At 69.2% G+C, this 54543-nt stretch carries 62 protein-coding genes and 1 pseudogene (2 of these 63 cut by a window edge); 36 read left to right on the top strand and 27 right to left on the bottom strand.

Translation table 11 applies throughout. From position 1 onward, the window contains the following. From ABIC47_RS11850 to ABIC47_RS11830, 5 genes are all read right to left on the bottom strand, one after another. Positions 1 to 7, bottom strand: partial view of an alpha/beta hydrolase gene (locus ABIC47_RS11850; RefSeq protein WP_354480607.1) — the 5' portion only. 1010 nt of this gene lie to the left of the window's left edge; the window shows 7 of its 1017 coding nt (coding positions 1-7); its start codon is at positions 5 to 7; its stop codon lies beyond the left edge, outside the window. Between the two features lie 13 nt (positions 8 to 20). After that, positions 21 to 1418 carry an FAD-dependent oxidoreductase gene (locus tag ABIC47_RS11845; RefSeq protein ID WP_089880141.1) on the bottom strand — a complete coding sequence of 466 codons (1398 nt, stop codon included), beginning with the start codon at positions 1416 to 1418 and terminating at the stop codon, positions 21 to 23. Positions 1419 to 1448: 30 nt separating this feature from the next. Beyond that, positions 1449 to 2504: a polyprenyl synthetase family protein gene (locus tag ABIC47_RS11840; RefSeq protein ID WP_354480877.1), complete on the bottom strand. Its 1056-nt coding sequence runs from the start codon at positions 2502 to 2504 to the stop codon at positions 1449 to 1451. Between the two features lie 20 nt (positions 2505 to 2524). After that, entirely contained in the window at positions 2525 to 3616 is a 1092-nt protein-coding gene (gene ubiE / locus ABIC47_RS11835) for a bifunctional demethylmenaquinone methyltransferase/2-methoxy-6-polyprenyl-1,4-benzoquinol methylase UbiE (RefSeq protein ID WP_354480606.1), read from the bottom strand. A gap of 102 nt (positions 3617 to 3718) precedes the next feature. Further along, the gene (locus tag ABIC47_RS11830; RefSeq protein ID WP_018189422.1) at positions 3719 to 4105 is read right to left on the bottom strand and encodes a hypothetical protein; all 387 of its coding nucleotides are present in this window, start codon (positions 4103 to 4105) and stop codon (positions 3719 to 3721) included. A gap of 135 nt (positions 4106 to 4240) precedes the next feature. On the opposite strand from ABIC47_RS11830, the gene ABIC47_RS11825 reads away from it, so the two are divergent. Then, positions 4241 to 5095 carry a polyphosphate kinase 2 family protein gene (locus tag ABIC47_RS11825; RefSeq protein WP_354480604.1) on the top strand — a complete coding sequence of 285 codons (855 nt, stop codon included), beginning with the start codon at positions 4241 to 4243 and terminating at the stop codon, positions 5093 to 5095. 29 nt (positions 5096 to 5124) lie between these two features. On the opposite strand, the gene ABIC47_RS11820 is transcribed toward ABIC47_RS11825, so the two are convergent. Beyond that, positions 5125 to 6345 carry an isochorismate synthase gene (locus ABIC47_RS11820; protein ID WP_018189420.1) on the bottom strand — a complete coding sequence of 407 codons (1221 nt, stop codon included), beginning with the start codon at positions 6343 to 6345 and terminating at the stop codon, positions 5125 to 5127. A 217-nt stretch (positions 6346 to 6562) separates the two neighbouring features. Between ABIC47_RS11820 and ABIC47_RS11815 the strand changes: the two genes are divergently transcribed. Next, on the top strand, positions 6563 to 7231 hold the full coding sequence (locus ABIC47_RS11815) for a GntR family transcriptional regulator (protein ID WP_354480602.1): 669 nt from the start codon (positions 6563 to 6565) through the stop codon (positions 7229 to 7231). Beyond that, complete coding sequence (locus ABIC47_RS11810) at positions 7231 to 7932, top strand: GntR family transcriptional regulator (RefSeq protein ID WP_018189418.1); 702 nt, start codon at positions 7231 to 7233, stop codon at positions 7930 to 7932. Before ABIC47_RS11815 ends, ABIC47_RS11810 begins: the two co-directional genes overlap by 1 nt. Positions 7933 to 7955: 23 nt before the next feature. Here the strand turns inward: ABIC47_RS11810 and ABIC47_RS11805 are convergent, their stop codons facing one another. The 5 genes from ABIC47_RS11805 to ABIC47_RS11785 form a co-directional block, all read right to left on the bottom strand. After that, positions 7956 to 8255: a Dabb family protein gene (locus ABIC47_RS11805; protein ID WP_354480600.1), complete on the bottom strand. Its 300-nt coding sequence runs from the start codon at positions 8253 to 8255 to the stop codon at positions 7956 to 7958. Beyond that, the gene (locus tag ABIC47_RS11800; protein ID WP_354480598.1) at positions 8252 to 8515 is read right to left on the bottom strand and encodes a glutaredoxin family protein; all 264 of its coding nucleotides are present in this window, start codon (positions 8513 to 8515) and stop codon (positions 8252 to 8254) included. Before ABIC47_RS11800 ends, ABIC47_RS11805 begins: the two co-directional genes overlap by 4 nt. Positions 8516 to 8585: 70 nt before the next feature. Further along, positions 8586 to 8684 (bottom strand): 30S ribosomal protein bS22, encoded by a 99-nt coding sequence (locus tag ABIC47_RS11795; RefSeq protein ID WP_003792170.1) that lies wholly within the window; start codon positions 8682 to 8684, stop codon positions 8586 to 8588. 70 nt (positions 8685 to 8754) lie between these two features. Then, positions 8755 to 8967, bottom strand: a complete 213-nt coding sequence (locus ABIC47_RS11790) for a helix-turn-helix domain-containing protein (RefSeq protein WP_020075898.1) — start codon at positions 8965 to 8967, stop codon at positions 8755 to 8757. 41 nt (positions 8968 to 9008) lie between these two features. Then, a complete protein-coding gene (locus ABIC47_RS11785; protein WP_020075899.1) occupies positions 9009 to 9434 on the bottom strand; it encodes an ArsR/SmtB family transcription factor in 426 nt (141 codons plus the stop codon). An 81-nt stretch (positions 9435 to 9515) separates the two neighbouring features. Between ABIC47_RS11785 and ABIC47_RS11780 the strand changes: the two genes are divergently transcribed. The 3 genes from ABIC47_RS11780 to ABIC47_RS11770 all read left to right on the top strand — a co-directional run bounded on the left by ABIC47_RS11780 (position 9516) and on the right by ABIC47_RS11770 (position 12650). After that, positions 9516 to 10955, top strand: a complete 1440-nt coding sequence (locus ABIC47_RS11780) for a TrkH family potassium uptake protein (protein WP_089880116.1) — start codon at positions 9516 to 9518, stop codon at positions 10953 to 10955. Then, entirely contained in the window at positions 10948 to 11619 is a 672-nt protein-coding gene (locus tag ABIC47_RS11775) for a potassium channel family protein (protein ID WP_018189412.1), read from the top strand. The genes ABIC47_RS11780 and ABIC47_RS11775 overlap by 8 nt, the downstream gene beginning before the upstream one ends. Positions 11620 to 12032: 413 nt before the next feature. Then, complete coding sequence (locus ABIC47_RS11770) at positions 12033 to 12650, top strand: putative endonuclease domain-containing protein (RefSeq protein WP_354480594.1); 618 nt, start codon at positions 12033 to 12035, stop codon at positions 12648 to 12650. Between the two features lie 77 nt (positions 12651 to 12727). Here the strand turns inward: ABIC47_RS11770 and proC are convergent, their stop codons facing one another. Then, positions 12728 to 13573, bottom strand: a complete 846-nt coding sequence (gene proC / locus ABIC47_RS11765) for a pyrroline-5-carboxylate reductase (protein ID WP_354480592.1) — start codon at positions 13571 to 13573, stop codon at positions 12728 to 12730. Positions 13574 to 13596: 23 nt separating this feature from the next. On the opposite strand from proC, the gene ABIC47_RS11760 reads away from it, so the two are divergent. Further along, positions 13597 to 14559 (top strand): cation diffusion facilitator family transporter, encoded by a 963-nt coding sequence (locus ABIC47_RS11760; RefSeq protein ID WP_018189409.1) that lies wholly within the window; start codon positions 13597 to 13599, stop codon positions 14557 to 14559. Continuing rightward, a complete protein-coding gene (locus ABIC47_RS11755; RefSeq protein WP_354480588.1) occupies positions 14556 to 15257 on the top strand; it encodes a glutamine amidotransferase in 702 nt (233 codons plus the stop codon). Before ABIC47_RS11760 ends, ABIC47_RS11755 begins: the two co-directional genes overlap by 4 nt. A gap of 40 nt (positions 15258 to 15297) precedes the next feature. Here ABIC47_RS11755 and tadA read toward each other — a convergent pair whose 3' ends face one another. Continuing rightward, entirely contained in the window at positions 15298 to 15765 is a 468-nt protein-coding gene (gene tadA, locus ABIC47_RS11750) for a tRNA adenosine(34) deaminase TadA (RefSeq protein ID WP_018189407.1), read from the bottom strand. Positions 15766 to 15823: 58 nt separating this feature from the next. Between tadA and upp the strand changes: the two genes are divergently transcribed. Both upp and ABIC47_RS11740 read left to right on the top strand, forming a co-directional pair. Then, positions 15824 to 16456: a uracil phosphoribosyltransferase gene (gene upp / locus ABIC47_RS11745; protein ID WP_026307013.1), complete on the top strand. Its 633-nt coding sequence runs from the start codon at positions 15824 to 15826 to the stop codon at positions 16454 to 16456. Between the two features lie 380 nt (positions 16457 to 16836). Further along, entirely contained in the window at positions 16837 to 17568 is a 732-nt protein-coding gene (locus ABIC47_RS11740) for a winged helix-turn-helix domain-containing protein (protein WP_020075905.1), read from the top strand. 136 nt (positions 17569 to 17704) lie between these two features. Here ABIC47_RS11740 and ABIC47_RS11735 read toward each other — a convergent pair whose 3' ends face one another. The 3 genes from ABIC47_RS11735 to ABIC47_RS11725 all read right to left on the bottom strand — a co-directional run bounded on the left by ABIC47_RS11735 (position 17705) and on the right by ABIC47_RS11725 (position 20368). After that, positions 17705 to 18529 (bottom strand): ABC transporter permease, encoded by an 825-nt coding sequence (locus ABIC47_RS11735; protein ID WP_354480585.1) that lies wholly within the window; start codon positions 18527 to 18529, stop codon positions 17705 to 17707. Further along, positions 18526 to 19539 carry an ABC transporter ATP-binding protein gene (locus tag ABIC47_RS11730; RefSeq protein WP_354480583.1) on the bottom strand — a complete coding sequence of 338 codons (1014 nt, stop codon included), beginning with the start codon at positions 19537 to 19539 and terminating at the stop codon, positions 18526 to 18528. Before ABIC47_RS11730 ends, ABIC47_RS11735 begins: the two co-directional genes overlap by 4 nt. Before the next feature lie 154 nt (positions 19540 to 19693). Then, a complete protein-coding gene (locus ABIC47_RS11725; RefSeq protein WP_089880091.1) occupies positions 19694 to 20368 on the bottom strand; it encodes a PadR family transcriptional regulator in 675 nt (224 codons plus the stop codon). 136 nt (positions 20369 to 20504) lie between these two features. Between ABIC47_RS11725 and ABIC47_RS11720 the strand changes: the two genes are divergently transcribed. From ABIC47_RS11720 to ABIC47_RS11690, 7 genes are all read left to right on the top strand, one after another. After that, positions 20505 to 20702 (top strand): MerR family transcriptional regulator, encoded by a 198-nt coding sequence (locus tag ABIC47_RS11720; RefSeq protein WP_354480581.1) that lies wholly within the window; start codon positions 20505 to 20507, stop codon positions 20700 to 20702. Between the two features lie 80 nt (positions 20703 to 20782). Beyond that, the gene (locus ABIC47_RS11715; RefSeq protein WP_354480579.1) at positions 20783 to 21016 is read left to right on the top strand and encodes a histidine ammonia-lyase; all 234 of its coding nucleotides are present in this window, start codon (positions 20783 to 20785) and stop codon (positions 21014 to 21016) included. Positions 21017 to 21124: 108 nt separating this feature from the next. Further along, positions 21125 to 21415, top strand: a complete 291-nt coding sequence (locus ABIC47_RS11710) for a hypothetical protein (RefSeq protein WP_354480577.1) — start codon at positions 21125 to 21127, stop codon at positions 21413 to 21415. Between the two features lie 154 nt (positions 21416 to 21569). Next, entirely contained in the window at positions 21570 to 22010 is a 441-nt protein-coding gene (locus ABIC47_RS11705; protein ID WP_354480575.1) for a DoxX family protein, read from the top strand. A gap of 370 nt (positions 22011 to 22380) precedes the next feature. Then, positions 22381 to 22848 carry a MarR family winged helix-turn-helix transcriptional regulator gene (locus ABIC47_RS11700; RefSeq protein ID WP_354480573.1) on the top strand — a complete coding sequence of 156 codons (468 nt, stop codon included), beginning with the start codon at positions 22381 to 22383 and terminating at the stop codon, positions 22846 to 22848. 130 nt (positions 22849 to 22978) lie between these two features. Then, positions 22979 to 25255, top strand: coding sequence for a transglycosylase domain-containing protein (locus ABIC47_RS11695; protein ID WP_354480571.1), 2277 nt, complete (start codon positions 22979 to 22981; stop codon positions 25253 to 25255). A gap of 99 nt (positions 25256 to 25354) precedes the next feature. After that, complete coding sequence (locus ABIC47_RS11690; RefSeq protein WP_020075922.1) at positions 25355 to 25939, top strand: TetR/AcrR family transcriptional regulator; 585 nt, start codon at positions 25355 to 25357, stop codon at positions 25937 to 25939. Positions 25940 to 25974: 35 nt separating this feature from the next. Here ABIC47_RS11690 and ABIC47_RS11685 read toward each other — a convergent pair whose 3' ends face one another. The 4 genes from ABIC47_RS11685 to ABIC47_RS11670 are packed head-to-tail and all read right to left on the bottom strand — an operon-like array spanning position 25975 to position 30318. Then, entirely contained in the window at positions 25975 to 26445 is a 471-nt protein-coding gene (locus tag ABIC47_RS11685; RefSeq protein ID WP_354480569.1) for an SRPBCC family protein, read from the bottom strand. Between the two features lie 46 nt (positions 26446 to 26491). Beyond that, positions 26492 to 28216 carry a glycoside hydrolase family 13 protein gene (locus tag ABIC47_RS11680; protein ID WP_354480567.1) on the bottom strand — a complete coding sequence of 575 codons (1725 nt, stop codon included), beginning with the start codon at positions 28214 to 28216 and terminating at the stop codon, positions 26492 to 26494. A 9-nt stretch (positions 28217 to 28225) separates the two neighbouring features. Next, a complete protein-coding gene (locus ABIC47_RS11675; RefSeq protein WP_354480565.1) occupies positions 28226 to 29134 on the bottom strand; it encodes a Gfo/Idh/MocA family protein in 909 nt (302 codons plus the stop codon). Beyond that, positions 29131 to 30318 carry an ROK family transcriptional regulator gene (locus tag ABIC47_RS11670; RefSeq protein WP_354480563.1) on the bottom strand — a complete coding sequence of 396 codons (1188 nt, stop codon included), beginning with the start codon at positions 30316 to 30318 and terminating at the stop codon, positions 29131 to 29133. The genes ABIC47_RS11675 and ABIC47_RS11670 overlap by 4 nt, the downstream gene beginning before the upstream one ends. A 165-nt stretch (positions 30319 to 30483) precedes the next feature. On the opposite strand from ABIC47_RS11670, the gene ABIC47_RS11665 reads away from it, so the two are divergent. The 13 genes from ABIC47_RS11665 to ABIC47_RS11605 all read left to right on the top strand — a co-directional run bounded on the left by ABIC47_RS11665 (position 30484) and on the right by ABIC47_RS11605 (position 43030). Further along, positions 30484 to 31236, top strand: a complete 753-nt coding sequence (locus tag ABIC47_RS11665) for an amino acid ABC transporter ATP-binding protein (protein WP_354480561.1) — start codon at positions 30484 to 30486, stop codon at positions 31234 to 31236. A gap of 73 nt (positions 31237 to 31309) precedes the next feature. Next, the gene (locus ABIC47_RS11660; RefSeq protein ID WP_354480559.1) at positions 31310 to 32248 is read left to right on the top strand and encodes a glutamate ABC transporter substrate-binding protein; all 939 of its coding nucleotides are present in this window, start codon (positions 31310 to 31312) and stop codon (positions 32246 to 32248) included. Between the two features lie 112 nt (positions 32249 to 32360). Next, complete coding sequence (locus tag ABIC47_RS11655; protein WP_354480557.1) at positions 32361 to 33005, top strand: amino acid ABC transporter permease; 645 nt, start codon at positions 32361 to 32363, stop codon at positions 33003 to 33005. After that, a complete protein-coding gene (locus tag ABIC47_RS11650) occupies positions 33002 to 33955 on the top strand; it encodes an amino acid ABC transporter permease (RefSeq protein WP_018189375.1) in 954 nt (317 codons plus the stop codon). Before ABIC47_RS11655 ends, ABIC47_RS11650 begins: the two co-directional genes overlap by 4 nt. Further along, positions 33948 to 34964 (top strand): asparaginase, encoded by a 1017-nt coding sequence (locus ABIC47_RS11645; RefSeq protein ID WP_354480555.1) that lies wholly within the window; start codon positions 33948 to 33950, stop codon positions 34962 to 34964. Before ABIC47_RS11650 ends, ABIC47_RS11645 begins: the two co-directional genes overlap by 8 nt. Continuing rightward, entirely contained in the window at positions 34961 to 35716 is a 756-nt protein-coding gene (locus ABIC47_RS11640; RefSeq protein WP_354480553.1) for a copper homeostasis protein CutC, read from the top strand. The genes ABIC47_RS11645 and ABIC47_RS11640 overlap by 4 nt, the downstream gene beginning before the upstream one ends. Further along, the gene (locus tag ABIC47_RS11635) at positions 35713 to 36615 is read left to right on the top strand and encodes an ROK family protein (RefSeq protein WP_354480551.1); all 903 of its coding nucleotides are present in this window, start codon (positions 35713 to 35715) and stop codon (positions 36613 to 36615) included. Before ABIC47_RS11640 ends, ABIC47_RS11635 begins: the two co-directional genes overlap by 4 nt. A gap of 88 nt (positions 36616 to 36703) precedes the next feature. Further along, a complete protein-coding gene (locus tag ABIC47_RS11630) occupies positions 36704 to 38206 on the top strand; it encodes an FUSC family protein (protein ID WP_354480549.1) in 1503 nt (500 codons plus the stop codon). 108 nt (positions 38207 to 38314) lie between these two features. Continuing rightward, complete coding sequence (locus tag ABIC47_RS11625; RefSeq protein ID WP_196802416.1) at positions 38315 to 38788, top strand: MarR family winged helix-turn-helix transcriptional regulator; 474 nt, start codon at positions 38315 to 38317, stop codon at positions 38786 to 38788. Next, positions 38788 to 39210, top strand: coding sequence for an organic hydroperoxide resistance protein (locus ABIC47_RS11620; protein WP_354480547.1), 423 nt, complete (start codon positions 38788 to 38790; stop codon positions 39208 to 39210). The genes ABIC47_RS11625 and ABIC47_RS11620 overlap by 1 nt, the downstream gene beginning before the upstream one ends. 21 nt (positions 39211 to 39231) lie before the next feature. Next, positions 39232 to 40209: a zinc-binding dehydrogenase gene (locus ABIC47_RS11615; RefSeq protein WP_354480874.1), complete on the top strand. Its 978-nt coding sequence runs from the start codon at positions 39232 to 39234 to the stop codon at positions 40207 to 40209. Between the two features lie 62 nt (positions 40210 to 40271). Then, entirely contained in the window at positions 40272 to 42410 is a 2139-nt protein-coding gene (locus ABIC47_RS11610) for a S9 family peptidase (RefSeq protein ID WP_354480545.1), read from the top strand. After that, entirely contained in the window at positions 42407 to 43030 is a 624-nt protein-coding gene (locus ABIC47_RS11605) for a GyrI-like domain-containing protein (protein WP_354480543.1), read from the top strand. Before ABIC47_RS11610 ends, ABIC47_RS11605 begins: the two co-directional genes overlap by 4 nt. A 12-nt stretch (positions 43031 to 43042) precedes the next feature. On the opposite strand, the gene ABIC47_RS11600 is transcribed toward ABIC47_RS11605, so the two are convergent. After that, on the bottom strand, positions 43043 to 43867 hold the full coding sequence (locus tag ABIC47_RS11600; RefSeq protein ID WP_354480541.1) for an aldo/keto reductase: 825 nt from the start codon (positions 43865 to 43867) through the stop codon (positions 43043 to 43045). A gap of 58 nt (positions 43868 to 43925) precedes the next feature. On the opposite strand from ABIC47_RS11600, the gene ABIC47_RS11595 reads away from it, so the two are divergent. Both ABIC47_RS11595 and ABIC47_RS11590 read left to right on the top strand, forming a co-directional pair. After that, entirely contained in the window at positions 43926 to 44468 is a 543-nt protein-coding gene (locus ABIC47_RS11595) for a type 1 glutamine amidotransferase domain-containing protein (RefSeq protein ID WP_354480539.1), read from the top strand. 104 nt (positions 44469 to 44572) lie between these two features. Beyond that, positions 44573 to 44854 carry a hypothetical protein gene (locus ABIC47_RS11590; protein ID WP_018189363.1) on the top strand — a complete coding sequence of 94 codons (282 nt, stop codon included), beginning with the start codon at positions 44573 to 44575 and terminating at the stop codon, positions 44852 to 44854. A 56-nt stretch (positions 44855 to 44910) separates the two neighbouring features. Here the strand turns inward: ABIC47_RS11590 and ABIC47_RS11585 are convergent, their stop codons facing one another. Beyond that, positions 44911 to 45309, bottom strand: coding sequence for a hypothetical protein (locus tag ABIC47_RS11585; RefSeq protein WP_089880022.1), 399 nt, complete (start codon positions 45307 to 45309; stop codon positions 44911 to 44913). 147 nt (positions 45310 to 45456) lie between these two features. On the opposite strand from ABIC47_RS11585, the gene ABIC47_RS11580 reads away from it, so the two are divergent. Together ABIC47_RS11580 and ABIC47_RS11575 are read left to right on the top strand one after the other, a co-directional pair. Continuing rightward, a complete protein-coding gene (locus tag ABIC47_RS11580) occupies positions 45457 to 46605 on the top strand; it encodes a zinc-dependent alcohol dehydrogenase (RefSeq protein WP_354480537.1) in 1149 nt (382 codons plus the stop codon). Between the two features lie 24 nt (positions 46606 to 46629). Further along, a complete protein-coding gene (locus ABIC47_RS11575; protein ID WP_089880013.1) occupies positions 46630 to 47196 on the top strand; it encodes a hypothetical protein in 567 nt (188 codons plus the stop codon). 143 nt (positions 47197 to 47339) lie between these two features. Here the strand turns inward: ABIC47_RS11575 and ABIC47_RS11570 are convergent, their stop codons facing one another. From ABIC47_RS11570 to ABIC47_RS11555, 4 genes and pseudogenes are all read right to left on the bottom strand, one after another. Further along, positions 47340 to 49319, bottom strand: coding sequence for an ABC transporter ATP-binding protein (locus ABIC47_RS11570; RefSeq protein WP_089880011.1), 1980 nt, complete (start codon positions 49317 to 49319; stop codon positions 47340 to 47342). A gap of 1 nt (position 49320) precedes the next feature. Further along, a complete protein-coding gene (locus ABIC47_RS11565; RefSeq protein WP_354480534.1) occupies positions 49321 to 51054 on the bottom strand; it encodes an ABC transporter ATP-binding protein in 1734 nt (577 codons plus the stop codon). Positions 51055 to 51198: 144 nt separating this feature from the next. After that, positions 51199 to 51375 carry a dihydrofolate reductase family protein gene (locus ABIC47_RS11560; protein WP_354480532.1) on the bottom strand — a complete coding sequence of 59 codons (177 nt, stop codon included), beginning with the start codon at positions 51373 to 51375 and terminating at the stop codon, positions 51199 to 51201. 172 nt (positions 51376 to 51547) lie between these two features. Continuing rightward, positions 51548 to 51757, bottom strand: a pseudogene (locus ABIC47_RS11555) (dihydrofolate reductase family protein); the annotation flags it as partial. A 319-nt stretch (positions 51758 to 52076) separates the two neighbouring features. On the opposite strand from ABIC47_RS11555, the gene ABIC47_RS11550 reads away from it, so the two are divergent. Beyond that, complete coding sequence (locus ABIC47_RS11550) at positions 52077 to 52928, top strand: trypsin-like serine protease (RefSeq protein WP_354480530.1); 852 nt, start codon at positions 52077 to 52079, stop codon at positions 52926 to 52928. 69 nt (positions 52929 to 52997) lie between these two features. Next, positions 52998 to 53120 (top strand): type B 50S ribosomal protein L36, encoded by a 123-nt coding sequence (gene ykgO / locus ABIC47_RS11545; RefSeq protein WP_018189355.1) that lies wholly within the window; start codon positions 52998 to 53000, stop codon positions 53118 to 53120. A 55-nt stretch (positions 53121 to 53175) separates the two neighbouring features. Here ykgO and ABIC47_RS11540 read toward each other — a convergent pair whose 3' ends face one another. Continuing rightward, positions 53176 to 54543 carry the 3' portion of a RecQ family ATP-dependent DNA helicase gene (locus tag ABIC47_RS11540; RefSeq protein ID WP_354480528.1) on the bottom strand. It continues 309 nt past the right edge of the window, so the window shows 1368 of its 1677 coding nt (coding positions 310-1677); its start codon lies beyond the right edge, outside the window — the gene reads right to left on this strand; the stop codon is at positions 53176 to 53178.

Raw genomic sequence — 54543 nt, 5'->3', positions numbered from 1 at the left:
TCGCCATGCCGCCGGGGCGCCTACTCGGCGGCCTGCCCGCTCGCCGGCCCGCTGCCGACCGGCTCCCCGTTGGAGGCCCGCACCATCTCGTCGCGCGGGACGACCTTCACCCGGACCCGGCCGCGCTCGGCGCCGAGAGACTGCTCGTACGCGTCGAGGTTGTGCCAGCCGTCGAGCGTCGTGTACTCCACACCTCGCTCGTGGAGGAGGTTTTCCACAGATTGCTCGTCAGGGTCGGACGGCGACCACCAGTTCCCCTGATCGTTGATGACATGTTTGATCGTCTCCATGGCATCCGATTTGGTGTGACCGATGAGCCCGACGGGCCCGCGCTTGATCCACCCGGTCGCGTAGACCCCGTACATGCGCTCGTTGTCGCCCTTGCGCAGCACCTGGCCCTCGTGGTTCGGGATGACGCCGTGCTTGCGGTCGAACGGGATGCCGGGCAGCGGCGAGCCGAAGTAGCCGACGGCCCGGTAGATCGCATCGATCTCGAGCTCGCGGATCTCGCCCGTACCGCGCACGCCCCCCTCGCCGTCGGGCTCGGTCCGCTCCCAGCGGAAGGCCCGCACCTGGCCGTTCTCGTCGCCCACCACCTCGAGCGGCTTCGCGTAGAAGTGCAGGTGGAGCCGTCGCGATGCGTTGCCGACCTCGCGCTGCCGCCACTGCTGCAGCACGCGGTCGATGACCATCACCTGCTTGTTGCTCGCGATCGCCGCCTTCGACTGCTCGTCGTAGTCGAAGTCCTCGTCGTAGAGGATCATGTCCACATCGCGCAGCTCGCCGAGCTCGCGCAGCTCCAGTGGAGTGAACTTCACCTGCGCGGGGCCACGACGGCCGAAGACGTGAACGTCGGTGACGGGCGAGTTCTTGAGCCCCTCGTAGACGTTGTCCGGGATCTCGGTCGGCAGCAGGTCGTCGGCGTGCTTGGCGAGCATGCGGGAGATGTCGAGTGCGACGTTGCCGTTGCCGATGACGGCGACCGACTTAGCGTCGAGCGGCCACGTGCGCGGGACGTCGGGGTGTCCGTCGAACCAGCTGACGAAGTCGGCCGCTCCATACGAACCCCGAAGCTCGATGCCCGGGATCTCGAGGTCGGCATCGCGCACGGCGCCGGTGGCGAAGATGACGGCGTTGTAATGGCGCTTGAGGTCGTCGAGCGTGATGTCGCGGCCGTACTGGACATTGCCGAAGATCCGGATGTCACCGCTGTCGAGCACCTCGCGCAGTGCGGTGATGATGCCCTTGATGCGCGGGTGGTCGGGGGCCACGCCGTAGCGGACGAGGCCGTACGGGGCGGGAAGCTGCTCGAACAGGTCGATCGACACGTCGAAGCCCCGCTCCGCTTTCAGCAGGATGTCGGCGGCGTAGATGCCCGCCGGTCCGGCGCCGACGATGGCCAGTCGCAGTTTGGTCATTCGTTGATTCCTTCTGGGGTTGCTGGTCGCTCAGCTGGAGCGTTCGACGATCGTGTCCGCGAACCGGATCAGAGCCTTCTTCACCGGGCCGTCCGGAAGGGGCTCGAGGGCCTCGACCGCCTCGCGCGCCCAGCGGTGCGCCTCCTCCAGCGTCTGGCGGGTCACGTCGTGCTCACGGAGCGCGGCGATCGCCTCCATCGCGGCGGGCGTGACTTCGCCGTCCTCGGCGGAGCCGATGACGTCGCGCTCCAGGCGCTCGAGCAGGGCTGCGGCCTCCGGGTCGGTGGAGGCGCGCTCGCGGAGGCGCAGGACGGGGAGGGTCGCGACGCCGGCACGCAGATCGTTGCCGGGGGTCTTGCCGGTCTCGGCCACCCCCTCCGACGACAGGTCGATGACGTCGTCGATGAGCTGGAAGGCCACGCCGATCTTCTCGCCGAACACCACGACGGGCTGCTCGTACTCCTTCGGAGCGTTCGAGAACAGCACGCCCATCTGGGCGGCGACCGCGATCAGGGAGCCGGTCTTGTCCTCGAGCACCCCGATGTAGTGCTCGATCGGGTCCTCGCCCTCCTGGGGTCCGATGGTCTCGTGCAGCTGGCCGAGACACAGCCGCTCGAACGTGTCGGCCTGCAGCTGGATGGCGCGCTCACCGAGCGCGGAGACCAGCTTGCTGGCGCGGGCGAACAGCAGGTCGCCGGTCAGCACGGCGACGGAGTTGCCCCAGACGAACTGCGCGCTGGGCACGCCGCGGCGCATCTGGGAGTCGTCCATGACGTCGTCGTGGTACAGCGAGGCGAGGTGGGTGATCTCGACGGCCTCGGCCGCCTGGATGACGTCGGCGTTCGTGCCGTCGCCGAGCTGGGCGGCCAGCAGGGTCAGCATGGGACGGACCCGCTTGCCGCCGGCCTCGAGGAGGTACCGGGCGGTCACGTCGGCGAGGTTGTCCGCGAAGTGCATCTCGCGGTGGAGGCTCTCCTCGACCTGCGCGAGACCGGCGTCGACGGCGTTCGCGAGCTGGCGGTCGTCACCGCGGAGGAAGATCCGCTCGGTGAAGCCGAGCTGGCTGGTCAGCGACGGGCGCCGCACAGCCGGGACACTTCGTGGCACTACTCCCCCTCGGACGGGATGGTGGACGCAGACTCTTCGGAGCCGGCGGTTCCGGCGGATGCCGGACGCGACTCGGAGCCGGCGGAGGTCGAGCGCTTCGGCTTGGGTGCCGCGGGCTTCGGTGTCGTGGGCTTGGCGGCGGCAGACTTCGGAGCGGCGGGCTTCCCAGCAGCGGGCTTCGCAGAAGCGGGCTTCGCAGAAGCGGGCTTCGCAGCAGCAGGCTTCGCAGCAGCAGGCTTCGCAGCAGCGGGCTTCGCCTTCGTCGGAGCGGCCTTCGGCTTCGGAGCGGCCTTGGGCTTCGTCGCGGCAGCCGGCTTCTCGGCCGGCGCCTCGGGCTGCGGATCCACGGCGGGCGTGGCGGCGACCGGCTCCACCGGCGCTGCCTGGCGCTCGGGCTTGAAACCGCGGTGCACGGCGACGATGCCGGCCGTCAGATTGCGGTACGCGACACGCTCGAAACCGGCCTCGCGCATCCACCCGGCGAGCGCGCGCTGGTCCGGCCACGCCTGGATGGACTCCATGAGGTACTCGTAGGCCGCCGGGTTGGAGCTGGCGACGCGCGCCAGCACGGGCATCCCGAACTTGAGATACGCGGAGTATCCGGCGCGGACGGGAGCGAGCGGCGGCTGGGAGAACTCGCACACCACCACGCGGCCCCCGGGCTTGACCACACGGAAGAACTCGGCGAGCGCCTTCTTCGGGTCGACGATGTTGCGCAGACCGAATGAGATCGTCACCGCGTCGAACGTGTCGTCGTCGAACGGGAGGTCCATGGCGTCGGCCTGGACGAAACGGATGAAGGGGTTTCCGGCCTGGCGCTGCCGGCCGACGTCGATCATCCCGGCCGAGAAGTCGGCGGCGACGACGGACGCCCCGTTGCGGGCGAGGGAGGCGCTCGACGTGCCCGTCCCGGCCGCGACGTCGAGGATCGTCTCGCCGGCGCGCGGCGCGACCGCACGCGTCGTCGCGACGCGCCACAGGGCCGCATTGCCGACCGACAGGACGTTGTTGGTCCGGTCGTAGCGCGTCGACACCTGGTCGAACATGGCGGCGACCTGGGCGGGCTGCTTGCTGAGGTCGGCCTTACTCACCCCACCAGCTTAGGCTGCGGCGTCAACGGGTGCATGCCGACGACAGGATGCACGCCGAACGGTCAGCCAGGCGAGGCGCTCCGGCACGACGGCTTCCGACCATCAGAACCGCTGCCCCAGCGCCTTCGCCCTCAGAGCGTCGAACTCGCCGCGCGAGATGACACCCTGGTCGAGAAGCGCCTGCGCCTGCTGGATGTCGGCCGCCGGTGTCGCCGACGCCGTCGGCTTCGACCCCCAGTCGTCGTCCTCCGGCACCTGGGCACGGCGGGCCATGCTCCGCTCCGCCATCCCCCGTCCGCGGGCGATCAGATACACGAGCACCGAGATCAGCGGGACGAAGATGAAGAAGATCACCCACAGGGCCTTCCACCATCCATTCAGCCCGCTGTCGCGGAACAGGTCGACCAGCACGGTGAACAGGATCATCACGAAAGCCACGAACGCGAAGATCCAGAAGACGTACAAGAACGCATTCCAGAAGGTGCCCATCTCAGTCCCCTCTCATCGCGCACACCGTAATGCTGCGTGCCGACCCACGGCTAGACCACATCTGAACGGGCGGGACTACCATGGCGATCCCAGAGATCGCGGAGCGGACGGCCGCCCCACGGGTGAGGAGCGACGGTGTCCCACGACACGTTTTGGACGACGGATCCCTCCGAGCTGCTCCGGGTGCGACCCGGCTTCCGCCTCGCCGACCAGCCCACCGACGGCGCCCCCGGCTTCGAGGGCGGCAAGGACGAGGGGAAGGATGCCCTCTCAGCGGGGAAGGACGTCCTCGCCGAGCTCCAGGAGAAGCTGTTCGCGTGCGGCAGGGAGGGCGCCCCGCGATCCGTCCTCCTCGTGCTCCAGGCGATGGACACCGCAGGCAAGGGCGGCATCGTCTCGCACGTCATCGGCGCGATGAACCCCGGCGGCGTCCACTACGCGGGCTTCGGCAAGCCGACCCCGGAGGAGCTCTCGCACGACTTCCTGTGGCGGGTCTGGCGGGAGGTCCCCGCCGCGGGCCAGGTCGGGGTCTTCGACCGCTCCCACTACGAGGACGTGCTGATCGGCCGTGTGCGCCAGCTCGCGCCGCCGGAGGAGCTGGAGCGCCGCTACGGCGCGATCACCGGATTCGAGCACGAGCTGGCGGAGTCCGGCACCACCATCGTCAAGGTGATGCTGCACCTCGGGAAGGCCGAGCAGAAGAAGCGCCTGGCCGCCCGGCTCGAGAACCGCGCCAAGCTCTGGAAGTTCAACCCCGCCGACGTCGACGAGCGCCTCCGCTGGGACGACTACCAGGAGGCGTACCAGATCGCCCTGGAGCGCACGAGCACGGCGGAGGCGCCGTGGTTCGTCGTCCCCGCCGACCACAAGTGGTACGCGCGGGTCGCCGTGCAGCAGCTGCTGATCCGCGCGCTCGAGGGGCTGGACCTGGAGTGGCCGATGCCCGACTACGACGTCGAGGAGCAGAAGCGCCGCCTGGCCGACTCCTGATCGCGGGTCGGCCGGTCAGTGGACCTCGCTCAGCCGAACGCCTCCACGATCGGCCGGAACTTCATCGTCGTCTCGGCAAGCTCCCGCTCGGGGTCGGAGTCCGCGACGATGCCCGCCCCCGCATATGCGGTCAGGTCGCCGTCCGGAGTCACCTGTGCGCACCGGAGTGCGATCGCCCACTCGCCGTCGCCGTCCCCGCCGACCCAGCCGACCGGGCCCGCGTAGCGTCCGCGGTCGAACGGCTCCAGTTCGCGGATCAGCTCCAGCGCCTCGCGGCGGGGCGTTCCCGCGACCGCTGCCGTCGGGTGCAGCGCGGCGGCGAGGTCGAGCGAGCTGGATCCGTCGCTCAGCATCCCGGCGATGTCCGTCGCGAGGTGCCACAGGTTGGGGAGCTTGAGCGTGAAGGGCTCGTCGCTCGCTGCCAGGTCTGCACTGTGCGGGCGGAGCGCATCCATCACGCTGGTCACAGCGAAGCGGTGCTCGCCCTGATCTTTCGCGCTGGCCACCAGCTCGGCGGCAGCGGCAGCGTCGAGGGAGGCGTCCGAGCCACGCGAGATCGTCCCAGCCAGCACGCGTGCCGTCACCGTTCCGTGGTGGACGCGCACCAGCGTCTCCGGAGACGAGCCGACCAGGCCGTCCACCGCGAAGGTCCAGCAGTCCGGGTAGCCGAGCGCGAGCTCCACCAGCGCGCGGCGGAGGTCCGACTCGATCGGCAGGTGCCCGCGGAGGTCGCGCGCCAGCACGACCTTCGACAGATCCTGCTCGCGGATGTGCTCGACCGCGGCCGCGACGGCCGAACGGTACCCCTCGCCACCCAGTTCGCCGGGGAGGAGGGCCAGCCGGTACTCGTCACCGAACGGGGTCGGGCGCGGCAACGGGGCCGTCGCCTGGGCGTCGGCGCGACGGATGCGGGTGATCCAGCTACGGCTGCCGCGGCGGCCGATGATCACCTCGGGCACGATCAGCGTGCTCGTCGCCGTGCTCTCGTCGTCGAACGCGAACGTGCCGAACGCCACGAGTCCCGTCCCCGGCGTGCGGACGGCGTCGTCGACCTCCGCGGCGGCCGCGGTGGCCCGCCAGGCGGCAGACGCCTCTTGGATGCGGTCCGGGCCGGTGAAGTCGAGCCGGAGCACCTCCCCGATCGCCGCCATCCCTTCGCCTTTGCGCAACCAGAGCAGGGGTGCGCGGGAGTCGAGGAACGGGATGAGCTGGCGGACGTCGTCGAGCGGTGCGGTCTCGGCCACGAGCACCGTAACGCCCGTATCCCGCCGAGCGGTCGGGGCTGATCTCACCAGGCCAGCCTACGCCCGCGATGCTGTACGCCCGTTGGGGAGCGGATGGGGAGTCGATGGATGCGGCGCGCGGCGCGTCCGGGCGCTCCCCCAGACAAATAGAGCAGGCAATGCGCGCGTTCGACACTCAGTACATCAGCCCGAAGACCGATCCACCTGGATGTAACATCCAACTATGCCCGTGCCCGTGACCGGAGCCGCCAGCCCCCGGCGGCTGATCCGAGACGAAGTCTTCCTGCGCCTGCTCGACGCCATCGTCGACGGCGACCTGCTCCCCGGCGAGCAGCTCTACGACGCCGAGATCGAACGCTGGGTCGGGGTGTCCCGCACCCCCGTCCGTGAGGCGCTCAACCAGCTGGCGGCCATGGGCCTGGTCGAGATCCTGCCCCAGCGACGCACGCGCGTCACGCCGATCGAGTCGCGCCGGCTCCGCGAGCTGCTCACCACCGTCGGTGTGCTCGTCGCCGGTGTCGTGCGCGACGCGACGCCGCTCCTCACCGAGGGCGACCGCGAGACGCTGCGCTCCTTCGCATCCGCCGACGCGTCCGAGGCCGTCCGCACCGGGCTCTCCGCCGACGGCTTCCTCGGCGTCTTCGTCCGCCGCCTCGACAACGCGACCGTCGCGCGCCTGCTCAAGCGACACCTTCCCGAGGTGCAGCGGGCGCTCAAGGCCGCGCCCTCCTCCGCGCCGCTCGAGAAGGCGCTCCCCTCGATCAAGGCACTGATCGACGCCGCCGTCGCCGGCAAGGCGGACAAAGCAGCACGGGCCGCCGGCGACCTGTTCGACAAGTCGATCGTCTCGATCGCCGACGAGTTCGGCACGCCATCGAAGGAGGCCCGCTGATGCCGCTGCCCGTGAGCGACACCGCACCGGTCGAGCGCCGGCTGCTGCGCGATGTGGTCTACAACCGCCTGTACGAGGGCATCCTCGACGGCACCCTCGAGCCGGGTGAGACACTCCTCGACGAGAAGCTCACCGCGTGGCTCGGCGTCTCGCGCACCCCGATCCGCGAAGCGCTGATGAAGCTCGCCGACATCGGCCTCGTCGAGATGGCGCCCAACCGGTACACCCGTGTCGCACCGATCGATCTCAAGGCGATCGACGAGGCCATCTACACGACCGGTCTCCTCCACGAGCACGCCGCCCGCGCGAACGTCCCCGAGCTCGAGAACGCCGTCGTCACTCGTCTCGACAAGGCGCAGAAGGAGGTCAAGAAGGCCGCGAAGGCCCGCGACCTCCCCGCTCTCGGCCGCGCCTTCAACGACTTCTTCCTCGAGCTGACGCGCGCGGGCGGAAACGATGTATTGGCCTCGGTCAGCGACGGCCTCAGCCCGCAGCTGCTCCGCTACATCTCGGTCTGGGAGACGCCGTTCGGGATCGACGACCTCCCGGGTGCGCTGGCCGGCATCCTCGCCGCCGCGAAGGACCGCGACGGTCAGAAGGCCGGAGACCTCGTCAAGGATCTCTACGCCGGCACCCTCACGCAGTTCCTCGAGGACTACCGCCGCCGGGACGCCGACATCACCAAGACGCCGGTCTTCTGACCCGCGGGCGTCGCACTGCGGCGTCAGAACTCGAAGTCGACCGCGGCTCGAGATCCCACAACGGAGCGGATGTATCCCGCCACCTCGAGGTGCGCCGGGTGGTCGAGGTACGCCTGGATGCCATCCACGTCGTCGAAGTCGCTGATCAGCACGACGTCGAAGTTGTCGCCCGGCACCGCGTTGACACCGACCTGGAGCGAACGCAGCTGCGGGATGACGGCGGGAAGCGACTCCAGGCCGCGCTTGATCTCGGCGGCCTGCTCGGCGCGCTCTGTCTCATCGCTCGTCGCGAGCTTCCACGAGACGACGTGGCGGATGGTCATTCGGCCTCCAGAAGAGCGGTGCGCAAGCGTGTCGGGTCGACCCGCCAGTAGGTGTGGACGCGTCCATCGACGAGCACGACGGGGATCTCCTCCACGTACTTCTCGTGGAGTTCGGCGTCCTGCAGGATGTTGCGCTCCTCCACGGTCACCGTGGGCGAGCCGTCCGGCAGCTGGTCGATGACCGAGTGGATGACCTCCCGCGCGTCATCGCACAGGTGGCATCCGGGCTTGCCGATGAGAGTCAGGGAGACGCTGGACACGAATCCACTCTAGACGCAGCAAAAAGCGCCGGACCGGACGGACCGACGCTTGGAGCCGCAGACTCGAGGTCTACTTCTTGTTGCGACGCTGGTGGCGCGTCTTGCGAAGAAGCTTGCGGTGCTTCTTCTTCGCCATACGCTTGCGACGCTTCTTGATAACGGAACCCACGTGGACCTCACAAAGAATCGGGGGCATGCCGCGGGGCGCGCGGCGACACGAGCAGCCAGTCTACCTGACGTCACGCAGAGTCCGCGACGCCGCCCTCTCGGAACGTCGCGGCTTGCAGCAGCTGGTCGACCGCGGACTCCGGAACACGGAACGATCGACCGAAGCGGATGGCGGGCAACTCGCCCGAATGGACGAGCCGGTACACGGTCATACGGGAGACGCGCATCATGTCGGCCACCTCGGCGACCGTCAGGAAGCGCACGTCCCTCAGATCGTGTGCCATGCGTCCGTCCTCCTCTTTCCGGTCATCGTACTCGCGGAGGGTCAGTCCTTGCGCCACTTCTTCGGCGTCACGCGCTCGGTCGCCGACGACACCCGGTGACGCGTGTCGGCGAGCACCTTGCCGACCGTGCTCGCGAACTCGCGCGTCTCCTCCGCCAGACGGACGCTCAGCTCCATGTCCTCATCGGATGCCGTGAACGGAATGATCCAGTCCTCGACCGCCACCAGCGGGCCGGCATCCAGGCTGTAGTAGCGGTGCTGGCCCTCCTCGCGCACGGACACCAGACCCGCCTCGCGCAGAACTTTCAGGTGCTTGGACACCGTCGGCTGGCTCAGCTCGAGCGTCGCGACGATCTCGGAAACGGATATCTCGCCCACGGAATGCGCCGCGTCCGTATTGCGATCGAGCAGCACGCGCAGAATGTCGCGCCGCGTCGGATCGGCGATCACGTCGAAGATGTCGGCCATGTCCCCAGGCTAGCCATTCCCCCGACGCAGTACCATGTCCGAAGCCCGCCCGACAGCCGAAGACGACGGGAAGGACGAGACATGAGCGCCACCACCCGGGCGGTCCCCGGACGGCCCGCGTCGGCCGTCGGGCGCATCCGCGCCGCACTCAACGGGTTCGCGGCCCGCAGCCCGTCCCGGTTCGCGATCCTCGTGTTCGCCCTTCTGATCCTCGTCTTCACGCTGCTGTTCTCGCTGCCGATCTCCTCGTCGAACGGGCGGTGGACGCCACTGGCGGACTCCCTGTTCACCGCGGTCTCGGTCATTTGCGTGACCGGGCTCGCGACCGTCGACATGGCGACCCACTGGTCCGTGTTCGGGCATCTGCTCGTCTACATCGGCGTGCAGGTCGGCGCCGTCGGCGTGCTGACCATGGCATCCATCCTCGGGCTGGTCATCTCGCGGAAGCTCGGGCTGCGCGCCAAGCTGATGGCGGCGAGCGACAGCAACCCGCTCCGCGTGCACGGCGGCCCGGTCGCCGAAGGACAGGCGGTCCGGCTGGGCGAGGTCGGCAAGCTGCTCACCACCGTCGCGATCAGCATGGTCGTCATCGAGGGCGCCGTGGCCCTGCTGCTGTTCCCGCGGATGCTCATCGCGGGCATCGACGTCGGCACGGCCGCATGGGAGTCGATTTACTACTCGGCCATGGCGTTCACCAACACCGGGTTCACACCCAATCGCGAAGGCATCGACGCGTTCGCGACCGACTACTGGTTCCTGAGCGCACTGATGATCGGCGTGTTCCTCGGCGCGATCGGGTTCCCGGTCATCCTGGCCATCGCATCCAATCTCCGTCAGAAGCGGCGGCGCTGGTCCATCCACGTGAAGCTGACGCTGCTCACGTCGGTCATCCTGCTCGTCGCCGGGGCGGTGCTCTACATCGTGCTCGAATACGACAACCCGAAGACGTTCGGCGACCTGGACGCCGGACACACGGTGTTCCAGTCGTTCTTCCTGTCGACCATGGCGCGGTCGGGCGGGTTCTCGACCATCCCCATCGACGACCTGCACGGGTCGAGCCTGCTCGTCACCGACATGCTCATGTTCATCGGCGGAGGGTCCGCATCCACCGCCGGTGGCATCAAGGTCACGACGCTGGCCGTCCTCTTCCTGGCCGCCTTCGCCGAGGCGCGCGGGGTGGAGTCGATGGATGCGTTCCGCCGCCGCATCCCCATCGACGTCCTGAGGCTGTCCGTCGCCGTTGCGCTCTGGGGCGCGACGATCGTGGCGGTGTCGAGCATCCTCATCCTGCAGATCACCAAGGCGCCGCTCGACCACGTCCTGTTCGACGTGATCTCGGCGTTCGCGACGTGCGGTCTGTCCACCGGTCTGACCGAACAACTGCCGGACGCCGGCATCTACGTCATGGCCGCGACGATGTTCTGCGGACGCGTTGGTACAGTGACTCTCGCCGCGGCGCTGGCCCAGAGCCAACGCCGCCAGCTGTACCACAACCCGGAGGAGAGGCCGCTCGTTGGTTGACCGGATCAGACACAACGCGCCCGTCCTCGTCATCGGGCTCGGCCGGTTCGGCGCCGCGACTGCCGGGCAGCTCGACCGCCTCGGCCGCGAGGTGCTCGCGATTGACACGGATGCGAATCTCGTGCAGAAGTGGGCCGACCGTGTGACCCACACCGTGCAGGCCGACGCGCGTTCGATCGAGACGCTGCGGCAGATCGGCGCGGAGGACTTCTCCATCGGGGTCGTCGCCGTCGGGTCGTCGATCGAGGCGAGCGTGCTGATCACGGCGAACCTCGTCGACCTGAAGGTGCCCCAGATCTGGGCGAAGGCGATCTCGAAGTCGCACGGCAAGATCCTGGAGCGCATCGGCGCCAACCACGTGATCTACCCGGAGGCGGAGGCGGGCGAGCGGGCGGCGCACCTGGTGTCCGGCCGGATGCTCGACTTCATCGAGTTCGACGACGACTTCGCGCTGGTCAAGATGTACCCGCCGAAGCCGATCCGCGGCCTGCGTCTGGGCGCATCCGGTGTCCGCTCCAAGTACAACATCACGGTCGTCGGCGTGAAGAGCCCCGGCAAACCGTTCACGTACGCGACGCCCGACACGGTGGTCTCCGACCACGACCTCGTCATCGTCTCGGGCGCCTCCGCCGACATCGAGCGCTTCGCCGCCCTCGACGCCTGACCCTCCCCAGTCACAAGCCAACAGCTCCTGAGTTTTTCTGCGTTTCGCGCGCAATTTGGCCGAAAAACTCAGGAGCTGTTGGCTTGGTTGTGCATAAGTGCGTCGGGGCGGCCGCGGGCCGCGATGATGTGCGGATGCAGGAGAGCTTCACCATTCGCGCAGCGCTGGAATCGGGGATGTCGCGCACGCAGCTGTATCGGGATGCGTCCACGCGACCGTTCCGCGGCGTGCGAACCCGATCAGGCGTTCTGACGGACCATCTCGCGAAGTGCCAGGCCTATGCGCTGCTCGAAAGAGACGCACACCTCTTCAGCCACTACTCCGCCGCGATGATCCACGGCCTCCCCTTGTCGCGTGCCCGCGTACCCGATGACGTGCACGTAGCGACATTTGCGCCTGCGAAGCCACCCCAGATGAAGGGTGTCGTAGCTCACGAGCTGCGACCGGCGGGACACCGCATCGTCCGGGTGGATGACCTGCGCTGCTTCTCACCAGAGGATTCGTGGGCGCAGTTGTCCCCGACGCTGTCTATCCCTGAGCTCGTCGTGATCGGCGACTTCATCGTCACCGGCGACGAGCCGTACTCCGGCGACACCGACCACGGAACGAAGGACGACCTCGAGCGGGCGCTCCGTCACCATGCTCGGCGCCCCGGCATCCAGCGTCTCCGGCAGGCGATCGAGCTTGTGCGGTTCGGATCTCTGTCTCCGCAAGAGACCCGGCTCCGCCTGTCGCTCGTCGACTCCGGGCTTCCCGAACCCGAGTTGAACTACCGCGTCTTCGATCGGGACCGCCGCATCGCGATGGTCGACCTTGCTTATCCGGCCGAGCGCGTAGCGATCGAGTATCTGGGCGATCATCACCGCACCGACCAGGCGACGTATCAAGAAGACATCAACCGACGCGAACGGCTCGCCGGAGCAGGATGGGACACGGTCTTCGTCACGTCGGCCGACTTACGCGAGCCCGTCCCTCGCGCGGTCATGCTCGTCCGCCGGGCTCTCGCGCGCGCCCAAGCCAACAGCTCCTGAGTTTTTCGCCCCAATCGCGGCGTTTCGGGCGAAAAACTCAGGAGCTGTTGACTTGAGAGGGTGGGGGTGGGGGCGGGTCAGCCGGCGGCGAGCTCGCGAGCGCGGGCGAGGGCGGCGTCGGTCGCGCGGGCGAAGAGAGCGGGGAGATCGGCCTCGGAGAGGACGGCGATCGCCCGCTCGGTGGTGCCGTTCGGGCTGGTGACGCGACGACGCAGTTCAGCCGGGTCCTCGCCGGAGGAGACCAGCAGCTCGGACGCCCCGAGGAACGTCCCGTTGACGAGGGTCGCCGCCTGCTCGGGCGTGAAGCCCTTCTGCACGGCCGCCTCGGTCAGCGCCTCGATGAGGAGGAACACGTACGCCGGGCCGGATCCCGAGATCGTGCTCAGCGCATCCAGCTGCGACTCCGGCACCTCGACCACCTCGCCGACCGTCTCGAACAGGGCGCGCACGACCTGCAGGTCCTCCGGGTCGGTGCGCGAACCCGCGCTGATGCCGGTCACCGCCTTGCCGACGACGGCCGGAGTGTTCGGCATCGCGCGGACGACGGAGACCGAGTCCGGCAGAAGCGACTCCATCGTCTCCGTGGTGACCCCGGCCGCCACGCTGACGACGACGGTCCCCTGCGCCAACGAGTCGGTGATCTCGGCCAGGAGGTCGCGGACCATCGCCGGCTTCACCGCGACGATCACCACCTGCGCTCCATCGACCGCGAGCCGGTTGGCGTCCGCCTTCGTCTCCGTCGCGTAGGAGGTCACGCCCGGCGTCCCGGCGAGCTCCGCCGCTCGCGCCTCCGACCGGTTCGTGACCCGAATCCCGGCGACCTGCACGCCCGGCCCGAGCAGACCGCTCAGGATCGCACGGCCCATGGAGCCCGCACCGAGCATCGCGATGGTCGGAAGGGTCACGTTCTGCGCGTCGTCCATGCGGCCATCCTAGGATGAAGGGCATGAGCGCATCCGGCGGTAACAGAGCGATCATCGCTGCTTTCGCGGCCAACCTGGGGATCGCCCTGACCAAGTTCATCGCGTGGGCCTTCTCGGGCTCGTCGTCGATGCTCGCGGAGGGTGTGCACTCGGTCGCCGACTCGGGCAACCAGCTGCTCCTGCTCCTCGGCGGTCGGCAGTCGCGCCGCAAGGCCGACCGCGAGCATCCGTTCGGCTACGGGCGTGAGCGCTACGTCTACGCCTTCGTCGTGTCCATCATCCTGTTCTCGGTCGGCGGCGTGTTCTCCATCTACGAGGGGATCGAGAAGCTCACCCATCCGCACCCGCTCGAGAACGCCTGGCTGCCGATCCTGGTGCTGCTCATCGCCATCGGTCTGGAGTCCTTCTCGCTGCGCACGGCCGTCCACGAGTCCCGCCCGCACAAGAAGGGGATGTCGTGGCCGCAGTTCGTGCGCCGCGCGAAGGCTCCCGAACTCCCCGTGGTCCTGCTCGAGGATGTGGCGGCGCTGACCGGCCTCGTCTTCGCCCTGATCGGCGTCGGCCTGACGATCATCACCGGCAACAGCGTCTGGGACGGCATCGGCACCCTCTTCATCGGCGCGCTGCTGGTCGCGGTCGCCGTCGTGCTCGGAATCGAGACGAAGAGCCTGCTCGTCGGCGAGGGCGCGTCGGACGCCGATCTCGCCGCGATCGAGAGCGCGGTGACGTCCGGCCCCGAGGTCGAACGCATCATCCACATGAAGACCCTGTACCTCGGCCCGGACGAGCTGATGGTGGCCGCGAAGCTCGCGTTCTCGGGCGAGCACCGCCTCGCGGACGTCGCCGCGGCGATCGATGTCGTCGAGCACCGCATCCGGGAAGCCGTCCCCGCGGCGCGCGTCATCTACATCGAGCCGGACGTATGGGTCGACCCCAACGAGGCCGCTCCCGCAACCGACACCATCGTCATCAAAGGACTCGAGTGACCCGCACCGCCGTCATCCTGCAGCACGACCCCAGCATCCACCTCGGCAACATCGGCCCGGTCCTGACCGAGCACGGCTACGACCTGCGGATCGTGGATGTGACCACGGAGGACGTTTCGGCGATCGACCCGGCGGAGGCCGATCTCGTCGTCGTCCTCGGCGGGGAGATGGGCGCCTACCAGACCGACGAGTTCCCCTTCCTCGAGCAGGAGAAGGAGCTGCTGCGGGAGCGCATCGCCGCGGAGCGTCCCGTGCTCGGTGTGTGCCTTGGCGCTCAGCTGATGGCCGGCGCGCTCGGCGAGCAGGTCTACAAGGGTGAAACCACCCAGATCGGTTACCGCCGGGTCGAGCCGACGACGGCCGGCACGGACTCGCCGATCCGCCACTTCGACGGCGTCCCCGTCGTGGAGTGGCACGGCGACACGTTCGAGTTGCCGGAGCAGGCGACGCTGCTGGCCTCCTCCAGCGACTACTCGAACGAGGCGTTCGCGATCGGCGGCTTCGCCCTCGCCGTGCAGTTCCATCCCGAGGTCACGGATGAGATGCACGAGGCGTGGGTCGCCGACGGATACAACGAGCTGGATGAGCTGGCCATCGACCCGGACGCCCTCCGACGCGACCGCGAGATGTACTCGGCGCGGATGCAGGAGGCGTCGCGCGCGGCGTTCTCCGAATGGCTGGAGCGCCTGCCCGCCTGACGGGTCGCGTTGTGAGCGCCCAGCGTTGAAAGCCCAGCGTTCAGCGCTTGGCGCGGAAGAAGTCCAGAAGCACCTCGCCGCAGTCCTCCGCGAGCACGCCCGCGAACACCTCGACGCGGTGGTTGAGCCGGCGATCGCGCAGGACGTCGTACACCGACCCCGCGGCGCCCGCCTTCTCGTCCCAGGCGCCGAACACCACGGTGGGCACGCGTGCCGCCAGCACGGCGCCCGCACACATCACGCACGGCTCCAGCGTGACCACGAGCGTGCATCCCTCGAGGTGCCAGTCGTCGCGGGTCGCCGCAGCCTCCCGCAGGGCCAGCACCTCGGCGTGCGCCGTCGGGTCGTGCCGGAGCTCGCGTTCGTTGCGGCCCCGTCCGATGACCTCGCCGTGCTCGTCGAGCACGAGGGCGGCCACCGGTACGTCGCCCGTGTCGAAGGCGAGCCGGGCGTCGTCGAGCGCGCGCCGCATCCACTGCTCGTAGTCGCTGGGCACGGGCAGGCTCACGGCGGTCCTCTCGGCGTTCGGGGGTTCGGCTGTTCGGGGTTCGGCTAGCCTTGAGCCTATGCGAGTGCACGTTGCGGACCACCCACTCATCACCCACAAGCTGACGGTGCTCCGTGACAAGCGGACGCCGTCGCCGGTGTTCCGCCAGCTCACCGAGGAGCTCGTGACGCTGCTCGCGTACGAGGCGACTCGCGGTGTCCGTGTGCAGCCCGTCGAGATCCAGACCCCGGTCACCACCACGACCGGCGTCGCCCTGAGCGAGCCGCGCCCGCTCGTCGTCCCGATCCTGCGTGCGGGCCTCGGGATGCTCGAGGGGATGGTGCGGCTCATGCCGACCGCCGAGGTCGGCTTCCTCGGCATGGTCCGCAACGAGGAGACGCTCGAGCCGACCACGTACGCCGAGCGACTCCCGATGGACCTGTCCGACCGGCAGTGCTTCGTGCTGGACCCGATGCTCGCCACCGGCGGGTCGCTCGGCGCCGCGATCGAGTTCCTGTTCGCACGTAACGCCGTGGACGTGACGGCCATCTGCCTGCTCGCGGCCCCGGAGGGTCTCGAAGCGCTCGAGAAGGCGACGGAAGGCCGCAATGTGACCATCGTCCTGGGCGCGCTCGACGAGCGCCTGAACGAGAACGGCTACATCGTCCCGGGCCTCGGAGACGCCGGCGACCGCCTCTACGGCACCGTGTAGCCGCACGAAACATTGCGTAATGATTTGACACGTCGAGTCATCGTCGGTTTTACTAACCTGCATGACTGACAACTCGCGTACCCTGACCTCCTTCGAGGCCCTTGGGGATGCCGGCATGATGATGGCCGGCCGCGACTCCGTCATGTGTTGCCGAATGTGTCGCTGATCTGACGACCCTTCGCCGAGCAGCAGCCCTCCGACGTCATCTCGTCGTGACCGGGCGCACGCTCCCCGGGAGCGCCACACTCACGCTCCCGCGCATCCGCCCCACCGTCTAGGGGCACACAACACGACATTCCCCGGAATCCCTGCACTCCGCCGTACCCGCGGAGCTTCATCGCATCGGGATCCGGAACATCATCACTAAGGACTCGATTCCCATGTCTCTGGCCACCATCGACACCGCTTTCCCCCGCACTTCCGCCGTCTCCCCCGTCAGCCCGGTCCGTCCGGCTCCCGCGCCCGCCGCTGAGCCGGCTCCCCGCATCCGCGCCGTGCCCGAGGGCACCGAGGCCCGCGGCTTCGTGCTCTACGTCGGCATCGACGAGGCGAAGGCCGCCGCCGCTGGCACCGACCTCGGTCGCATCGTGGAGGCGCTGAAGCGTCTCACCGCCGAGATCGCCCCGACCGCCGAGACCTACGCCGCCGTCGCCCTCGCCCCGGCCGGCGCTGGTGGACGCGACGTGGATGTGGTGCGCCTCGCCCTGCAGGACCCGGCCGCCATCGCGAAGCACCGCCACGCTGTCACCGTCGACGAGGATGAGGACCGCGCCGCATCCGGCGTCGTCGTCGACATCTCGCGGAAGCGTCTCGTGCTCGACAACCAGACCGTCGCGCTGACCTACAAGGAGTTCGAGCTGCTGCAGTACCTCGTGCTCCGCGAGGGCCGCACCATCGAGCGCTCCGAGCTCATCTCGTCGCTGTGGAGCGGCGCCGATGAGGACGAGATCCCGAACGAGCGCACCATCGACGTGCACGTGCGCCGCCTGCGCGCGAAGCTGGGCCGTTACGAGGACATCGTGCGCACCGTCCGCGGTGTCGGCTACCGCTTCGACCGTCACGCCGACGTCTCGATCCGCTACGCGAGCGCCCCCTCCCCCGACCTCTTCTAACCGCCCCGCCCCGCCCCGCCCCGCCCCGGGCGCCCACCGCCGAGTCCGCAAAGACTTACCGCTTCTCGGGGGAGAAACGTGCAATTTGTGCGGACTCGACGGTGGGCGGATGGGGCGTAGAGCGCGGGGCGAGGCGCTAGGCGGAGCGCTGGTAGACGCGGAAGGCGCTGGTCGCCCAGGCGGCCATGACGACCGCGAGTGCCGCCAGCAGACCGGCATGCACCCACAGTGTCGCCCAGTCGGGATGCGCGCTGAGCGCCTGGCGACCGACGATCACCGCCCACTCGAACGGGTTGTAGGCGGAGACGTTCTGCACCCACTCCGGCGAGAGCTTCGTGTTCATGATCGCCGAGCTGAGGAACATCAGCGGCAGCGTGATCAGCTGCGAGATTCCGATCAGCGCCGTCTGCTCACGAGCCAGTAGCGCGACCGCGTTCGACAGCGAGCAGAACACCGCGGTCAACAGCACCACTCCGAGGAGGAGAAGCAGGATGCCGACGACGCCTCCCTCGAACCGCGCCCCCGCCCAGAACGCGATGCCGACCACCACCAACGACTGCACCACCGCGAGCAGCGACTGGTAGACGAGCGTCGACACGATCATCGCGCCGCGGTTCGTCGGCGAGGTGAGGAAGCGGTCCATCACGCCGCGATCCATGTCCTGGATGTACACGGTCCCCGACCACGCGGATCCGAACAGCGCCAGCATCATTACGACGCCGGGCGTGAGGTACTCCAGGTAGCTCTGGCCGACGCCGAAGCCGGGGATGTCGATCACCGACTTGAACAGCTGGCCGAACAGCAGGAGCCAGATCACCGGCTGCACCAGGTTCATCACCAGGAAGGCCGGCATCCGCCAGGCGGCGCGCAGCTGCCGTCCGGTCAGCAGCAGCGTGTGCGTCAGGAAGGTGGGGCCGTTCCGCCGCTGCGGACGGGATGCGGGAAGGGCGGTCGCGGTCATGATGCGTTCTCCAGGACGAACTCGGCGGACTCCTGCGCCCGCGTGAAGGTGCGGCCGGTGTGCCGCAGGTAGACGTCGTCCAGGCTGGGCCGGGCGACGGTGGCGGAGGCGACGGCGACGCCCGCGGCCTCCAGCGCGGCGAGTGCCAGCGGGAGCGTCGCAGCGCCGTTGTCGGCGCGGGCGCGCAGGGTGCGGCCGTCTCCGCCCACCTCGCGGAGCGCATCCACCCGCTGCAGGGCGGTGAGCCCCGCAAACGGATCGGCGTCGCCGGCCAGCTCGACGATCACCGCGTCGCCGCGGAGGTCGTTCTTGAGCTCCTCGGGCGTCCCGCCGGCGACCACCCGGCCGTGGTCGACGATCGCCAGCCGGTCGGCCAGACGGTCCGCCTCGTCGAGATAGTGTGTCGTCAGCAGCACGGTCAGGTTCTCGGCGGTCGTCATCCGTTCGAGCTCCAGCCAGAGCTCGGCGCGCGCCTCCGGGTCGAGGCCGGTGGTCGGCTCGTCGAGGAACAGCACCTCCGGCCGGTGCATGAGGCCGATCGCCACATCCAGCTTCCGTGCCATGCCGCCCGAGTAGGTCTTCACCTGTCGGCGGGCGTGGTCGGTCAGGCCGAACCGATCGAGGAGTTCGCGGGCGCGAGCCGCCGCCTCGCGCCCGGACATGCCCTGCAGCCGGCCGGCGAGCACGAGGTTCTCCACTCCGGTGTCCATCGGGTCGGACACCGGCTTCTGGGCGACGAACCCCAGGGCACGGCGGACGCGCGCGGGATGACGTGCGACATCGATGCCCGCGACGTAGGCCGTTCCCGAGTCCGGGCGGGTGAGCGTCGACAGGATCTTCATGGTCGTCGACTTGCCGGCGCCGTTGGGCCCGAGCAGGCCGAACACGGTGCCTTTCTCGGCCACGAAGCCGAGGTCGTCGAGGGCGCGGAGCGGAGGCTTCCCCCGCCTTCCTGGATAGGTCTTCACGAGGTGGTCGGCGGCGAGCGCCGGCCCGTTTGCGGTTGCCATGGTGGCTTCTCTCTTTCAGGTAGGCAGCCACCGACAGGGATATCCTTGAAGACAGCCCTCGGTGACTGTTGACGCAGGTTCCTCACGGAACGACTGAAGGTGTGGATGGCCGGAGAGTTGCCGCTCTCCGGCCATCGTTCTGTGGCACGAGGCCTTACGACAGGAACAGCTCGGCCGCCTCCTTTCCGAAGGCACCCGCGGCGATGCGCTCGCGCAGCTCCTCCATGCCGATCCCCTGGGCGAGCAGCTCGTGCAGCTGCTCCCACCAGTCGTAGCCGCCGATCGAGCGGTCGCGGATGCGTGCGGCCAGGTCGGCCACGAACGCGCGCTCCGCCTGGAGCACAGCCATCCGGTAGTGGAACTCGACCATGAAGAGCTCCGGAAGGCCGCTCGTCTCCGCCAGCAGGACGGTGCGCTCGGCGATGTCGGCGTCGATCCGATCGCGCCGGCGCTCGAGCAGGTCGGCTGCGACCTGCGGCGGCAGCATCGGAAGGAGCGAGAGGCCGGTTTCGATGGCCGGGTACTCCTTGACCGGGATCTCGACGAGCTCCCGCAGCCATTCCTCGGCCTCCTGCCGCCCGGCCGGCGTGATCGCGTAGACGACGCGCTCCGGCCGGTTGCCCTCGCGCTCGGTCTGCGCCACCTCGATGAAGCCGTGCTTCTCGAGCGACTTGATGACGGCGTAGAGCGACCCGAAGTTCAGGCGGATGCTGTCTTCCTTCCCGCGCTCCTTCATGGTCGTCGTCATCTCGTACGGGTACATCGGCCGCTCCCAGAGGCAGGCCAGAACGGCCAACGCCAGCGGGTTGGATACCGCACGCTTCGCCATGATGCGTCCTCCAGGTGTCGATTACTCTGAGTAGAGTATTCGATTCAGAGTATCGTTGTCCACCCCAGCGGCTCGCGGGGTTCGGCTACCCGTACTCGCGGCTGTCCGCCTCGACGCACGCGGTTACGGTTTTCGTGTGGACGACCCGACTTTTCTCCTCCCCGAGGTGGCGGCTTCGCGGATCGGCATCGGAGAGCTGCAGGTGCACGAACTCATCGCAGCCGGCGGGCTTCGTACCGTGTTCTACCGCGGAGCCGTGCGGATAGCCCTCGACGAAGTGAACCGTTATCTCGAGAGCCTGTCGGGTGTCGGGGCTCAACGAGTTGGAAGGTGAGACGGGGGGTCGATCACGTACCCTGACAGAAGTTTCGGAATATGGATGCGGGGCGCGATGGCGGCAGGAGGAGGAGCACCATGAGCGTTGCATTCCCGGAGGGGATGATCTCAGTCACGACCGCGGACGGCGACATCGTCATCCTCCGCATCTGTGATCTGTGCGGTGCGGCCGTCGTCGAAGGTGAGGGCACCGACCTCGCGTTCCATAAACGCTGGCACCGGCTCACCGGCTCGGGCAACTGGATCGACCCGGCGACCGGCCGCCACCACGGCCCAGGGAACCCGGCTTACCCGGGCGGCTCGCCCTCCTGAGCGGGTGCGGTGCGTGTGGCTGATGTCCACGTCGCGTCCGCCTGGTTCATCGCGCCGTCGTGCGTGCCATGATCGATTTTCGTGGTCGCCCTCATTCCGCTTGTCCTCGTGCTCGCCGTGGCGGCAGTCGGCGGGTCATCGATCTGGCTCATGGAGCGCTCGAGGCGCCGCGTCATTTCACCCAAGGGCGTCGTCGGAACGGTCCGCGAGAAGCGGCATGTCGATGAACACGGTGAGCTGCGGCTGCCTTCTCGGGGCGCCGGGGCCGGCGAGATCAGCGTCTCCCCGGAGTCGTACATGCTCGGCATCCAAACATCCACCGACTATAGAGAGATCGTCGTCGATCGCGATGTGTTCGATGCCGTGGAGATCGGCGACACGTTCCCAGGCACCGACTGACGGTCACGACACGAGATCGCGATCGATTCGGTTCACCTGACACGCCGCTGTCCGGCGATTCCCGGAGCATGTCCACCGGCGCTCCAGAAAGCGTTGCGAGGGTAGACCGCACGGTGCATCCCGCACCGGACGTCACCACGACCTGGAGGACTCCATGAGCCCACGCGCAACGTCTCGACCGTCGACCCGCGACCTCGGTCTGCTCCTGCTCCGCATCGCCGTCGGAGGCATACTCATCGCCCACGGCATCCAGAAGCTGTTCGTCTACACCCTGCCCGGGGTGACGGAATCCTTCGCGGGGATGGGTGTCCCCGCCGCGGAACTCGTGGCGCCGGCGGTCGCGACCATCGAGCTGCTCGGAGGTGCGCTCATCGTGGCAGGAGTCGGCACACGCATCGCCGGGATCTTCGCCGCGGCCGCGATGCTGGGCGCCGTATTCACCGCGCACCTCTCCGCCGGCTTCTTCGCCAGTGACGGCGGATTCGAGTTCCCGCTGCTGCTGGCCTGTGCGGCCGTCGCGCTCGCCTTGACCGGTCCCGGACGCCTGTCCCTGCACGCAGCCGTCCTGCACGGGCGCATGCCGCTGGCGGCCTGAGCCCGGTCGGTCGAGTTCGAGGGAAAACCGCGGCGTGCGGGATCGGCGATGTCGTTCCCACGACCGTTCTCACGTACGCATAGCGAACTCGCAGAAAAAATAACGACTTGATAACTAGATGCCGTTACCTCTTCGTTATATAGTTCAAGAGCAATGGTTGTTTGCTGTGGCAGCCATCGCGGAATGTGATTGCAGGACACTCTTGGTGCAAGGGAGAGGGCCGGCCGCTAGCCTCTGCGGCCGGCCCTCAATCTTTTCTCCCCGTCCTCTCCTTCCACCCTCGCCGCTCCCCCGTGGTGGCACGGATGTCGGCCGCGCGCGCATGATGAGAAGATGCGAATGCATTGAGCTCGCGTAGGGAGGACGGGTCATGGTCGAGAGCGCGATGGCGGCGGAGTCGACGAAACGCGCCCGCATCAGCGCCGTCTCCGCGTGGGAGTCGCTGTTCCGGGCCCAGGTCGCCGTGATGCGGACGTTGGCGGCCGAGTTCCCCACCCGCGATATCTCGTTCAACGAGTACGACGTCCTGTTCAACCTGTCGCGGCAGCCGAACCGCGAACTGCGGCTGCGCGACCTGAACAAGCACGTGCTGCTCACCCAGCCGAGCGTGAGCCGCCTCGTCGACCGGCTGGTCGCACGCGGACTGGTGGCGAAATGCCCGGAGCCGTCCGATGCGCGCGGCACGGTGATCCGGCTGACCGACACGGGATACGACATGTTCCGCCGGGTCGCCGTCGATCATATGAAGACCATCACAGATCGCGTCGGCGGTCGGCTGACCCCCGACGAACTCGAGACCCTCGCCGTGCTCTGCGACAAGCTGCGCGACGCCTCCTGACGAAGGTTTCCACAGGCCCAGCGGTCTTCGTTCCTTCCACCAACCTGAGCGTGCGCGTCCCGGACCCGTCGGATGCGACGCGTATCATTGCCGCCACGGACGGATGGTTGTTCCACGAGGGAGAAGACGCATGAGATGGGGATGGGCGCCTGCCCTGGCCGGCTTCGTGGCACTGAGCGGACTCGCTGGTGTGCTGGCTGCGGCGGCGGTGACACCGGCCGTGGCGCTCACGGGCAGCGCGGCCGATTCGACCATCAGCGTCTTCGACGGTCTGCCCGAATACATCAAGGTCGAGCCGCTCGCACAGGCCTCGACGATGTACGCCCTCAGCAACGGCCAGCAGGTCCCGATCGCCAGCTTCTACTCGCAGAACCGCGTCGAGGTCGGCTGGGACGGCATCTCGCAGAACCTCAAGGACGCCGCGATCGCCACGGAGGATCCGCGGTTCTATGAGCACGGCGGCGTGGATGTCACGGGCACCGTGCGCGGGGCCGTCCTGACGGCGCTGCACAAATCCGTGCAGGGTGGATCCTCGATCACCCAGCAGTACGTCAAGAACATCCTCGTGCAGCGCTGCGAGAACAAGCAGCCCGACCCGACCGCGAGCGATGCGGTCCAGAAGAAGCAGCTGACCATCTACGAGGCCTGCTACGACGACGCGACGAAGGTGGACCCGTCGCGCAAGCTGAAGGAGATGCGCTACGCGATCGGGCTCGAGAAGGAGTACTCGAAGAACGACATCCTTCAGAGCTACCTGAACATCGCGCTCTTCGGCGGCCGTGTGTACGGCGTCCAGTCCGCTGCCGAGTACTACTTCGGCGTTGCGGCGAAGGATGTGAACATCCAGCAGGCGGCGACGCTGATCGCCATCCTGAACAACCCCGACAACCTGCGCATCGACCGTCCGGACGACAAGGAGAACGGCGCGGCCAACGGGTACAAGGAGACCCTGGATCGGCGCAACTACGTGCTCGACCGGATGTTCGCCAACGGGAAGATCACCAAAGAGGAGCACGACGCGGCGCGCGCCACCAAGGTCGAGCCGAAGATCACTCCGACGCAGAACGGCTGCATGACCGCCCAGCAGTACAACGCCGCGTTCTTCTGCGACTACGTTGAGCGCACCATCGAGCAGAACCCGATCTTCGGCAAGACCGAGGACGACCGCTCCAACTTCCTCACCCGCGGCGGCCTCAAGATCTACACGACGCTCAACCTCGACCTGCAGAGCCAGGCGCAGGCGGCGGTCAGCGCGTACATCCCGCCGGCCGACCCGCGCCTCGACCTCGGATCGTCGAATGTCTCGGTGGAGGTCGGCACCGGCCGCGTCGTGACCATGGTGCAGAACCGGCCGTACGACAACACGGCGAATCCAGCCCCGGCGACGACGGCCGTCAACTACAACACCGACTACGACTACGGCGGCTCCGAGGGCTTCCAGACCGGTTCGGCGTACAAGGTGTTCGACCTGCTCGAATGGCTCCAGGAGGGGCACTCGCTCTACCAGACGGTGAGCGGAACCCAGCACGTCTTCCCGCAGACGCAGTTCCACGCGAGCGATCCGTGCAACGACATCGGCGGGGCCCCCTGGAACGTCTCCAACGACGAGGGCGAGAGCGTCACGGCGACGACCGTGATGAATGCGACCGCGCAGTCGATCAACACCGTGTTCGCGAAGATGGCGACCCAGCTCGACCTGTGCGGCATCAAGCAGCGCGCCCAGGATCTGCTGGTCCACGGCGCGGACGAGGCGGCGAACCCGTTCATGGCCAACCCGTCGGCCGTGCTCGGTACGAACTACATCGCGCCGATCACCATGGCCACCGCCTACGCGGGCCTCGCCAACAACGGCGTCGCCTGCAGCCCGATCGCGATCGACAAGATCGTCGACGCCGACGGTGCCGAGCACGCGGTGCCCAAGACGGCGTGCTCGCCGACGCCGATCGACCCGCAGGTCGCCGCTGCCGCGATCTACGCGCTGCAGGGTGTGCTGCGCGGAGGCGGCACGGCGTCGTCGGCCAACCCCGGCGACGGTATCCCGATCTTCGGCAAGACCGGCACGACCGACAACTCCGTCGAGAACTGGCTCGTCACCTCCACCACCAAGGTCGCTCAGGCCACCTGGGTCGGCAACGTCCAGGGCGGCGTCGCGCTCCGCAGCCAGAGCTTCCAGGGCATCGGGGGCGGCAACGTCAAGTTCTCGATCGTCAAGCGGATCCAGACGGCGCTGAACGCGGCGTACGGAGGCGGGGCCTTCCCATCGCCGAGCGGCAAGTTCACGACGGCTCCGGTCGCACCCAAGCCGCCGACCGCTCCGGGAGCGCCGACGGCACCTGCACCAGGAGCCGGCGGCAACCCCGGGAACGGTGGCGGCCAGGGCGGTCCGGGCAAGCCCGGTAAGCCCTGATCGAGCCGCGAGTCGGCCCGGCCTTCGCACGCCGAAGGTCGGCAGCAGAGTCTACTGCTGTCTAGCCAGGCCGCCCGATATCCGGACTAGTGTTATCGCGTGGGACGCACACCAGATCCGAACCGCAAACCGGAACTGCTCGGCCGCATCATGGAGCACGTGGCGACGGAGCCGCTCTCCCGCATGACCTTTCGCAGTCTCGCCAGCGCCCTCGGGGTGAGCACCTACTCGTTCGTGTACCACTTCGGCTCCCGGCAGGAGATGATCGACGCCATCCTCGAGGAGGGCGTCCGTCAGCAGACCGAGTCGCTCGCCGGCGTCGATGTCACGGCGTTCGACCGCGACCAGTTCCACGACTGGTACAAGGAGGCGTTCCGCCACTCCCTGCGCGAGAACAACCGCACCGGGCTGCGGTTGCAGTTCGAGGCGGGAGCCCTGGAGCCGATCGACCCCGACATCGGCAAGCGCGTGACCACATCCTTCATGCAGTGGCGTGACACGGTCAAAGCGTGGCTCAAGAAGCAGGGCATCGAGACCCGGCGGGCGGGCATCCTCGCCACCTGGCTCGTCGACTCGGCGGCCGGACTCCACTTCGGCTTCTTGATGACCGGCGACCGAAACGGCACCGTGCAGGCGTTCGACGTGTTCCTCGTCGCGTTCCTCCGCGAGGCATTCGACGCCTGATCGGGCGACCGCGCCGCCCAACCGGCGACCGGACCCTACTGCGCGTCGCGCTCGGCCACCGTCTTCACGCCCTCCAACATCTGCGCCCAGTTCGCCCGGGAGTGCTCGGCGGCCTCCCGCGTCGGGTTGTTGTCCTGGTCGAGGGTCACGCGCGTTCCGCCGGGGATCTCATCCAGCTCGAACCGGAGGGTGTGATAGTTCTCCGGTTCGTCGGGCAGGCCGCTCAGCGGGCTGAAGTGCGTCAGCACAATACGCCACGGCTCCTCGCGATCCTCCAGCTCGATCACCCGACCGTGGTCCTCGAACGCCTTGCCCTGCCATTCGCCGCGCCAGACGATCTCCGACCCCAGGCGCCAGTCGGACACCACTTCCGCGCCGAACAGGATCTCCGGACGCGCGCCGTTCGTGGTCAGCACATCCCACACCGCACGCCGTGGTGCAGCCACGTCGATCTCCGCACGCGCCACATAGTTGCCCATCGTCGCCTCCCGGGTCGTGTCGCCCATCCCACACCCGGCGCGCCGCCCGCGCAAGGACGACCTGTCGCGAGGCTCAACCCCGGGAGTAGACCACGGCCTCCCAGGGGCGGAGCGATCCGCTCGTCGCCTCGGTCGCGGATCCCAGGTTGGAGAGCACCAGTTCGGCCGCAGGCGCATCGCCGCCACCGACCGCCCAGGCGGGAAGCTGCGCGGCATCGAACGTCGCCGGCTCGCTGCTGAGGTTCGCGAGCACCAGCAACGACCGGTCGCTGAGGCTGCGGGTGTATGCGAAGACCTGGGGATGCTCCGGCAGCACGAGCGCGTAGTCCCCGGCCGCGACGACCTCCGACCTGTGGCGAAGGTCGATGAGCGCGCGGTAGTGCGCGAAAACCGAATCGGGATCGGCCACCTCGGCTTCGGCGTTGATGTCGGCCGCATTCGGGTTGACCGTGATCCACGGCGTCCCGGTGGTGAAGCCGGCGTGCGGGCCGGACGTCCACTGCATCGGAGTGCGGGCATTGTCGCGGCTCGTCCGCCGCAGCGCCGCGAGCACCTCCTCCGCGGGAGCGCCCAGGATGTCGACGGCTTCCGCGTAGTGATTCAGCGACTCGATGTCGCGGAAGTCGTCGATCGAGGAGAACGGGACGTTCGTCATCCCGAGCTCCTCTCCCTGGTAGACGTACGGAGTGCCGCGCATCAGGTGCAGGACCGTCCCGAGCGCCTTCGCCGACGGGATGCGGTGCTCGCCGTCGTCGCCGAACCGGCTGACGACGCGCGGCTGGTCGTGGTTGTTCCAGTACAGGCTGTTCCAGCCGAGGTCGGCCAGTCCTTCCTGCCATGTGGAGAGGTTGCGCTTGAGGTCGAGCACGCTGAGCGGCCGGTGATCCCACTTGCCGCCTGGTCCGTGGTCGAGGTCGACGTGCTCGAACTGGAACACCATGTCGAGCTCGCCGTTGCGGGGGTCCGTGAAGCGTCGGGCCTGCTCGATGTCGACGCCCGGCATCTCGCCGACCGTCAGGTACCGGTCCTCGCGGCCGGCGAACACGCGCTCGTGCATCTCGTGCAGGAACTCGTGGATGCGCGGGCCCTGCGCGAAGTACGGGTACGCGTCGCCGTAGAGGGCGCCCTCCGGGACGACCCCGTCGGGCAGCGAGGTGACCTTGGAGATGAAGTTGATGACGTCCATCCGGAAGCCGTCGACCCCGCGGTCGAGCCACCAGTTCATCATCTCGTAGACCGCGTCGCGGACCTCCGGGTTCTCCCAGTTGAGGTCCGGCTGCTTGCGCGAGAACAGGTGCAGGTAGTACTCGCCGGTCTGCGGGTCGAGCTGCCAGGCAGGCCCGGAGAAGAAGGAGCCCCAGTTGTTCGGCTCCGCGCCCTGCTCGCCCGGCTGCTTGCGCGCGCGAGCGGGACGCCACCAGTACCAGTCCCGCTTGGGGTTGTCGGTGGAGGACGCCGACTCGATGAACCACGGATGCTCGTCGGACGTGTGATTGACGACGAGGTCCATGACCAGCTTCATGCCGCGGGCGTGCATCCCCTCGAGCAGTTCGTCGAAGTCGTCGAACGTGCCGAACAGCGGGTCGATCGCACGGTAGTCGCTGATGTCGTAGCCGTTGTCGTCGTGCGGGGAGGCGTAGATCGGCGAGAGCCAGACCACGTCGACGCCGAGTTCGTTCAGGTAGTCGAGGTGCTCGATCACCCCGCGCAGGTCACCGATCCCGTCTCCGTCGCTGTCCGCGAAGCTGCGCGGATAGACCTGATAGACGACCGCCGACTGCCACCACTTGTCGCTCACGCGCCCACCCTACCGGGGCAGCAGGATGCGTCGCCCGGTGCGCGCGGACTCGCGCGCCGCGACGGCCACACGCAGTGCCTCGACCGCTGAGGAGACGGGCGCTCGGGTGGTCGGCACGCCCGCGGTCACGCAGTCGAGGAAGTAGCGCGCCTGCGCGGCGAACGCATCGCCCGCCTCCGGCTCCGCCGCATCCACCCCCGTGTCGCCGACGACCTCGAACGTCGTGCGGAACGGCTGGCCCTCCGGGAGGTCGGACACGCTGAGCACCTGCGCGACACCGCCGCCCTCGTACTCGATCGTCGTGGTGACGGGGACGCCGAAGCCCGCACCCGCCGACGGGATGCTCGTCACGGCGACAGCGCGACCCAGGTAGGCGGACGCCTGGTCGATGTCGTGGATGGCGAAGTCGACGAGCATGCCGCCGGACCGCGATTCGTCCTCGAGCCAGTCGTAGCCGACCGGCGCCGCCGAGATCCGCGACGCGCGCACCACGCGGGGACGGCCGACGGCGCCCGCCGCGACGCGCTCCGCCAGCGCCGCGTATCCGGGGAAGAACCGGACGACGTGCGCGACCATCAGCGTCCCGCGCGCCCTGCCAGCCGCGGCCTCCACGCGCTCGGCGTCCTCCACGGTGAGCGCGATGGGCTTCTCCAGCAGCACGTGACGGCCCGCCTCGAGCGCCTGGATGGCCAGATCGGCGTGCGATGGCGTGGGAGTGCAGACGGAGACGATGGTGACGGCGGGGTCGTCGAGCGCCTCCTCCAGCCGGGTGGCCCAGCGGGCGTCGGGCGCCTCCGGGAGATCCGGACGGCGGCGCGGCGACACCGCGTAGAGCACCGGGACGTCGTTCGTCGCCCACGCCGCCGCGTGCGCCCGGCCCATCCGGCCGACGCCGACGATGGCGACGGCCTGGGTCATCGGACGACGAGGTCGACGCGCGCGGGGTCGAACACCGAGTCGAGGATGAGCCGCCCTGCCCCGCGGATGCCCGCCTGCTCCTTGGCGACGGTCACCGCGATGTCGAGCTGGTCGGTGATCATCGGCAGGCAGTCCGAGTAGATGGCGGAGCGCACCCCGGCGACGAACGCCTCGGCCTCCCCCAGGATGCCGCCGAGCACCAGGCGCTGCGGGTTGAAGAAGTTCATGATGGTCGCCAGGACGCCGCCGGTGCGGAGGCCCGCCTCCCGGAGCTCCTGTGTTGCGCGTGGATGCGCGTCCCTGGCGAGTGCGAGCACCTCGCGGGTGTCAGAGATCTCGACGCCGGAGGACCGCAGTGCCTGGACGATCGCGGCGCCGCCGGCCACCGCATCCAGGCAGCCGATCCGGCCGCACGAGCAGAGCACCGCGGGCGCGCCCGGGACGGTGACGTGGCTGATGTCGCCCGCCATGCCGTGGTGACCGTGGTAGACGCCGCCGAAGGCGACGATGCCGCAGCCGATGCTCGATCCCGCCTTCACGAACACGAGCTCGCCGACATCGCCGCCCAGGGTGTCGTACTCGCCGAGCGCCATCAGGTTGGCGTCGTTGTCGGCCGCGGCGGGGAGGCCGGTGATCGCGGAGAGCTCGGCCGCCACATCCACACCGTTCCAGCCGGGCATGCGCGAGGGCGACACCATGCGACCGGTGGTGGAGTCGACGGGGCCGGGGAGTCCGATGCCGAACCCGCGGAGCGTCTGGCCCGGCTGCGCGTGCGCCTCCGTCAGCTCGGCGCCGACCTCGGCGATCCAGCGGAGCACGGCGGCAGGGCCGGTGGAGATGTCCATCGGCTCGGTCCGGGAGGCGAGCACGCGCCCGCTCAGATCGATGAGCCCGAAGGTGGCGTGGTGAGAGCCGAGGTCTGCGGCGCAGACGACGCCCGTGGACGCATCCACTTCGAGGGCGCGGGGGCGGCGACCACCGTGGGAGACGCCCGCACCCGCCTCGCGGAGGTAGCCGGCGGCGATGAGGGCGTCGACGCGCTGCGAGACCGTCGAGGGCGAGAGGCCGGTGCTGCGGGCGAGATCCGCCCGCGACCGGGACCGGCCGGAGCGGACGAGCTCCAGGATGCCGCCCGGAGTGCCCGGTCCGGTCAGGACGGGCGTCCCCTCCATCGTGCTCGTCATCGCGGCATCCCCTCTGCGGCGATGGGCCTGCTGCCCGCCGTCTTGCGTCGAGAATACTGTACCGACTTCGTTCGATTTCGGATTAACTAATTTCGATATTGCGATCAAAGGTTGATACTTAGTACGCTCATCGAAACCTTCCCGACGACGATGCGAGGATCCCCGATGACAGCAACCGACGCCCGGCCGATGGTGAGCCTGCGCGCGGTCGACAAGCACTTCGGCGACCTCCACGTGCTGCAGAACATCGACCTCGACGTCGCCGAGCGCGAGGTCGTCGTCGTCATCGGGCCGTCCGGGTCCGGCAAGTCGACGCTGTGCCGGTCCATCAACCGCCTGGAGACCATCGACTCCGGCGAGATCCGCGTCGACGGCGAGCTGCTGCCGGAAGAGGGCGCGCCGCTCGCCAAGCTCCGCGCCGAGGTCGGGATGGTGTTCCAGTCGTTCAACCTGTTCGCCCACCAGACGATCCTCGACAACGTCACCCTCGCTCCCCTCAAGGTGCGCAAGCTCGGCAAGGATGCCGCACGCGCCCAGGCGATGGAGCTGCTCGACCGGGTCGGCATCGCCGACAAGGCGGACAGCCACCCGGCCCAGCTCTCCGGCGGCCAGCAGCAGCGCGCGGCCATCGCCCGTGCTCTCGCCATGCAGCCGAAGGTCATGCTCTTCGACGAGCCGACCAGCGCCCTCGACCCCGAGATGGTCGGCGAGGTGCTCGACGTGATGACCTCCCTCGCGAAGGAGGGCATGACGATGATCGTCGTCACCCACGAGATGGGCTTCGCCCGGCGCGCCGCCGACCGCGTCGTCTTCATGGACCGCGGGCAGATCGTCGAGCAGGCCGCCCCAGCACAGTTCTTCGACTCCCCCGCCACCGAGCGGGCGAAGTCGTTCCTGGCCTCCGTGCTCTCGCACTAGCGCCCGCACCGCACGAGGCCGCGCACCACCGTTCCACATCACACCGAAGTCCAATCAGAAAGGGATGCATCCCATGACCCGCAGCATCCGCAGGAAGAGCGCCGTCGCCGGCGTCCTGCTCGCGGCCGTGACGCTCGCCGTCACCGCCTGCTCCGGCAACACGGCACTGCCCGGCAGCGACGCGAGCTCGACCGCGTCGGGAGACTCCGTCCTCGCCGGCGCCCCCGTCGCGAAGGCCGACCTCATCCTCTCCGACTCGACCATGGAGAAGATCAAGAAGCGCGGCAAGCTCATCGTCGCCGAGGCCCTCGACGCCCCGCTGCTCTCGCAGCAGGACCCGACCGACCCGCAGAAGGTCAACGGCTTCGACGCCGAGCTGGCCAAGCTGCTGGCGATCTACATCATCGGCAAGCCGAACGTCGAGATCGTTCCGCCGGCCTCCGAGACCCGCGAGGCGATGCTGCAGAACGACACGGTCGACGTCGTCTTCAACACCTACACGATCACCGAGGAGCGGGCCAAGCAGGTCGACTTCGCCGGCCCCTACTTCGAGTCCGGTCTTGCGGTCGCGGTCAAGAGCGACAACAAGGACATCAAGAGCTACAAGGACCTCGACGGCAAGAACGTGATCGTCGGCGCCAACACGCCGGCCGTCACCGAGGTGCCGAAGATCGCCCCGAAGGCGACGGTCACCGCGTTCGGCACCGACCCGGCCGCCGTCCAGGCGCTCATCCAGGGCCGCGGCGACGCCTACGTGCAGGACTACACGCTCCTCGCGAGCGACGCCGCCAGCGAGAAGCAGATCAAGGTCGTCGGGCAGCCCTTCACCAAGGAGCCGTACGGCATCGGCCTGAAGCACGGTGACGACGACTTCAAGAAGTTCGTCAACGAGTGGCTGAAGACCATCCAGAAGGACGGCCAGTGGGGCAAGGCGTGGAAGACCACGCTCGGCACCGTGACCGACTCGGACATCCCGACGCCGCCGGAGATCGGGTCGGTTCCCGGCTCCTGATCCGACCGCACCAGACCGGCCGGATGCGCGCGAGAGGCACCCACACAGGCCCGCGCGCATCCGGCCCCCCACTCCCCGACCGCCACTCCCCCGACCACTCGACGAGAGAACGATGAACCCCCTGATCGACAACCTCGGGCCGCTGGCCCAGGCACTCGGCACCACGCTGCTGATGGCCGTGGTGGCCGGCGTCGGCTCCATCGTGCTCGGCGTGCTGGTCACGATCGCCCGCGTCAGCCCCATCCCGGTGCTGCGCGCGGCTGCGTTCCTGTACGTCCAGTTCTTCATCAACGTCCCGCTGCTGGCCCTGCTGCTGCTCGCGGTGTTCGCCCTGCCGGATGCGGGCATCCTTCTCCCGCTGACCCCGACCGCGATCATCGTGCTCACCGTCTACGAGGCGGCGTACGTCGCCGAGGCGGTGCGATCGGGTGTGAACACCGTCCCCGTCGGCCAGGTCGAGGCCTCCCGTGCGCTCGGCCTCACCCTCTGGCAGTCATTGCGCTTCGTCGTCGTCCCGCAGGCGCTGCGCGCCGTCGTGCAGCCCATCGGCAACGTCATGATCGCGCTCGCGATGAACACGGCCCTCGCCGCGGCCGTCGGCGTCGTCGAGCTCACGGCCGAGGTCAACAAGGTCAACCTCGTCGCCGCGCAGCCCATCCTGATCTTCTCCAGCGCCGGACTCATCTACATGGCCATCGCCCTCGCCATCGGCCTCGCCGCCGGCTGGGTCGAGCGGAAGGTGGCGATCGCCCGATGACCGCACAGCTCATCCCGGACCGGCCGGTTCCCGCCCGCGCCCGGCGCCAGAAGCGTCAGTACGGCGCCTCCTTCATCTACGACGTTCCCGGCCCGCGCGGCCGTCGCAACATCCTCATCGGGTCGATCGTCAGCGTTGTCGTCTTCGCTGCGATCGTCGGCCTGGGGCTCTGGCAGTTCGCCGCCCACGGCCAGCTCGCGCCCGAGCGCTGGGCGCCGTTCACCGAGTGGGCGATCTGGCAGTACCTGCTGGTCGGTCTGCTCGGGACGCTGGAGGCGGCGGCGATCGTCGCGGTGCTCGGCGCTGCGCTCGGTACGGTGCTCGCGCTCGGCCGGGTCAGCCAGGTGCGCTGGGTCCGCTTCGTCTGCGGGCTCTACATCGAGATCGCCCGCACAGTGCCCGTGCTCCTCGTCATCTACCTGATGCTCTTCGGGCTGCCGCAGATCGGCATCAACCTGCCGACGCTCTGGAAGCTGGTCGTGCCGCTCACCATCGCGAACGCCGCGGTGTTCGCGGAGATCATCCGAGCCGGCATCCTCAGCCTGCCGCGCGGACAGCGCGAGGCGGCCCTCAGCCTCGGGATGCGTCCGGTCCAGGCGATGACGTACGTGGTGCTCCCCCAGGCGGTGCGCAACGTCACGCCGTCGCTCGTGACCCAGTTCGTCAGCCTCCTCAAGGACACCTCGCTCGGCTACATCGTCGCCTTCACCGAACTGCTGTACCGCGGGCAAGTGCTCGCCTCGTACCTCCACCTGCTCATCCCCACCTACGTTGCGGTGACGGTGATCTACCTCGTCGTCAACGGCAGCCTCTCCGCCTTCGCGTCGCGGCTGCAGCGCGGCTCGCGCCGGCGCACCTCACCGCAGCCGGTCCTCCCGACGCTCCCCGCCGTCGTCGCCGTCGAGCACGTCGACGACGGCACCGATTCCACGAAAGCCGACCATGTCTGACGCCCCCACCGTCTCCGTCCGCACCGCCGACTCCACCACCGGACTCGCCGAGCTGGCCGTCGTGCGGCGTTCCGGGCTCATCGAGAGCCGGCACTTCGGGAGCCTCGTGGCGCTCGACCCCGCGGGCGACCCGCTGATCGAGCTCGGCGACCCGGATGCCGTGGTGCTGCCGCGCAGCACCGTGAAGCCGCTGCAGGCCCTCGGCTGCCTGACCGCTGGCGCGCCACTGGCCGGTCCGGAGCTCGCCATCGCTGCGGGCAGCCACACGGGCGAGGACGAGCACGTCCGGCTGGTGCGCGAGCTGCTGACCCGCGCTGGCGTCGACGACTCGGCACTCGGGTGCCCGGTCGACCGCCCCGAGGACGAGGCGACGTTCGAGCGGATGCTGCGCGACGGCGAGGGACGCTCGCGCGTGCGGATGAACTGCTCCGGCAAGCACGCCGCGATGCTCCTCGCCGCGGCGACCAACGGGTGGCCGACCGACGGCTACCTCGACCCGGAGCACCCGCTGCAGCAGCACATCCGCGCGACCATGGCGGAGCTGACCGGCGTGCCGGTCGGGCACGATGCGATCGACGGCTGCGGCGCACCGCTCTTCGGCACGAGCGTCCGCGGGATCGCGCGCGCCTTCGGCCGGCTGGTGCAGGCGGAGCCGGGCACGCCCGAGCGCGCCGTCGCCGACGCGATGCGCGAGCACCCCTATTACGTCGGCGGCACGGGCCACCAGAACACGACGCTCATGGAGACGGTCCCCGGAGCGCTCGCCAAGGGCGGCGCCGAGGGCGTGATCGGAGTCGCGGCAGCGGACGGCACGGCCGTCGCCATGAAGATCGTGGACGGCAGCCCCCGGGCGACGACCCTCATCGCGCTCCGCGTGCTCGAGGCGCTCGGGACCCCGATAGCGGATGCGCGCGCTCTCACCGACCTCCCCGTGCTCGGCGGCGGCATCCCGGTCGGTGCGATCGAGCTCGGCGCGGACCTGACCGCCGCGCTGGAGCGCCTCGCGTGACCGTCGTCGAGATCTGCCTCGACGACCTCGCCGGCGTCCGGGTGGCCGAGGAGGCCGGCGCCGACCGGATCGAGCTGTGCGCGGCGCTGGGCGACGGCGGCATCACGCCGTCCATCGGCACGGTCGCAGGAGCGCTGCGCGCGGCGACGCGGATCGGCATCCAGGTGCTCATCCGCCAGCGGCCGGGCGACTTCGTGTATGACGACGATGAGCTGCAGGCGATGGTGGACGACATCCACTCGATCCGTGCGCTCCCCAACCCCTCGGGCGTCGTCCTGGGCTTCGTCGTCGGGGCACTGCGCGCCGACGGACGGGTGAACGTGGATGCGACCCGCCGCCTGGTGGCCGCGTGCGGCGACGCGCCGGTGACCTTCCACAAGGCGTTCGACCAGGTCGCCGACCGGGCGGAGGCGCTGCAGCAGCTCGCCGATCTCGGCGTGACACGCGTGCTGACCTCGGCCGGTGCCGCGACGGCGCTGGAGGGCGCGGATGAGCTCACGCGACTGGTGGAGCTCGCCGGTGACCGGGTGACGATCCTCGCGGGCGGCGGAGTCCGTCCCGCCAACGTCGCCGAGGTCGTGCGGCGGACCGGCGTCGCGGAGGTCCATCTGCGGGCACCGCGGGCGGTCGCGACTCCCGGCGCGGGCGCCCCGACGGCGTACGACTCGGGCGAACGCGACGTCACCTCGGCCGAGGTGGTCCGCGCCGTGGTCGCCGCCGTCCGCGACACGGCGAGCGAGCCGTCCGCATGAGCGGCCTCCCGGTCGTCCTGGCCGTCGACCTCGGCGGTACTGCGATGAAGGGCGCGGTCGTCCGCGAGGACGGCGCGACCGTGGCGGAGACGACGCTCGCGACCCCGACGGACGGCATCCTCACCGCGCTCGTCGGCTTGCTCGGCCAGCTGCGCCGAACCGCGGCCGACGACGGTCACGACGTCGTCGGCGCGGGAGTCGCCACTCCGGGGATGCTCGACGAACAGCGCGGTCTGGTGCACTACGCGTCCAACCTCGGCTGGCGCGACGTGCCCCTCCTCGACATCCTCCGCTCCGAGCTGCACCTGCCGGTGGCGGTCGGTCACGACGTGCGTGCCGCCGGGCTCGCGGAGCGCAACAGCGGGGCCGCGCGCGGCTTCGGCGACTTCGCCCTCGTGCCGATCGGCACCGGGGTTGCGGCCGCTCTCGTCTCGTCCGGCGGCGCCGTGACCGGCGCGACCGGCGCCGCCGGCGAGTTCGGCCACATCCCCGTCATCCCGAACGGCGAACCGTGCACCTGTGGCCAGCGCGGCTGCCTCGAGGTGTACATGTCCGGCGCGGGCGTGGCCCGGCGGTACCGGGCGGCGGGTGGAGACGCCCTCAGCACCCGGCGCATCGTCGAGCGGCTCGGGCTCGACCCGCTCGCCGACCGCATCTGGTCGGAGGCGCTCGACGTGCTCGCCCAGGGCCTCAACATCCTGACCCTGCTGCTCGATCCCGGACTGATCGTGCTCGGCGGCGGTGTCTCGCACGCCGGCGATGCCCTGTTCGAGCCGCTCGGAGAACGGATGTCGGCTGGGTTGGCATGGCGCGAACGGCCGCCGGTCGTTCAGAGCGCCCTCGGCGGCGACGCCGGTCGGGCCGGGGCTGCCCTGCTGGCTTTCGACGCGGCTCGCTGAGCGTTCCGCGCTGAGCCGGGCTGAGCTCCGCCTGCCGGGCTCCGCCGCGCCGCCCACTTCTCCTCCCACGCGGTGAGAGGATGTGCCGGTGGGCACGCGGCAGATCGGCGCCATCCTGGCGGACGGGACGACCGCGCTCGTCGCCACCGCCGCTGCCGCCGCCGCGTGCGCGATCGTGTGGTGGCTCGGGTCCCTGCTGGCGGGCGGCGCGACCGCGGGCGTGACGAGTGCCGCGGTGCTGGCGACGGTCGTGGCGCTCAGCCTCGGTCGGCGAACCTTCGCATCCCGGTCCGAGTTCGCACGCTCGGCGGTCGTGCTGCCGTTCATCGGACTCGTGGCGGGAGGCGTCGGATGGCTGCTCGTCGTCGCTCCTCCCGTGGGCGCGGCGCTCTTCGTCGCCGGGATGAGCGTGCCGATCTGGCTCCGGCGGTTCGGTCCCCGCCTCTCCCGGCTGGGAGCCCTGGTCGCCTTGCCGTTCACCGCGATGCTGATCGCGCCGGTGTCGCCCGTCTCCGGCCAGCCGGGATGGATCACGACGCTGCTCGTCCTGCTCGCCGGTGTGATCGCAACCGTGTCGGTGGCCGTCGCCCGCGAGATCCTGCGCCTGCTGCCGGGGCGGCGGCAGGAGGCCGCACCGGCCGACCCTGCTCCGTCGGCGGCCCGCGGCGCTGCGACCGGATCGGGCCGGGCGCGTCTGCCCGCGAGCACCCGGATGGCGATCCAGCTCGCCGTCGCGCTCACCGCCGCCTTCCTCCTCGGGTGGCTCCTCTTTCCCGAGCATGCGATGTGGGTGGTGCTGACCGCCTTCCTGGTGTGCTCGGGCAACCGGGGACACGGGGACGTCGTGCACAAGAGCGCCCTCCGCGTGGTGGGAGCCCTCGCCGGAACGATCGCTGCCGTCGCGTTGACCGCTGCCGCCCCGCGCGCCTCCGGTTTCGGCGGCGTCGTCATCATCTTCGTCGCGCTCTTCGTCGGCACCTGGCTGCGCGCGTATAGCTACGCCTTCTGGGCGCTCACCGTGACGCTCGTCCTGACGCTTCTTCAGCAGCTGACCGGGACGGCGTCGCTCACCGGCGAGACCGGGATGCTGGCCGAGCGGATGCTGGCGATCGTCCTCGGCGCCGCACTGGGCATCGCCGCCAGCTGGTTCGTGCTGCCCGTCCGCAGCATCGACGTCCTGCGGCGCCGGCTGTCGGAGCTGCTGACGACGGTCGGGGCGGCGATCGCGGTGCCGTCAGAGGACGAGGAGGAGCGGACCCGCGCGGTCGCCGCCGTGCGGGCGTCAGCGGCGCGCGTCGAGCAACTGGCACCTGCGCACCGCGCGCGTCGGCTGCTCCGACGCCCGGGACGGGGCGTCGGCCCGGCGGACACCTCCCCTTCCGTGCTGCCGATCGACTGCATCGACGCCGCCGCCGACCTCCCGGATGCCCTCGACGAGCATCTGTCGCGGCGCGGACCTGAGGACGCCGACCACGTGCTCAGGGCGGTCAAGCGCGCCCGCGCGAGCCTCGCATCCCCTCCGGAGCTCGCCCGCGTCCGAGCGGCCCTCGTCGCCCTCGCCGCCGCGCTGCGCGCATCCCCCGCCCCCTGACCGTCCGTGGGGCGCCACACGCCGTTATCCGCTCCGCATAACGGCGTGTCACGTCCCCTGGCCACGCATTAAATTGTGCACAACTTGATTGTGTGCAACTATTAGCGCATGCCGGTGACCGATGAGATGGTGTGCTTCTCGCTCTACGCCGCCACGCGTGCCACCACGCAGGCGTACCGTACGCTCCTCGAGCCCTGGGGGCTCACCTACCCGCAGTACCTCGTCCTCATCACCCTCTGGGTCGAGGGCGAGCAGACCGTCGGGTCGCTGGGCGAACACCTCCAGCTCGACTCGGGGACGCTGTCCCCGCTGCTGCGGCGGATGGAGCAGTCCGGTCTCGTCCGGCGCGAACGCCGCGCGGGCGACGAGCGCGTCGTGACGGTGACGCTCGGCGATCGCGGCCGGGAGCTGCGCTCCGAGCTCGCCCACATCCCCGCCCGGATCGCGGCAGGCACCGGCCTGCCCGACCAGCAGGCGGCGGGCGCCCTCATCGACACCCTCCACCGGCTCACGGAGACCATGCACGCTGCAGCGCAGCCGCAGGCCCCCGCGCACAACAGAACACCCTCCGAAAGGAACTGATGAACGTCCTCTACACCGCAGAAGCCCTGTCGACCGGCGCCGGCCGCGACGGCCGTGTCGCCACCAGCGACGGCTCGTTCGCCCTCGACCTCGCCGTCCCCAAGGAGATGGGCGGATCGGGAGCCGGCACCAACCCGGAGCAGCTGTTCGCCGCCGGTTACGCGGCCTGCTTCCACTCGGCGCTGCAGGCGGTCGCCCGCAGCCAGAAGGTGAAGCTCGACGGCTCGTCGGTCGGAGGCCGCGTGGAGATCGGCCCGAACGGCAACGGCGGCTACCAGCTCGCCGTGCTGCTCGAGGTCGTCCTGCCCGGGATCGAGGCCGAGCAGGCCCAGGCCCTCGCGGACGCGGCGCACCACGTGTGCCCCTACTCCAACGCTACGCGCGGCAACATCGACGTCACCATCACGGTTTCGGAGGACTGAGCCATGACAGACGCCACCACGATGCGTGCCCTGGTCCACCACGAGTTCGGCGACCCCTCCGAGGTGCTCGCGGTCGAAGAGCGCCCCCTCCCCCAGCCGGGCGCCGGCGAGGTGCGCGTGCGGATGCTGCTCTCGCCCATCCATAACCACGACCTGTGGACCGTGCGCGGCACCTACGGCTTCAGGCCCGAACTTCCCGCCCAGGCCGGCACCGAGGCACTCGGCGTCGTGGATGCGGTCGGCGAGGGCGTCGAGCAGCTCACGGTCGGCCAGCGGGTCGTCACCGGCGGGACGTTCGGCGTGTGGGCCGAGTACTTCGTCACCCGGGCCGCGGGCCTCATCCCCGTGCCCGACGGGCTCCCCGACGAGTCCGCCGCTCAGCTGGTGTCGATGCCGTTCAGCGCGATCAGCCTGCTCGAGTCGCTCGGACTGAGCGAGGGCGACTGGCTCATCCAGAACGCCGCGAACGGCGCCGTCGGCCGGATGGTCGCCCAGCTCGGCGCCGCACGCGGGCTCAACGTCGTCGGCCTCGTCCGCCGGTCCGCCGGTGTGGAGGAGCTGCGCGCCCAGGGCATCGAGCGCGTCGTCGCGACCGACGACGCGGGCTGGCGCGACCGGCTCGCCGAGATCACCGGGGGCGCCCCGATCACCGCGGGCGTCGACTCCGTCGGCGGCTCGTCGGCAGGGGATGTGCTCTCCACGCTCGCCGAGAACGGCACCCTCGTCGTGTTCGGCGCGATGGCGTCGCCCACGCTCGAGCTCGCCTCCGGCGACATCATCTTCAAGCAGGCCACGGTCAAGGGCTTCTGGGGCAGCGTCGTCAGCCGCGAGATGCCGGCCGACCAGCGCGGGCGGCTCTTCCAGGAGCTGTTCGCCCGCCTCCAGGACGGCACGCTGACCCTCCCGGTCGCAGGCGTCCACGGGCTGGACGACATCGCCGGAGCCGTCGCCGCGAGCGGCGAGGCCGGACGCGTCGGCAAGGTGCTGCTGCGCCCCTGACGATGGCCACGACGACGGCCGCGACCGCGTGCGGGGTGGGCACCGCCCGATAGCCTGGGCACATGCTCACCCCGCCGGTCACCGCCAAGAAGCCCGTCGAACGCATCCACCACGGCGACGTCTACGTCGACGATTACGAGTGGCTGCGCGAGAAGGACGACCAGGCGGTCATCACGCATCTCCACGAGGAGAACGCGTACACCAACGCCCGCACCGAGCACCTCGCGCTGCTCCGCGAGCGGATCTTCGACGAGATCAAGGCGCGCACCCGCGAGACCGACCTGAGCGTGCCGGTTCGCGAGGGCGACTGGTGGTATTACACCCGCACGGTCGAGGGCAAGCAGTACGGCATCCACTGCCGGGCCCCCATCGCCTCCGCCGACGATTGGGTCCCCCCGACGCTCGACGAGGCGGCCCAGCGCAACGGCCTGCCGGGCGAGCATATCCTGCTCGACGACAACGCCGAGGCCGAAGGGCACGACTTCTACGCGCTCGGCAGCTTCGACGTGAGCGCCGACGGCACGCGCCTGCTGTGGGCCGTCGACACCGAGGGCGACGAGCGCTACACGCTCCGCGTCCGCTCGCTCGTCGACGACGGCGTGGCCTTCCCCGATGAGATCGAGGGGACCGCGGGCGGCGCGCTGTTCGACCAGAGCGGCGCCTACATCTTCTACACGACGGTGGATGAGTCCTGGCGCCCCGACACCGTCTGGCGGCACCGGGTGGGCGATGCTCCTGCCGTCCCTGACACCCAGGTGTTCCACGAACCGGACGAGCGCTACTGGATCGGCGTCGGCCTGACCCGCAGCCGGCGCTTCCTGGTCATCGAGGCCGGCTCGAACATCACCAGCGAGGCGTGGCTGCTCCGCTCCGACGACCCCACCGGCGAGTTCCGCGTGGTCTGGCCGCGGAAGGAGGGCGTCGAGTACGACGTCGAACACGCCATCGTCGGCGGCCACGACCGCCTCCTCATCGTCCACAACGACGGCGCCATCAACTTCGAGCTCGTCAGCGTCTCGGCCGACGACCCCCAGGGGCCCCGCCGCGTGCTCCTCGCGCACGATCCGGCCGTGCGCATCGAGGGCGTCGATGCGTTCCGCGACTTCGTCAGCGTCGAGTACCGCCGCGAGGGGATGACGCGGGTCGCCGTCGCTTGCGTGCCCGATCCGAACAGTGAGCAGCCAGCGGACGACACCCCGCACGAGCTGCATTTCGACGAGGAGCTCTTCACCGTCGGGGTCGGCGGCAACCCGGAGTGGACGCAGCCGTTCCTGCGCCTCGGCTACGGCAGCTTCGTGACGCCCTCCACCGTGTACGACTACGACGTCCGCACCCGCGAGCTCGCCCTGCGCAAGCAGCAGCCGGTACTCGGGGCGTTCGACGCCTCCCTGTTCGAGCAGCGCCGGGAGTGGGCGACGGCATCGGACGGCGCACGCGTCCCGATCTCGCTCGTCTACCGCCGCGACCTGGTCACGCCCGGCGAGCCGGCCCCGCTCGTGCTCTACGGCTACGGCTCGTATGAGGCGAGCATGGATCCGTCGTTCAGCATCCCGCGCCTCAGCCTCCTCGACCGCGGCGTCGTGTTCGCCATCGCGCATGTCCGCGGCGGCGGCGAACTGGGCCGGCTCTGGTACGAGAACGGCAAGAAGCTCCACAAGAAGAACACCTTCACCGACTTCGTGGCCGCCGCCCGCCACCTCGTCGACCGTGGATGGACAGATCCGTCGCGCATGGCGGCGCAGGGCGGAAGCGCCGGCGGCCTGCTCATGGGAGCCGTGGCGAACCTGGCGCCCCGCGACTTCGCCGGGATCCTCGCCGAGGTGCCGTTCGTCGATCCGCTCACCAGCATCCTCGACCCGTCCCTGCCCCTCACCGTCATCGAGTGGGACGAGTGGGGCGACCCTCTGCACGATCCGGAGGTCTACGACTACATGAAGTCGTACTCGCCGCTCGAGAACGTGCACGCGACGCACTACCCGCGCATCCTCGCCATCACGAGCCTCAACGACACCCGCGTGCTCTACGTCGAGCCGGCGAAGTGGGTGGCGAAGCTGCGCGAGGTGGATGCGGACCCGCTGCTCAAGATCGAGATGGCCGCCGGCCACGGCGGGGTCTCCGGGCGGTACGCCGCCTGGCGCGAGCGGGCGTTCGCGCTGGCGTGGCTTCTCGACGTCGTCGGGGCGCATCCATCGGGCGAGTGACCGTGAAGACCGACCTGAAGAAGGAGCTGGGGCTCTATGCTCCCCGGCGCGGGCGCTTCGAGGTCGTCACCGTTCCGCCGCTGCGCTACCTGATGGTGGACGGTCACGGCGACCCGAACACCTCGGACGAGTATCGCGATGCGATTCAGACGATCTTCCCGCTCGCCTACGCGCTGAAGTTCCTCAGCAAGCGCAGCCTCGACCGCGACTACACGGTCATGCCGTTTGAGGCGCTGTGGTGGGCGGACGACATGGCGGCGTTCACGAGCGCCCGCGACAAGTCTCAGTGGCGCTGGACCGCGCTCAACCTCGTCCCCGACTGGATCACCGACGCGCACGTCGAGGAGGCGACGGCGACCGTGCGAAGCAAGGGCGGCGCCCCGCGCCTGGACGAGCTGCGCGTCGAGACGCTCGACGAGGGGCTCAGCGTGCAGACCCTCCACGTCGGCTCCTATGACGACGAGGCGCCCGTGCTGGCGGAGCTGCACGACGTGTTCATCCCGGATGCGGGGCTCACCATGACCGGCCGCCACCATGAGATCTACCTGAGCGATGCCCGCAGGGCGGCGCCGGAGAAGCTGCGGACGATCCTGCGCCAGCCGGTCAGCCGAGTCGACTAGGACGCAGCGGGCTCAGCCCAGGTCGTCCGGGTCCTTGCCCGTGCGCTCCCCCGACTCGAGCGTTGCGATCGCGGCCAGGTCCTCCGCATCCAGTTCGAAGCCGAAGACGTCGATGTTCGACCGGATGCGCTCCGGCGACGTCGACTTGGGGATGACCACGTTTCCGAGCTGCAGCTGCCACCGGATCACCACCTGCGCCGGTGTCACTCCGTGCTTCGCGGCGAGCGCGTCGAGGACGGGGTCGCCGAGCACTCGGCCGCGCGCCAGCGGGGACCACGCCTCCGTCACGATCCCGTGGGACGCGTCATACGCGCGCACCTCGGCCTGCGGGAGCCAGGGATGCAGCTCCACCTGGTTCACCGCGGGCACCGTGCCGGTCTCGCGCGCCAGCCGGTCGAGGTGATGGATGTGGAAGTTCGCCACTCCGATCGACCGCGCGCGACCCTCCTGCCGCACCCGCTCCAGGGCCCGCCAGGTCTCCACGTACCGGTCGCTGCGCGGCGCGGGCCAGTGGATGAGGAAGAGGTCGATCGTGTCGAAGCCGAGCCGTTCGAGGCTGGCGTCGAACGACCGCAGCGTCGAGTCGTAACCGTTCTCGGTCCACCACACCTTGCTCGTGACGAACACGTCCGACCGGTCGATCCCACTGCGCCGCACGCCTTCGCCGACCCCGCGCTCGTTCTCGTAGAACGCCGCCGTGTCGATGTGGCGGTAGCCCGCTTCCAGCGCCGTCACCACCGCCTCCGCCGTCTCGGCCTCCGGGATCTTGTACACGCCGAAGCCGAGCTGCGGAATGGTGTTGCCGTCGTTGAGAGTCAGCTGCGGGATGCTCGCCATGGGTTCATTCTGCCGTGCCCCCGGCGTACAGGTGGGGCATCGGAAGGAGACGAACACCATGTCATTGACCAACAAGACGATCGCGTTCCTGGTGGGCCCCGAGGGCATCGAGCAGGCCGAGCTCGTGCAGCCCTGGCAGGCGGTGACCGAGGCGGGCGGCACGCCCAAGCTCGTGTCGAAGGACGAGGGCGAGGTGCAGGCGTTCAACCACCTGACACCGGCCGACACCTTCCCCGTGGATGTGACCCTCGGCTCGGCGAGCGCCGACCAGTTCGACGCCCTCGTGCTTCCGGGCGGTGTCGCCAACGGCGACCAGGTGCGCACGTTCCCCGAGGCCGTGTCGCTGGTGAAGGACTTCGCCGCGGCCGGCAAGCCCATCGCCGTCATCTGCCACGGAGGCTGGGTGCTGATCGAGGCGGGCGTCGTGGGCGGCCGGACACTGACCAGCTGGCCGAGCCTGCAGACGGACTACCGCAACGCAGGGGCGACCTGGGTCGACGAGGAGGTCGTGGTCGACGACGGCCCGTTCACCCTCGTCTCGTCGCGCAAGCCCGATGACCTGGACGCCTTCGACCGCGAGCTCGTGAAGGCCTTCGAGTAGAGCCGCGTGAGCGTTCCCTGACAATGGCCTCGGAGCCGGTTGCGGTCGGCCGGAGTGCGCGGGAACGTAGTCGACTCCTGGACCATCGATAGGAAGGAGAGCACATGCTCACCCTCACCGAGAACGCCAGCACCATCGTCAAGACGCTGACCGACCAGTCCCCGGACGACTCCGCGGGTCTGCGGATCAGCAGCAGCAACCCCGACAACACCGCGTTCGCCGCGGCGGTCACCCCGGAGCCGGACCCTTCGGACCAGGTGGTCGAGTCGGGCGGCGCCCGCATCTTCCTCGAGACGCAGGCGGCCGAGGTCCTCGACGACAAGGTGCTCGATGCACAGGTCGACGACCAGGGAGCCGTCAGCTTCGCGATCGGCGTCACCGCGTAACGCGGCGCGACGCGACGAAGGCCCGGAGCCGCTCGGCTCCGGGCCTTCGTGCGTTGTCAGGCCTGTCTGCTCGCGTCGGCTTCGGGCTCGGGCTCGGGCTCGGCGGACGGTTCCGGAAGGGCGTCGGCGACGATGGGATGCGGCGCCGTCCGGTCGTCGGGGAGGCCCCACAGCGCCTCGCCCTTGCCCGCATCCAGCAGGAACTCCACCGCGAGCGTCCACAGCGGCACGATCTTCATCGGCGGGATGTCCTCCTCGCCCGGGAAGTGCGCCGCGAAATGGACCTCGGGCTCACCCCGGAGCGGCTCCGCCGCGGCGACCAGACCGTAGTAGTTCTCGTCGTCAACAACGCGCCAGCGCCCGGTCTGCCCGTGCTCGGGCTCCAGCTTCACCGTGTACCCGCCGTAGGAGAAGTCGGGGCCGGGAGGCAGGGAGGCGCGCTCGTCTTTCGTCATGTCCCCGTTGTACGGCGCTCCGACCCGCTCGGCAACTCGTTCACTTGCCTAGCAAAAAGGTGTAGGGCTACACCGCCCCTCCCGGCTGTCAACTCCTCGATTCACTCGTGCATCCGGCATGAAGTGGGTCGGGACGAGAGGAGAGCCATGTTGGCGATGACGTACCGCGGCCCGTACAAGGTCCGCGTGGAGGAGAAGGACCGACCCAAGATCGAGCACCCGGGAGACGCCATCGTCCGGGTCACGCTGGCCGCGATCTGCGGATCCGACCTGCACCTCTACCACGGCATGATGCCGGACACCCGGATCGGCCACACGTTCGGCCACGAGTTCATCGGGGTGGTCGACGAAGTCGGGCCGGACGTCGAGACGCTGAAGGTCGGCGACCGGGTGATGGTACCGTTCAACATCTTCTGCGGCACCTGCTACTTCTGCCAGCGGGGGCTCTACTCCAACTGCCACAACGTGAACCCGAACGCCACCGCAGTCGGCGGGATCTACGGCTACTCGCACACGACCGGCGGCTACGACGGCGGCCAGGCCGAGTACGTCCGGGTCCCTCTCGCCGATGTCGGGCCGACGATCATCCCGGACTGGATGTCGGACGAGGACGCCGTCACGCTCACGGACGCCCTTCCCACCGGCTACTTCGGCGCCCAGCTCGGTGACATCGTCGAGGGCGACACGGTCGTCGTGTTCGGTGCCGGCCCGGTGGGCCTGTACGCCGCGAAGTCGTCGTGGCTCATGGGCGCCGGCCGCGTCATCGTGGTCGACCACCTCGACTACCGGCTGGCCAAGGCGCGGGAGTTCGCGCACGCCGAGACGTACAACTTCGTCGAGCTGGGGGATGTGGTGCTCGCGCTCAAGCGGGCGACCGACGGTCTCGGCGCGGACGTCGTCATCGACGCGGTGGGTGCGGAGGCCGACGGCGCTGCGCTGCAGCACATCACCGCCTCGAAGCTGAAGCTGCAGGGCGGTTCCCCGATCGCGCTGAACTGGGCGATCGACTCCGTCCGCAAGGGCGGCACGATCTCCGTGATGGGGGCGTACGGCCCGCTGTTCAGCGCGGTGAAGTTCGGCGACGCCATGAACAAGGGCCTCACCATCCACACCCACCAGTGCCCGGTGAAACGTCAGTGGCCCCGCCTGTTCGAGCATGTCCGGAACGGATACCTCACGCCGTCGGACATCGTCACCCACCGCATCCCCCTGGAGCACATCGCAGAGGGGTACCACCTGTTCTCGTCGAAGCTCGACGGGATCATCAAGCCGCTCGTCGTGCCGAGCGCCGCGTAACCACGGATCGAGGGAGGACAGCAGATGCCGTACGTCGCCACAGATCACACGAAGAAGTACGACCCGGAGGAGCTCCGCAGGCGCATCCCCGGCTGGGGAGTCGACAGCGACCCGGCCGACCGGCCGTCGCACCCGCGGGAGCGTCTCGACCTGGAGCCGCCCGGTGCGCACTGGGAGATCCCGGAGCAGCAACAGCCCGTACAGGGGCGAGAGCGCTCGATCGAGCACACCCGGATGACGCCGGTGTTCGGAACGGCTCAACCGCTCCACGGCGTCTCGGGCGCGATCCGCCGCTTCGCCTACGACCGCTACAGCGAGGGGCAGACCGCGCACTGGCTGCTGCTGGTGCTGGGCGACCGGGTGGAGTCGGTGGGCGCACATGTGAAGTCGCTCGCGTCCCGCCGGCCCGACGACCCGATCACGGAGTCGGGCGTCCTGGGCGAGGCAGGCCACCATCCCGTGTCGTCTCGGTTCGGGGTTCGCCGCGCGGACGTGAAGCACACGTGGCTCGACCCGATCATCGTGGTGGGGCCGTGGGTCCTCGCCGGAGTGTTCGCCGTCCGTACGGTGGTGAAGATCGCCCGACGCTAGGTGCACCAGACCGCTGAACTGTTCGGTCTAGCCGCACGCCGCGGCACCGGTGTCAACGAGAGTGACCCGGTGCCGCGGTGGTTGTTCACTGGTGTCCGGCGTGCGGACCGCCCCAACCCCGCTAGGCGGTCCGCGCGCCACCCCTACGGGGCGGCGACCTCTTCGGGCACGCCTGCCTCATCCTGCTGGTCGACCTCGGCCCCCGCGTCGTCGCCGCGGAACTGCGTCATGTACAGGTCGTAGTACGCCCCGCGCCGCTCGAGAAGCGTTGCGTGGTCGCCCTGCTCGACGATCCGGCCGTGCTCCATCACGAGGATGGTGTGCGCGTCGCGGATGGTGGACAGGCGGTGCGCGATGACGAACGACGTCCGGTCGGTGCGCAGCGCCGCCATCGCGTGCTGGACGAGCAGCTCTGTACGGGTGTCGACCGAGGAGGTGGCCTCGTCGAGGATCAGCAGCGACGGGTTCGCGATGAACGCCCGCGCGATGGTGATGAGCTGGCGCTCACCGGCCGAGACGTTGCCGCCCTCGGCGTCGATCACCGTGTCGTAGCCGTCGGGCAGCTGCCGGACGAAGCGGTCGACCATGGTGGCCTTCGCCGCCTCGATCACCTCGTCGTCGGTCGCCTCGAGGCGCCCGTACCGGATGTTCTCGCGGATGGTCCCCGAGAACAGCCATGCGTCCTGCAGCACCATTCCGACCTGGCCGCGGAGTTCATCCCGCGACAAGTGCGTCGTGTCGATGCCGTCGAGGCGGATGGTGCCGCCGTTCAACTCGTAGAACCGCATGATCAGGTTGACGAGCGTGGTCTTGCCCGCTCCCGTCGGACCGACGATCGCGACCGTGCTGCCCGGCTGGACGCTGAGCGAGAGGTCTTGGATCAGCGGCGTCTCGGGGTCGTACGAGAAGTCCACCTTGTCGAGCTCCACCCGGCCGTCCGCACGCTCCGGGAGGTGCTGCGTCGGCGTCTCGGGCATCTGCTCCTCCGAGTCGAGGAACTCGAACGTCCGCTCGGCCGAGGCGACACCCGACTGCAGCATGTTGGCCATGCCGGCGATCTGCCCGATCGGCTGCGAGAACTCGCGGGAGTACTGGATGAACGCGGTGGCGTCTCCGATGGTCAGCGTGCGCCCGGCGACCATCAGGCCGCCGACGACCGCGATGAGCACGTACGAGAGGTAGGAGACGAAGTTCATCGCCGGCATGATGCTGCCCGAGACGAACTGCGCGCCGACCTGCGCCCGGTGCAGCTTCGAGTTGCGCTCGTCGAACTCGCCGAGCATGACCTCGTCGCGGCCGAAGGCGCGCACCAGGTCGAGACCGGAGTAGGACTCCTCGATGTGGCCGTTGAGCGAACCGGTCGAAGCCCACTGCGCGGTGAACAGCTTCTGCGAGCGCGAGCCGATCACGCCGGCGATCACGCCGGAGAGCGGGATGGAGATCAGCGCGATCAGCGCGAGCTGCCACGACACGATGAACATCATGATCCCGATGCCGATGACCATCAGCACGGACTGGATCAGCTGCGAGAACGCCTGCTGTAGAGCCGTCTGGATGTTGTCGACGTCGTTGGTCACGCGCGACATGAGGTCTCCGCGCTGGCGTGTGTCGAAGTAGCTCAGCGGGAGGCGGTTGAGCTTCGACTCCACATCCTTGCGCAGCCCATAGACCACGCGCATGACGAGGGCGTTGAGCAGGTAGCCCTGCCACCACTGCAGCAGCGACGCGACCAGGTACATCGTGAGAACGATGAGCAGGAGGCGCCCGAGCTCCGTGAAGTCGATGCCCTGCTTCGTGACGTAGATGCCGTTGAAGATGACGTTGGTGGCGTCACCGAGGATCTTCGGCGCGATGACGACGAGCACGACCGACACGACCGTGAGGAGTGTGACCCAGGCCATCCCGAGCCACTCGGGCTTGAGGAGTCCCATGAGCCGCTTGAACGACGGCCAGAAGTTCTCCGCCTTCTTCGCCGGTGCTCCGCCGAACATGTCGCCGTCGGCTTCGGTGGGCGTGAAGTCGTATTCCTCCTCGAGCTCGTCGAGGACGATGTCCTTCGCGGTCGGGTTCTGCCCCTCCTCGGGGCGTCCGCCGCGCTTCTTGCGTTCTGTGGTCCGTGCCATCTCAGGCCACCTCCAGGCTCAGCTGCGACTCGACGATCTGGCGGTACGTCTCGTTGGTCTCCAGCAGTTCGTCGTGGGTGCCGCGTCCGACGACCCGTCCGTCGTCCATGACGATGATCGTGTCGGCTTCGCGGATCGTGGAGACGCGCTGCGCGACGACGATCATCGCCGCGTCCCCGATGGATTCGGCGAGCGCGCGCCGCAGGCGGGCGTCGGTCGCGACATCGAGCGCCGAGAACGAGTCGTCGAAGAGGTACACCTTCGGCTGGGCGACGAGCGCGCGGGCGATGCACAGTCGCTGGCGCTGTCCGCCGGAGACGTTCGTGCCGCCCTGGGAGATGCGCTCGTCGAGGCCGTGCTCCTTCGCTCGGACGAAGTCCTCGGCCTGGGCCACGCGCAGCGCCTCCCAGAGCTCCTCGTCGGTCGCATCCGGACGCCCGAAGCGCAGGTTGGAGGCGATCGTCCCGGAGAAGAGGTACGGCCGCTGCGGCACCAGCCCGAGCACCCCGGCGATCTGCTTGCGGGTGAGCGCGTCGACGGCGACGCCGCCGATGTGGACGTGTCCGCTCTGCGGCGTGAACAGGTTGGCGATCACCGAGACCAGCGTGGTCTTGCCGGAACCGGTGGAGCCCACGATCGCGGTCACCTTGCCGGGCTCGGCCGTGAACGTCACGTCGCTGAGCACCGGCTTCTCGGCGCCCGGGTAGCCGAAGGTGACATCCTGCACCTCGACCCGGCCGTTCGTCGGGACCTCGTCGGCGTCGGCCTGAGCCTGAGCGGTGGTGGGCGTCGCACCGAGCACCTCTTCGATGCGCTCCGCGCAGACCATGGCGCGCGGGATCATCATGGCCATGAACACGCCCATCATGACGGCGACCAGGATCTGCAGGAGGTACTGCAGGAAGGCGGTCAGCGCGCCGATCTGGATGTCGCCGGCGTCGACCCGGTGACCACCGAACCAGAGCACGGCGACGGTCGCCGCGTTGAGGATGAGCATGATGATCGGGAACATCAGCACGAAGACGTTTCCGACCTTGACCGAGATGCGCGTGAGGGCCGCGTTGGCGTCGTCGTACCGCTTCGTCTCGAAGCGCTCGCGGACGAAGGCGCGGATGACCCGGATGCCGACGATCTGCTCGCGGATGACGCCGTTCACGCCGTCGATGCGCTCCTGCATGATGCGGAACATCGGCAGCAGGAGCGAGACGAGGACGCCGACGACGATGAACAGCACGGCGACCGAGACCCAGATCAACCAGGAGAGCCCGGCGTCGACCTGCACCGCGAAGATGATTCCCGCGATGCACATGATCGGGGTGGACACCATGAAGTTGAACGTCATCAGCAGGAGCATCTGCACCTGCTGGACATCGTTCGTGTTTCGCGTGATGAGCGTCGGCATCCCCCAGCGGGCGAGGTCGAGCGACGGCAGCGCATCCACCTTGCGGTAGAAGGAGCGCCTGATGTCCTTGCCCGCGGACATCGAGGCGCGCGCCCCGAAGTAGGTGGCCGTCACGGCGGCGATCACCTGGATGAAGCAGACGACGAGCATCATGCCGCCGGTGCGCCAGATGAAGTCGGTGTCGCCGGTGACGACGCCTTTGTCGATGATCTGGGCGTTGAGGGTCGGAAGGTAGAGGGCGGCCATGGTCGCGATCAGCTGAAGGACCACGACCGCGGTCACCGCGCGCCAGTAGGGGCGCACGAAGCGGAGTGAGAGACGAAGCAGAGTCACAGTGATTCCCGGGTGTGCTGTGTATGGATGTGATGGCGGAGCAGCCCCGCCATGAGCGAGGCTAACGTCGATTGCGGACGATGAGCGGCCTCAATTGAGAACCGGTCCGGCGGCCGCGATGGGTGCGGTCGCACGCGGGCGGTGTCAGGCGGCCGTGTAGTGGAGGTGGAGGACGCCGTTGTCGTAGGCGTCGTGGTGACGCAGCCGCAGCTTAGCGGGCGCGCTTCCCTCGGGGAACAGGCGTGCGCCCGTCCCACGGACCAGCGGATAGACGAACAGATGGAGCGAGTCGACGAGTCCGTCGGCCAGCAGGGCCCGCACCAAGCGAGCCGGACCCGCTGATGTACACCCCGCCGCTGAACTCGTCGGCGAAGGCCCGGATGCGCTCGGCGTCGTACGCGCCGAGCGACCGCGAATTGCGCCACGTGCGCTCCGCGGTCTGGTCGTCCAGGGTCGAGCTGACGACGCCCTTCGGGCTGTCGTTGAAGAAAGGCGCACCCGGATCGTCGTCGGCGGTGCGCGGGGACCACGCGGGAGCGAACATCTCGAACGTGCGCCTGCCGAGCAGGATCGCGTCCGACGCCCGCGTGATGCGGCCGATGTCGTCGCCCATGTCGGGATCGAACCCGAACTCGAACGTCCAGCTCGGATCTTCGAACACGCCGTCCAGCGACACGAACTCGTGCACTGCGATCGCGCCCATCAGAATCCCCTTTCCCCCGGAACAGCATAGGGGGTGACGCCTTTTCGCGAAACGGCCCGCGGCGCACCCGATCAACGGTTCGACGGTGCGTGGGGGCGATGTGGCGGGACAGTTCCCGTACTCCCCGCCACATCGCCTGAAGGGGTCCGGCCCATTCGCCCGAACCCTTCACATAGGAAGACGTGGGCGGTCTCGTGATCGTGACGCTGCTCATCGAAGTGGTTTCGAACGAACATCGCGCAGAAGTCGAGCCTTGGCCCCCGCCTGGGGGATGTGCATACTCGGAGGACTGAACCGCTACCGATCCAAAGGGGGATCCATGCGTAAGAGAATCCTGGCCGCCGCCATCGCGCTGGCCGCATTCGCCGGACTGGCCGTCGGCACACCCGCCGTCGCCAGCACGGGAGGAGCCGCCGACGGGGACAAGCATCCCGACGTCGGCCTGATCCTGTTCTACGACGCCGACGGGCGCTTCCGGTGCTCGGCGACGCTGGTGTCGCCGACGGTGGTCGTGACCGCCGCACACTGCACCTCGGGGACGCTGGGCAAGACACTCGTCACGTTCGACTCCGTGATCGCCGAGCAGCCGCCCGCTCCGTTCCCGGTCGCCGCCGACCCGACCGTCGGGTTCACCGCCGCCGAGATCACCGCGGCCGGTTACTACTCGGGAACGGCGTACACGCATCCGGACTACTCGGACTTCACCGACACCGCGAACTGGAACGACGTCGGCGTCATCGTGCTCGACCAGCCCGTGGCCTCGTTCGGATCCGGCTACCCGCAGATCGCGCCCGTGGGCACGCTCGACGCGATCAAGACGAGCAACCTGTCGAAGACGCTTTTCACCGCAGTCGGCTATGGAACAGAGGTGCGCAAGCCGGAGTCCGGCCCCCAGAAGCCGCAGCCGATGAGCTATCCCCTCATCCGGCGCTACGTGGACATGCCCGGCCAGAAGCTGACCCCGCAGATCCTGCAGACCAACGGCAATCCGAACGACACCCGCGGAACCGGCGGGACCTGCTTCGGCGACTCGGGCGGCCCGGTGTTCCTCGGCGACCAGCTGGTCGCGGTGACGAGCTACGGCTACACGGACAACTGCCGCTACCTCGGCGGCTACCAGCGTCTGGACATCCCGGTGGTCGATTCCTGGCTGGCCACATTCGGGATCTAGCCGCCGCCGGGCAATAAACGACGATCCTCCATTGTTATTGAGAATAGGTTTCATCAAGGGAGGTCCGTCATGAAGGTACGCAATTCGGTGAAGTCGCTCAAGGCGATGCCCGGAGCTCAGGTGGTGCGTCGCCGGGGCCGCACGTTCATCATCAACAAGAAGAACCCGCGCATGAAGGCCCGCCAGGGCTGAGCGGCGCGGAAGAAGGGCGCAGGGTCACGGACCCTGCGCCCTTCTTCGTCTGAGGTCAGGCGGCCGGACTGACGACCTCGAGCAGTCCGCCGTCCGTCACGGCCGAGAGCGAGAGGACCTTGTAGCCCGCGTCGTCGAAGAACACCGTGAGCCGGTCCGCCTCGGTGTGCATGACGACACCAGGCCCCCACGTCTCGTGGCGTACGCGCGCGGCGAGTGGGAACGGGTCCTCCCGGGCCGCGTCGTGCTCCGCCGCCCAACGCTGCGCGCTTCCGGAGGAGCAGGTGTCGCAGTTGCCGCACGGCTCGGGAAGCTCCTCGCCGAAGTAGCCAAGCAGGAACTGACGACGGCACATTCCGGTTTCGGCATACTCCTGCATCAGCTGCGCGCGGGAGTGCTCGATGCGCTGTCGCGACTCTGCTTCGGCGACCGCCTTCGAGGCTGCATCGCCCGGTGCGACGTCGGCCGGGCGCAGGTCATCGTCGCTCCCGGACAGCACGTCCGCATCCCGCAGCAGGCCGAGAAGCCGCCCGAGCGAGCGCACACTGATCTGCACGCGCTCCGCGAGATCTGCTCGGGTGATGCCCGGCTCGCGGGCGATCGCCCCGAAGACGCGGGCGAGCTCGTCGGCGTCCGGTCCGCCGCCGGAGAAGAACTTGGTGAGGGCGAAATCCTCCGGTCGATAGTGCAGGGTGACCCGAGCCGGCTCGCCGTCGCGGCCCGCCCGTCCCGCTTCCTGGTAGTAGCTGTCGAGGGAGTCGGTCACCGACGCGTGGACGACCGAGCGCACATCGTGCTTGTCGATGCCCATCCCGAAGGCGCTGGTGGCCGTGACGACGCGCGCGCGACCGTCCATGAAGCGCTCGTAGACGTCGTCGCGCTCGGCTCGGCGCAGTCCGGCGTGATAGGCCGCCGCCGGGACGCGGGCTTCCTCGATCTCATCGGCGTACAGCTCGGCGTCCTTGCGGGTGGCGACGTAGACGAGCCCGGCCCCCTGCAGCCCGCGGACCTGCTCCACGACGGCGGCACGCTTCGCCGCATCCTCTTCGTGGCGCACCACCTCCAGCCGGAGATTCGGGCGGTCGAACCCTGTCGCGAACAACCGCGGTGTGCGGAGGCCCAGCCGCTCGGAGATCTCGGCGCGCACAGGAGGCGCTCCGGTCGCGGTCATCGCGACGACCGGTGGATGGCCCAGCTCGTCGATGACGTCGCCGAGCAGCAGGTAGTCGGGGCGGAAGTCATGGCCCCACGACGAGACGCAGTGCGCCTCGTCGACCGCGAACAGCGAGACGTCGACGGCGCGCAGCCGCTCACGCACCTCCGGGTTGGCGAGCTGCTCAGGAGCGAGGAAGGCGAATCCGGCCTCGCCCGACTCCAGCGCCTCCCAATCCCGTTCTCGTTCGCGCTGCCCGGCGGAGGAGTT

This window comes from Leifsonia sp. 563, from assembly GCF_040545055.1.
Classification (GTDB): Bacteria; Actinomycetota; Actinomycetes; order Actinomycetales; family Microbacteriaceae; genus Leifsonia.
Note: the sequence above shows the minus strand (reverse complement) of the source record. Positions and strands in the feature narration are given on the sequence as shown.

Coding starts and splice junctions, on each gene's coding strand:
- ABIC47_RS11845 (WP_089880141.1), bottom strand. CDS start 1,418: ATGACCAAACTGCGACTGGCCATCGTCGGCGCCGGACCGGCGGGCATC.
- ABIC47_RS11830 (WP_018189422.1), bottom strand. CDS start 4,105: ATGGGCACCTTCTGGAATGCGTTCTTGTACGTCTTCTGGATCTTCGCG.
- ABIC47_RS11815 (WP_354480602.1), top strand. CDS start 6,563: ATGCCCGTGCCCGTGACCGGAGCCGCCAGCCCCCGGCGGCTGATCCGA.
- ABIC47_RS11810 (WP_018189418.1), top strand. CDS start 7,231: ATGCCGCTGCCCGTGAGCGACACCGCACCGGTCGAGCGCCGGCTGCTG.
- ABIC47_RS11805 (WP_354480600.1), bottom strand. CDS start 8,255: ATGACCATCCGCCACGTCGTCTCGTGGAAGCTCGCGACGAGCGATGAG.
- ABIC47_RS11790 (WP_020075898.1), bottom strand. CDS start 8,967: ATGGCACACGATCTGAGGGACGTGCGCTTCCTGACGGTCGCCGAGGTG.
- ABIC47_RS11785 (WP_020075899.1), bottom strand. CDS start 9,434: ATGGCCGACATCTTCGACGTGATCGCCGATCCGACGCGGCGCGACATT.
- ABIC47_RS11780 (WP_089880116.1), top strand. CDS start 9,516: ATGAGCGCCACCACCCGGGCGGTCCCCGGACGGCCCGCGTCGGCCGTC.
- ABIC47_RS11770 (WP_354480594.1), top strand. CDS start 12,033: ATGAAGGGTGTCGTAGCTCACGAGCTGCGACCGGCGGGACACCGCATC.
- proC (WP_354480592.1), bottom strand. CDS start 13,573: ATGGACGACGCGCAGAACGTGACCCTTCCGACCATCGCGATGCTCGGT.
- ABIC47_RS11760 (WP_018189409.1), top strand. CDS start 13,597: ATGAGCGCATCCGGCGGTAACAGAGCGATCATCGCTGCTTTCGCGGCC.
- upp (WP_026307013.1), top strand. CDS start 15,824: ATGCGAGTGCACGTTGCGGACCACCCACTCATCACCCACAAGCTGACG.
- ABIC47_RS11740 (WP_020075905.1), top strand. CDS start 16,837: ATGTCTCTGGCCACCATCGACACCGCTTTCCCCCGCACTTCCGCCGTC.
- ABIC47_RS11735 (WP_354480585.1), bottom strand. CDS start 18,529: ATGACCGCGACCGCCCTTCCCGCATCCCGTCCGCAGCGGCGGAACGGC.
- ABIC47_RS11730 (WP_354480583.1), bottom strand. CDS start 19,539: ATGGCAACCGCAAACGGGCCGGCGCTCGCCGCCGACCACCTCGTGAAG.
- ABIC47_RS11725 (WP_089880091.1), bottom strand. CDS start 20,368: ATGGCGAAGCGTGCGGTATCCAACCCGCTGGCGTTGGCCGTTCTGGCC.
- ABIC47_RS11715 (WP_354480579.1), top strand. CDS start 20,783: ATGAGCGTTGCATTCCCGGAGGGGATGATCTCAGTCACGACCGCGGAC.
- ABIC47_RS11705 (WP_354480575.1), top strand. CDS start 21,570: ATGAGCCCACGCGCAACGTCTCGACCGTCGACCCGCGACCTCGGTCTG.
- ABIC47_RS11700 (WP_354480573.1), top strand. CDS start 22,381: ATGGTCGAGAGCGCGATGGCGGCGGAGTCGACGAAACGCGCCCGCATC.
- ABIC47_RS11695 (WP_354480571.1), top strand. CDS start 22,979: ATGAGATGGGGATGGGCGCCTGCCCTGGCCGGCTTCGTGGCACTGAGC.
- ABIC47_RS11685 (WP_354480569.1), bottom strand. CDS start 26,445: ATGGGCGACACGACCCGGGAGGCGACGATGGGCAACTATGTGGCGCGT.
- ABIC47_RS11675 (WP_354480565.1), bottom strand. CDS start 29,134: ATGACCCAGGCCGTCGCCATCGTCGGCGTCGGCCGGATGGGCCGGGCG.
- ABIC47_RS11670 (WP_354480563.1), bottom strand. CDS start 30,318: ATGACGAGCACGATGGAGGGGACGCCCGTCCTGACCGGACCGGGCACT.
- ABIC47_RS11665 (WP_354480561.1), top strand. CDS start 30,484: ATGACAGCAACCGACGCCCGGCCGATGGTGAGCCTGCGCGCGGTCGAC.
- ABIC47_RS11660 (WP_354480559.1), top strand. CDS start 31,310: ATGACCCGCAGCATCCGCAGGAAGAGCGCCGTCGCCGGCGTCCTGCTC.
- ABIC47_RS11655 (WP_354480557.1), top strand. CDS start 32,361: ATGAACCCCCTGATCGACAACCTCGGGCCGCTGGCCCAGGCACTCGGC.
- ABIC47_RS11650 (WP_018189375.1), top strand. CDS start 33,002: ATGACCGCACAGCTCATCCCGGACCGGCCGGTTCCCGCCCGCGCCCGG.
- ABIC47_RS11645 (WP_354480555.1), top strand. CDS start 33,948: ATGTCTGACGCCCCCACCGTCTCCGTCCGCACCGCCGACTCCACCACC.
- ABIC47_RS11635 (WP_354480551.1), top strand. CDS start 35,713: ATGAGCGGCCTCCCGGTCGTCCTGGCCGTCGACCTCGGCGGTACTGCG.
- ABIC47_RS11625 (WP_196802416.1), top strand. CDS start 38,315: ATGCCGGTGACCGATGAGATGGTGTGCTTCTCGCTCTACGCCGCCACG.
- ABIC47_RS11620 (WP_354480547.1), top strand. CDS start 38,788: ATGAACGTCCTCTACACCGCAGAAGCCCTGTCGACCGGCGCCGGCCGC.
- ABIC47_RS11615 (WP_354480874.1), top strand. CDS start 39,232: ATGCGTGCCCTGGTCCACCACGAGTTCGGCGACCCCTCCGAGGTGCTC.
- ABIC47_RS11610 (WP_354480545.1), top strand. CDS start 40,272: ATGCTCACCCCGCCGGTCACCGCCAAGAAGCCCGTCGAACGCATCCAC.
- ABIC47_RS11600 (WP_354480541.1), bottom strand. CDS start 43,867: ATGGCGAGCATCCCGCAGCTGACTCTCAACGACGGCAACACCATTCCG.
- ABIC47_RS11595 (WP_354480539.1), top strand. CDS start 43,926: ATGTCATTGACCAACAAGACGATCGCGTTCCTGGTGGGCCCCGAGGGC.
- ABIC47_RS11590 (WP_018189363.1), top strand. CDS start 44,573: ATGCTCACCCTCACCGAGAACGCCAGCACCATCGTCAAGACGCTGACC.
- ABIC47_RS11585 (WP_089880022.1), bottom strand. CDS start 45,309: ATGACGAAAGACGAGCGCGCCTCCCTGCCTCCCGGCCCCGACTTCTCC.
- ABIC47_RS11580 (WP_354480537.1), top strand. CDS start 45,457: ATGTTGGCGATGACGTACCGCGGCCCGTACAAGGTCCGCGTGGAGGAG.
- ABIC47_RS11575 (WP_089880013.1), top strand. CDS start 46,630: ATGCCGTACGTCGCCACAGATCACACGAAGAAGTACGACCCGGAGGAG.
- ABIC47_RS11570 (WP_089880011.1), bottom strand. CDS start 49,319: ATGGCACGGACCACAGAACGCAAGAAGCGCGGCGGACGCCCCGAGGAG.
- ABIC47_RS11550 (WP_354480530.1), top strand. CDS start 52,077: ATGCGTAAGAGAATCCTGGCCGCCGCCATCGCGCTGGCCGCATTCGCC.
- ykgO (WP_018189355.1), top strand. CDS start 52,998: ATGAAGGTACGCAATTCGGTGAAGTCGCTCAAGGCGATGCCCGGAGCT.